Source organism: Arthrobacter pasteuri (assembly GCF_054510955.1).
In genome coordinates, this window is the sequence record NZ_JBTNDO010000001.1 from 2263606 (window position 1) to 2317634 (window position 54029).

Below are 54029 nucleotides of genomic sequence, written 5' to 3' on the forward strand. Positions count from 1 at the left end.
TCGCCCGCGGCGACGACGGCGGACCACGGTCCGCGTGCCTCGACGTACTCGTCGAGGACGACGGCTCCCGGGACGAGGGCGGCCTGGGTCGCCGGCTGCGAGAGGGTGGTGGTCATCGGGTGCTCCTTGCGGCGAGGTCGTGCTCGGTGTTGTTCAGGGCCTGGAGGTGTTCGGGCGCCAGCGGCCCGATCAGGCGTCCCTCGACCAGTGCGGCGAGGTCCCCGGGCGCCCGCCAGGCGGTGATCCCGACGGCGCTGCCGGTGAAGTCGGTGCGCGGGTCGAGCGGGTGTGCCGTGTTCGCCAGCACGACGACGGTGTCCACCTGCAGCAGCAGATCGACGTGTGCTCCCGGGCCCGCGCTGCCGGTGAAGCGGATGCCGCCGTCGGGGTCCACGTGGATGCCCTTGAAGAAGGTCAGCGACGGGGCGACGTCCCGCTGTCCGAGGCCGCTCTTCAGCGCCCCGAGGGTCAGCAGCTCCCGTGCGGCAGGGGAGGCGCTGTGCGCCGTCCCGGCCCCGTAGCGGGCGGTGTTCCCGGCCAGGGTGGTGGCGCCCGTCAGGGCGTCGTGGCTGCCCGAGGTGTCCTCGACGATCGTGGCCAGGACCCGGCCGGCGTCGGACAGGAGCGGGTGTCCGGCCCCGGGGTAGGCCTGCCAGGGCACCTTGACGGTGTCGGCCGCATTGAAGCGTTCGTGGAGGTCGCCGGCCCGGTACAGGAGGGTGTGCACGCAGGCATCGCCCGTGTCCGTGAGGCGGAGGCGCGTGCCGCGGGCGAGGTGCAGCGTTGTGTAGCGACCGAAGGCCAGCGACTCCGACCAGACCAGGCGGCCGGCGGCGCCGTCGGGCAGTGCGTCCGTGAGCCGGGACGGCGCGGTGGCCACCGGGATGTGGCGCATCGTGTCCGCCGTGCGGCGGTGCTGGTCGCGGGCGTGGGCGCGGGCTCCGGCGGTGGTGGCCGTGCCTGCCGGTGTGTCGGTGGTCTGTGTCATGTCGATCCTTGTCGATCCTTGTGGTCGGTGCGGAGCCGGCGGGCAGCTGCTGGGTGCGAGCGGAGTACTAGGAGGCCTTGGCTGCGATACTCCGGCGGATCCAGAGACCTCCGAGCAGCACGACGGTGACCATCAGCGGGGCGGAGTAGAGGAGGATGCCGTTCTCGCCGGCGGGGTCGTAGACCTCGGGGCGGGGCCAGGACAGGTTGACCACCATGACGGCGCCGTAGAGGACGGCGAGCACGTTCACGGGCAGGCCCCAGCGGCCCAGGGAGAAGAGGCCCGACGGCATGGTCTGGCCTACGCGGTCCCAGTCGCCGCGCAGCCGGCTGGCCAGCTGCGGGACGGTGACCAGGAGGTACGCGATGTACACCATGACGATGCAGACGCTGGTCAGGGTGGTGAAGAGGGCCGCGTTGCCCACGTTGATGGCCAGGACGCCGACGGCGAGGGCGCCGATGGCGATGGAGGGCCACATCGGGGTGCCGCGGCGGGAGTGGACGGTGGAGAGCAGCGTCGAGGCGGGGAGCTTGCCGTCCCGTGCCATCGAGAAGACCAGGCGTGAGCCGGCGGTCTGGATGGCGAGGGTGCAGACGAAGATCGCGATGGCGACGTCGACCAGCAGGACCTTGCCCCAGAAGGTGCCGAGGACCGCGGTCAGGACATACGGGAGGCCTTCGGTGGCAAGGCGGCCGTCGTCGAGGCTCGGAGCCGCCATGAGTGCGGTGATGATCATGAGGGCTCCGCCGACCCCGGAGATCGCCAGGGCGGAGATGATGGTGCGGGGTGCGGTGCGGCGCGGGTCCTTGGTCTCCTCGGAGAGCTCGCCGGCGGAGTTGAAGCCCACCATGACGTAGGCGGCCATGAGGCCGGAGACGAGGAACGCGCCCACGGCTCCGAGGTCCGAGCCCTGCAGCACAGTGGTGTCCAGAACGACGTCGGGCCCGCGCTGCGCCGCGGTGATCAGTGCGAGGACGACGGCGATGACGCCGACGATCTCGCAGGTCACGCCCACCGAGTTGATGTGGGCCATGAGCCGGACACCCATCGCGTTGATGACGGTGGTGGCGACCAGGAGGATGGCGCCCAGGACGACGGCGTTCGCGGCGCCCGTGACGGTGTTGAGGGCGGGGTCGCCGCCCACGAGCTGGAAACCGCTCCATAGCTGCGGCAGCACGACCTGCAGGGCGATGGCTGCGGCGGCGGCCGTGACCACCTGTGCCACTGCCATGAACCAGCCGGCGAACCAGCCCACCGTCTCTCCGCCCACGCGCCGTGCCCACTGGTACACCGCACCCGACAGCGGATAGCGGGCGGCCAGTTCGGCGAAGTTCAGGGCCACGAGCAGCTGGCCCACGAGCACGATCGGCCAGGTCCAGAAGAACGCAGGGCCGGCGAACGAATACCCGAAGGCGAAGAGCTGGAAGATCGTGGTGAGGATGGAGACGAAGGAGAAACCCGCCGCGAAGGACGCGTAGCGGCCCAGCTTGCGGTGCAGCGAGGGCTCGTAGCCGAGGGAGGTGAGGTCGGCGTCGTCCGGGTGGGTCGAGGTGGGAATCGTCATCGGAAGTCTCCGTGGTTCGAACGGGATGGGTGCCGGTGGAAGAGATGGGGGTGCTGCGCAATACCGGTCACTTGATAGTTTTCCAATCCGAGGTCCCGCTCGGGTTTCACGGACGTAAAAGGCTCATGAGCAGGTTGTTTCCGCCATGTTTCGCCGTTTCCAGCAGGCGGCGCAGCACCGGGAGGGGTTCCTCCGGGTGCAAGAATGAGGCCGTGACCCTCACCGGACCGGGACGTCCCCGCACGCGCCAGTCCACCCGCCCCGGAGCCACGGCCCGTGAGGAGATCCTCGACGCGGCGGCGGAGCTCTTCACCACGCAGGGCTACGCCACGACCTCCACCCGCGCCATCGCGGACGCGGTCGGGATACGGCAGTCCTCGCTCTACCACCACTTCGCCACCAAGGACGACATCCTCGAGGAGCTCCTGACCGGAACGGTGGCAGAGGGGCTGGCCTTCGCCCGTGCAGCGTCCGCCATCGGGGACGGCACTGTCTCTCCCGCCGCCCGGCTCCATGCCGTGGCGTTGTTCGACGGGACGCAGTTGTGCAGCGGACGCTGGAACATCGGGGTCCTCTACCACCTGCCGGAAGCCCGGGACGAGCGCTTCCGCTCATTCCTCGCAGACCGCGGGGAGTTGCGCGGCCTGTACCGTCGGCTGGGCTCGGCCGCTGTCCCCGCACCGCTCTGGCCCGGCGATGCCCGGCATCACGGCGAACTCGCCTTCCGCCTGGTCGAATCCCTCGTGAGCCTCAGAGCCGACGGCCAGGCCACGCCCGACTCGCCACTCCAGGTGGCCGACGCGGCCATGGTGCTGTGCGGCGCCGGGAGCTCGCTCGGGACCATCCGGGCGGAGAGCTCCGCGCTCATCGGGCGGCTGGGGCGCGAGCTGCCGGACCCGGGGGCCGGCGCGCGCTAGCCGGGGAGTTCAGCGCCGATAGGCCCCATCCGTGGACACCGCGGCGGCCGGCATCATGCCATCCGTCCATGGCGTCAGCGGTGCTGTTCCACAGGTCGAGCCCGGCCGCCGGATCCTGGAGGCGGGGGTCGTCCTGGTCCAGACCCAGGTGTTCGGCCCAGAGCTGGAGCCGGAACTCGCGGGCCAGCGGACGGTAGGAGTCCTGTACGGTGTCTGTGCTGGTCGTTTCCGACGTGCCGTTCGTGGTGTCGAGTACGGCGCAGGTGAGTTCGCTGTCCGAGGTCCACGACCGACGGTTGAAGTTGTCCGAGCCGCAGGCGAACCAGACGTCGTCGATGATGCAGATCTTGGCGTGGACGTAGATCGGTGTTCCGGCGCTGTTCTCCAGATCGAACACGCCGACCCTGCCGGGCGCGGCCCGGTGCAGTATTCCCATGGCGCGCACTTGCCCGATCCGCCTGGGCGGCCCTCCGAGGAAGCCGTCGGAGTCCGGGTACCGGGGCACGACCGCGATCACCTTCAAAGCGGGGTTCCGTTCCAGGGCCGAAGCGATGCCGGCCGCGACCTCTGTCGACCACAGGTACTGGTCCTCGATGTAGATCAGCGAGCGGGCACGGGAGAAGGCTTTCGCGTAGCCACGGGCAATGCTCCGGTCCCCATCAGGTGCGAAGGGGAACGGGGGATGCTTCACACCGTAGGTGCGCAGCAACTGCACGGCGTGGGGGCCCGCCGGTGGTGGTGGCGGAGCAGTGGCCGGAAGCGGTTTGGGGTGCCGTGGCATGCGGGCGAGGCGATGCAGCAGCATGCGGTAAGGGGTGCGGTGGTCCAGGGGATGCGGGTCGTTCCACCGTTCGGCGAACAATGCGAGCACATCTTCCACCACAGTCGCCGTCACCGCGCCAGTCGGTGAACCACACGCGGTCTCCCTCGCGCAGGGCCGTCAGCTCTTGATGCAGTCGGGCGAAGTAGGTAGCTCCATGGACGAGGGGTCGCACGAGGTTGCCCTCGGACCAGGACGGCGACGCGGCACCGCCTGCGTGCACCTCGGTCGCCCGATTCCCCCGCTCATCACAGCTCAGGAACCAGTGCTCCGCTCCACCGTCCACTCGATGCTCCTTTCGGGGCCCGAGGCAAGGCCGCCATTATCCCTTCTTCAAAGTAGCCTACGAAGATGCCGGTTCAGGGCAGCGATCGATCGGCGTCGTGCGCCGTCGAGGTCAGGTTTGCTGGATGGCGGTGTTGTCCCGGATGGATGTGGCGATCGCGGCGGCCGTCGATATGGTGGCATGGGCATAGCGGAGGTCAGGAACCGGTGAGGTGTCCCTGCGTGTCGGTGCCCCGGTTCGGTGACGAGCGGCGGATCAGTGAGCTGAATTCACGGAGTCGAGGTACTGCTGCACGGCTGTTTCCGGCACCCGGTAGGAGCGGCCGAACCGGATACCGTGCATTGCACCGGACTGCACCAGGCGGTACACCGTCATCTTTGATACCCGCATCTGGGCGGCTATCTCCGCAACCGTCAGTAGGTTCTCCGTCATGGGGTTGTTCTGCGCCATTGCTACCTGCTCCTTGAGACCCGTTCGCCACTCCTGCGTCTCTGCTAACAGTGACCGGCCCTGAGGGACGGCGCACGAGTAGTCACTACGTGTTTCTCATCGCCCGAGCAGCAAGTAGTGGGGCGGCGGTCGCCGATGGGTTGTCCCAATCTGGGGGTTGTTTCTGGTGCTTCGACGCTCGACACTGGAAAAGCCTGGGGAGGACGAAGATCAATCAACCCGGGGGGCAACGATGCTGGATTATCCATCTTTTTCCATGGACAGGCGTGACAGAGGCCGCAGGGCTTCGTGGCTCGGCGCACTGCTCACAGCGGTGGTGCTTGTGCTGGGTGCCCTGGTGGCGCCGGTCGCAGCGTCGGCTGACGTCGGGGATGTCGGCGTTCAGGGTCCGTCGCACTCCGGAACGGGCACGCCGACGGGTACGAAGCGGGCGACGAATGCGTTGTGGTTCAACGACGGTATCTGGTGGGGGACCCTGTGGGACACCGCCAGCGCGGACTTCCACATCTTTCGGTTCAACGCCGGGACGAACGCGTGGGTCGATACGGGTGTGGTGACGGAGACGCGGTCGAACACCCATCATGACGTCCTGTGGGACGGGTCGACGCTGAACGTTGCGAGTTACGTGTTCGTCAATGACGGCGTGCCGGCTGCGGCGGGCGGCCCGACGACGATGCGCCGCTACAGCTACAACGCGAGCACGGACAGGTACACGCTGCTGGATTCGACCAAGATCAACGACCAAAAAGTCGAGGTCCTGACCATCGACAAGGACTCGACCGGCCGGGTGTGGGCCACGTGGCAGCAGGGCAACAAGATCTACATGAACGCCACCGGCACGGACGGCAAGACATGGGGGACGCCGTTCCTGCACCCCGCAGCGGCGAGCACTGGGGGGTCGGGCAACGTCTCTTTGGACGACACGTCGGCGCTGATCGCGTTCGGGGGCAACAAGATGGGTGTGATGTGGAGCCGGCAGGTCGGCGACGCCACCGACGGCTTCTACTGGAGCGTCCACGTCGATGGAGCGTCGAACACCTCCTGGACCACTCAGGCGGCGGTGTCGGGCCTGAAGAGCGGGGATGACCACATGAACCTGAAGTGGCTGGATTCCTCCGGCGGACGGGTCTTCGCCGCGGTCAAGACGTCGTTCACCTCCGCGTCCCAGCCGCTGATCCAATTGTTGGCCTTGAGTGGTTCGACGTGGTCGAAGCACACAATCGCCACCCAGGGCGAGTGCCCGAACCGGGTGATCGTGCTGATCGACGAGGCTGCGCAGAGGTTGCGGACCTTCGCAACGTATCCCAAGCCCAGCGGCACCACGAACGCCGGCGTCTGCTCCACCTCGGGGGGCGCGATCTACGAGAAATCCACACCGCTGAGCAACATCAGCTTCACCACCTCGAAGACGCCGCGCATCGTCGACGCCGACCAGTACGTCCACAACGTCACCTCGACGAAGCAGAACCTGAACAGTGTGGCGGGGCGCACGGCCAACAGCGGTTTGCTGATCCTCGCCGATGTGAACGCCACGAGTCGGTACTGGCACCACTACGAGCCCAGCAGCGGAGGGAGTACTGGTGACACGACGGCTCCGACGGTGACGGCCACATCTCCGACACCCGGTGCCACGTCCGTGGGGGTAGCGTCCAATGTGACCGGAACGTTCTCGGAAGCGATGACCGCATCAAGCATCACGTCTGCCACGTTCACGGTGACGGCGGCGGGAATGACGACGCCGGTGTCGGCATCTGTGACCTACGACGGCACAAGCAGGGTTGCGACGCTGAACCCGGGTGCGGATCTCGTTGCGGGCACGACGTACACGGCAACGATGAAGGGCGGCTCCAGTGGGGTGAAGGATACTGCCGGTAACGCGTTGGCCTCGGACAGGACCTGGACCTTCACCACGGCTCCGGCGGGCGGCACCACGTCAGAAACCGTCACGCTTACGGCCACCGCCGACACCTACGCATCGAGTGGGGCGACGACGACGAACTACGGCACAAGCACCCTGCTGGGTGTGGACAACAGCCCGGTGGAGGTCACGTACCTGAAGTTCGACCTGTCGGGGTATCCGGGCAAGACGATCGAAAGTGCGACGTTGCAGCTGGCCAGCGCCGGGAGCGGGTCAACGGGCACGCAGAACGTCAAGCTGGTTGCCGACGACAGCTGGACGGAGGCTGGAATCACCTACAGCCTCCGGCCCGCGCTCGGCACCAGCATCGGTACGCTCGGCCCGACAACGGCCAACACCAGCTACAGCGTTCCGCTCACGGTCACCGGCCTGGGCGGTGAGCTCGGCCAGCAACTCTCCCTTGGCCTTGACTCCACCAGCAGCGACGGGCTTGACCTCAATTCCAGGGAGGCCAGCACCACGGCCGCACCCAAGCTGGTGCTCACGTTCAGGTAAGTAGTCGCCACTTGACGCAGATGCCGGGCCTCCATCCGTCAGGATGACGTCCCGGCACTGCCTTATGTGCCTGCAGGCGGCGCGTCCGGCACTCGTTTTCCTCCGCACGTCCTGGATCTGCTGGATAGCAGCCGGCAGTGACGGCGCAGACGACGACGGGGCGCCCGCTGCTGCGGACGCCCCGTCGATCGATCGACCAGAAGTAACTACTGCGGAAGGTCCACGCGGTACGTGCTCGTCGCTGTACCGTCCTCGCTCGTCACCGTGAAAACGGCGGTCCGGTCGGCGCCCGAGGGCTGTGTCACGGACACCGTCGCATACGGGTCGGCCGGAACGGCGGACACGGCCGGGGGCTTGCCCCGCGACGGCACCGAGTAGGAGGTCACGGCGGGATCGAAGCCGGCCACGGGCGTGCCGTCGACGCTGATCGACGCGAGCGCCGCATCCGACGATTCCGCGGGAACGGCACCGAGGACCTCGATCTCGCTGACTACCATGTGCGTCTGCGAGCGGGCCGTCATCACCACGCGGACGCTGGACGCCGTGATGCCGTCGAGCGGCAGGGTCACCGCCGGGGCGGGAGAGCCACCCGGGACGCTGACCGGACCGCCGGCGTTGGTCCACGCGCCGTCGGCGCCCGGGACCTGCAGTTGCAGGGTCTGCGCGTAGCTGTCCGACGATCCGTCGCGAAAGAAGTGCACGACGACGCCACCGAGGGTCTGCGCCTCGGGCAGCGTCACCGTCAGGGTGTCGGCGGCGTTCTTGGTGCCCGAGCGCCAGTTGGACCATGCCTTGTCGCGGGTGTCACCGTTTAACAGGCCGGCTGTGCCGTAGCCCGGCTCGGTGTAGGTGGCGCTCGCGGTGGTGCCGCCGTCGTCGGCCACGTTGTCCAGCGTGCCCTCGGTGACCTGGATGCGGACGGTCGCAGGGAGCATGCCGCCGTTGCCGTCGTCGGCCGTGCCCGTCAGTTCGTAGACGCCGGGAGCGGGGTAGCGGACCGGGGTGCTCCAGGTGACCGGACGCTCGGCCGTGCCGCCCTGGCTGCCGACGGCGGTCACGGTGGCGGGAAGCTCGGGCAGTCCGTTGACCACGGCCTTGGCGCGGGCGGGCTGCGTCGAGACGAGGGTGTCCACGGTGACCGCGAGTTCGACGGGGAACTGCGTGCCGGTGACGTCGGTCGCGGTGCCCTTGACCTTGACGGTGCCGTGCTTCTTCCAGCGGTTCTCGTTCGGGATCTTCCACTCGACGGGGATCGTTCCGCGTGCGCCGTCGCGGTACACCGGCGTCACGGTCGTCGGCAGTACGGGCGCGGCGCCGGGGACGGTGAAAGCGGAGGCGTCCTGCACGCCGAGCACGGTCTCGTCGATCAGCGTCCAGCGCTGGTTGGCGCCGGAGTTGGCGACATAGAGGGTCACGGGAGCTCCCTCGGTGGTCTTCCCGCCGCCCACCTCGAGCAGCAGGCCGGTCGCGGCGTTCACGAACGTGTAGGTGCCGTCACCGGTGGTCGAGGCGATCCACTCGGCGCGCGGGTTCGCGCCGGCGGGTGCGAGGACGGCGGCGCCGCCCTCGTCCGCGAGCTGCGAGGCGCCGTCGAGCGTGGTGATCGAGTAGCGCTCGCGGTTGGTGTTGTCCTCGCCCAGGCTGGTGAAGCGGAACAGCTGTGCGGCGTCGGCGGGGTCGCTCGCGCTGATGACGGCGGTGCCGCCGGTCGGCTCGATCGACTTGCCGCTCTGCACGCCCTGGAGCCGGTACACATGCCCGTCCTGGAGGGAGGCCGCGTCCGCGGCGACGCCGGAGACGCCCTCGACGACGAAGGTCGTGACGGACTGCGCGGGCGTGGTGAGGACGGCCGAGCCGTCCTCGATGGCGACCGGTGCACCCTCGACGAGCGCACCGTCGGCGTCACTGACCACGGGGGTCACGGTGGCACCCGGTGCGACGAAACCGAACTTCGAGAAGTCGAGGACCACGGGCCTGGCGTCGGTGGACTCGTTGATGTGCACGACGGCAGCACCGGTGTCGGTGATCGCGGCGGTGGTGTCGTCGTCGTTCACCTGCACCAGGCGGTCGCCGGGCTGGATGTAGTGCGTGTAGTTCCGGACGGTGTCGAACTTGGTGTTCGTGTAGATGGGGCAGCTCTCGAGCGTGTCCGCATCAGTGCAGTCGAACGGCATCTGGATGCTGCCCCAGTTGGCGCCGGCCGCGCTCTCGCCGCCGGGCTTCATGTTGTCGTAGTCCTCGACGGGCTGCCAGAACACCCAGGCGCTGGGCTCGAGCTCGCGGAGGTCGTCGGTGATGCGCTTGGCCATGCCGAGGCCGGGCTCCATGCTGGTGAAGCTCTGGCCGTTGCCCCAGGAGCCCTCGACCTCGCTCATCCACAGGGGCTTGTCCTCGCCCTTGGCGATGTCCCGCACCGTGGTGCGCTGGCCGGTGCCGTAGGTGTGCACGTTGAGCTGGTCCACGAGGTCGCGGACCTCCACGGGGTAGCTGTTCCAGTTGGTGGCGAAGATGCCGGGGTTGGTCTCGTCCATGGCGGAGATCGTCGCGTCGGTGCTGGCGGCATCGAGCTTCGGGGCGAGGTTCCTCAGGACCTGCTGCTGGAGCTGCGGGCCCATGTGCGCGCCCTCCTGGCGTCCGCCGACGGGCTGGCCGGTGGCGTCCAGGCGCGTGCTCCAGTAGTTGGTGTTCGGTTCGTTGAAAGGATCGAGCGTGTCGACCGTGATGCCGTGGGCGTCCTCGAGCTCCTCGACCACGTGGACCAGGTACGCGTTGAAGTCGTCGATGCTCTCGGTCTTCAGCTGGTCCCTGTTCCCGTCGAAGCCGCCGGAGACGTAGCCGCTGACCGTCTGGAACCAGGGCGGCGAGTTGCTGAACGCCTCCCAGTGGGTGATGTCCTGCTTGATGCGGTCGATCCACCAGCGCTGCGTGGCGTCCGCCTCGAGGTTCCAGTCCGCGGGGTCCTCGGGGTCGAACCAGTCGATGTCCTCGCGCGTGGTGCCCTCGGGTGCCTTCCACCAGCCCTCGACGGCGCCGCCCGGGCGCAGGTAGTCCTTCACGTCGGGCGCGTTGCCGCCACCGATGTTGTACCGGGCGATGTTGAGGTTCAGGCCCTCGGGCCCGAACACCAGTTCCGCGAGGCGGTTCCGGATCTCGTCGGGGTAGTCGCCGGTCGCGTTCGCGAACCAGACGAGGCTCGTGCCCCAGCCCTCGAACTCCTCGCCCTGGTACGAGGGGTCGGGGGTGAGGGTGAGGGCGCCTTCGGGGACGGCCGGAGGTGCGGGCGGGGCCGGGGGCGCGGCCTGCGCCGCCCCCCCGATCAGGGAGGCGGCTGCCAGGACGGCGGCCACCCCCGTGGCTGCGGCCTGGGTGGCGCGCCGGGATCGATTCGTCATTGAACGTGTTCCTTCCAGCAAGGGTGGGTACTGCGTGATGGTCCTAGGTGGTGCGGCCCTTCCTCGAGAGCACGGCGACGGAGCGGGGAGCCAGCTTGGACTCCTCGCCCGTGAGAACGTCGCCGTCCACGCCGGTGATGTCCACCGGCTCGTCGGTGCGGTTGATGAGGAAGACGTAGTCGGCGTCGTCGCCGGTGCGCAGCACCTGCTCGACGGCGCCGCGGAGCTCGGCGGGCAGCTCGCCGGTGATCCCGGCGCGGGCGGCGAGGTCCGCGAGGACGGGCTCGAGGCCCGCGGCGCCGAGGCGTGCGCCCACGTACGCGGCGCTGCCGGTCCCGACCTGCCGTCGGGTGACGGCCGCATCCCCGGCGTGCTCACCGGTGGTGTAGCGGGCGAGGACCTCGACGCCGTCGGTGCGGGGGAGCACGCGGTCGGCCCAGAGCGTCGCCGTCGTGCCGTTGTCCAGCTGGACGTCCTCGCCGTCGAGCAGCGGGCTGAACTCGTCGATGCGTACACCGAGCAGGTCCGCGAGGGCTCCCGGGTAGCCGCCGAGCCAGATGTGGTCGTTCTCGTCGGCGATGCCGCTGAAGTAGCCGGCCACCAGGTGCCCGCCGCCGGTCACGTACTCCTCGAGGCGCGCCTTCAGGGCGGCCGGGACGGTGTGGAGGGTGGGTGCGACGACCAGGCCGTAGCCGGTGAGGTCGGTCGCGGCGGGGACGACGTCGGCGCGGATGCCGAGGGCGAGGAACGCCGAGTACCAGTCGAGGGCCTCCTGCTTGTAGCGCAGGCGGTCGGACGGGTGGGAGTCCTGCTCGGAGGCCCACCAGGAATCCCAGTCGAAGAGGATCGCGGCGGGTGCCTGCGCACGGCGGGAGCCGACGACGTCGGACAGCGAGGCGAGTTCACGGCCAAGGTCGACGACGCTCCGGAAGATCGGGCTGTCCTCGCCGGCATGGGGGACCATCGCGGAGTGGAACTTCTCGGCACCGGCCCTGGACTGCCGCCACTGGAAGTAGCAGACCGCGTCCGCGCCGTGGGCCACGTGCGTGAGGGCGTCGCGGCGCAGCGCCCCGGACTTCTTCGGGGTGTTGACGGGCTGCCAGTTCACCGCGCTGGTGGAGTGCTCCATGAGGAACCAGGGCTTGCCGCCGGCGATGTTGCCGGTGAGGTTCGCGGAGAAGGAGAGCTCGTCGACGGCCTGCGGGCCGGGGACGAAGTAGTGGTCGTTGGCGACGAAGTCCACCTCGGCCGCCCAGTCGGCGTAGTCCATGCCCTTGGTCTCGCCCATCACCATGAAGTTGGTGGTGATGGGGATGTCCGGGGTGATGCTGCGCAGGATGTCGCGCTCCTCGCGCAGGTACTGCTTGAGGGCGTCCGAGGAGAAGCGCTTGAAGTCGAGCTGCTGCGTGGGGTTCGGATGCGAGGCGGCCTGGCGCGGGGGCAGGATCTGCTCGAACCGGGTGTAGCGCTGGGACCAGAAGTCCGTGCCCCACGCGTCGTTGAGGGCGTCGATGCTGCCGTAGCGCTGAGTGAGCCAGGTGCGGAAGGCACGCGCGGCGTCGTCGGAGTAGTCGTAGATGTTGTGGCAACCCAGCTCGTTGGAGATGTGCCAGGCGCAGACGGCAGGGTGGTCCTTGTAGCGCTCGGCCATCCGGGTGACGAGCTTCAGGGCGTGCTCGCGGAAGACGGGGCTGGTGGGGCGCCAGTGCTGGCGCGCGCCGGGCCAGAGGGTGCCGCCGTCCTGCGTTACGGGAAGGATTTCGGGGTGCTCGGTGGCGAGCCACGGCGGCGGGGAGGCGGTGGCGGTGGCGAGGTCGACGGCGATGCCGTTGGCATGCAGGAGGTCGATGACCTCGTCGAGCCAGGCGAAGTTCCAGGTGTCGCGCTCGGGCTGCAGGCGGGCCCAGGAGAAGATCGCGAGCGACACCACGTTGACACCGGCCTCACGCATGAGGCGCACATCCTCGTCCCACGTCTCGCGCGGCCACTGCTCGGGGTTGTAGTCGGCGCCGAAGGCCATGCGCCTGCGGTTCGGCTCGGACGGCCAGCGCAGCCAGCGGTGGGGAGTGGGGATAGACACGGGGACAGCTCCTTGAAGGCGGTTCTTGAGGCACGGGTGGTGCTACGGCGCCGTCCGGGGCCTGCTGGTGGGCAGGGTGGACGACGGCGGGTACAGCTGGGATCGGTCAGGGTGGAACGGACCGGGCGGGTGCGCGCGAGCTCCCGCCCGGTCCGGGCCCGGTGGTACTACTCCGAGACGGTGAAGCCCTGCTCGGTGCCGTACTTGATGCTCGCGTCCTGCCAGCTCTTCAGCCCGTCCTTGAGCGGGGTGTCCGAGACGTAGGCCTGGCCCACGGTGTCGTTGAAGATGCTGTTCGCGTAGACCTGGAAGGGCAGGTAGGACCAGCCCTCGGGGACGTTCTGCGCGGACTCGGCGAAGATCTCGTTGGCCTTCTGGCCGCCGAAGTACTCGAACTCGGAGTTCAGGAACTCGTCGGACTCGAGGGCCGCGGACGTCGCGGGGAACGCTCCGCCGTCGATGCGGGTCTGGACGCCGTCGCCCACGTTGGCGTAGGCGAGGAAGGCGTACGCGAGGGCGCCCTGCTCGCTGGCGGCCGGGATGGTCAGCGAGCTGCCGCCGTTCTCGGCGCTCGCGGTGTCGCCTTCCTCCCACTGGGGAAGCGGTGCCGCGCGCCACTTGCCGGCGGCCGCGGGGACGCCGGAGGTGAAGTTGCCGGGCATCCAGGCGCCGGTGGCGAGGGTGGCGATGGTGCCGTTGCCGAGGCCCTGGTACCACTCGTCGCTCCACGAGCTGATGGGGGCCAGGAGGTCCTCGTCGAGGAGCTGCTGCCAGGTCTCGGCGAACTTCGTGGAGCCCTCGTCGGAGAAGTCGATGGTGACGTCCGTGCCGTCGACCTTGTAGGGCTGGCCGCCGGCCTGCCAGATGAGGCTGGTGGCGAAGCCGGCGTCACCCGTGTCATTGGCGATGTACACGGTGGGGTCCGCCTCATGCAGTGCGCGGGCCGCCTCGACGTACTCGTCCCAGGTGGTGGGGACCTCGACCCCGTGCTTCTCGAAGACCTCGGTGTTGTAGAACAGGGCCATGGGGCCGGAGTCCATGGGGAGCCCGTAGATTCCCTCGCCCGCCTGGACGGAGCTCCACGGGCCGGGGCTGAAGGTGTCCTGCAGGTCGCCCGCGCCGTAGCCGCTGAGGTCCTGGACGGACTCGGCGAGTGCGAACTGGGGAAGGGCGTAGTACTCGATCTGCGCGACGTCGGGGACGCCCGAGCCGGCGGCGATCGCGTTCTGCAGCGCCGTGTACTGGTCGTTGCCGGTGCCGGCGTTGACGAGGTCGATGTCCACGTTCGGGTGCTCGGCCTCGAAGTCCTCGACGACCTTCTCCAGCGTGGGCTCCCAGGCCCAGACGGTGAGGTCGCCGCCGGCCTCGAGGGCCGCCTGGACGTCGTCGGCGCTGACCTCTGCAGGTGCTGCGCCGCCGGCGTCGTTCCCGCCGCCGCCACCGCAGGCGGTGAGGGCGAGGGCTGCCGCGAGGGCCAGTGCCGAACCGCGCAGCACCGCCGGGGAGATTTTGCTCTTCATGGGGTTCCTTTTCACTTCATTGTTTACAAGGGGCATTTACTCTTTGACGGCGCCGGCACTGAGGCCGGACTGCCAGTAGCGCTGCAGCAGCAGGAACGCTGCGATCAGCGGGAGGATGGTGAGGAGGGAGCCGGTGATGACGAGGTTGAAGATCGCCTCGCCGCCGGCCGTGGAGGCCTGCGCGTTCCAGGCATTCAGCCCGAGGGTCAGCGGGTACCAGGCCGGGTCCTTGAGCATGATCAGCGGCAGGAAGTAGTTGTTCCACGTGGCGACCATGGTGAACAGCAGCACCGTGACGATGCCCGGGCCCAGCAGGGGCAGGCAGATCTGGAAGAACGTGCGGAACTCGCCGGCGCCGTCCATGCGGGCCGATTCCAGCAGTTCGGTGGGGATGGCCTCGGAGGCGAACGTCCACATCAGGTACAAACCGAACGGCGAGATGAGGGACGGGATGATCACCGACCACGGGGTGTTGGTGAGGCCCATCTCGCTGAACATCAGGAAGGTCGGGACCGCCAGGGCGGTGCCCGGAACGGCGACCGCACCGATGACGACGGCGAACACGGCCTTCTTGCCCGGGAAGGCGAACTTCGCGAGGGCGTACCCGCCGAGGACGGCGAGGAAGGTCGCTCCGCCGGCGCCCAGCACCACGTACAGCACCGTGTTGAGGAACCAGCGGCCGAAGATGCCGCCGTCGTAGGCCAGGGTGTCGCCGATGTTGGTGAACAGGGCGAAGTCGCCGCTGAACCAGAGGCCGAACGAGGCGAAGAGATCCGCCTGGGTCTTGGACGAGTTGATGAACAGCCAGACCAGCGGGATGAGGCTGTAGACGAGGACGATGCCCGTGAGGACGGTCAGCAGGACGCTGCGGCGCGGGTTGTCGATGCCGCGGCGCGTGCTCTTCAGGCGTACGTAGCCGGGCTTCTGCCTGGTGCTGGTCCTGTCCCTGCGGGTGGGTTCTACGGCGACGCTCATGGTCAGCTTTCCTTCCGCATGCCGCGCAGCTGCACGGCGTAGGCGATGACCATGGTGATGACGCCCATGATGATGGCCACGGTGGCGGAGTAGTTGTACTGCTGGCCGGAGAAGCTCAGCGAGTAGGCGTACAGGTTCGGGGTGAAGTACGTGGAGATGGAGTTCGGCGCGAGGCTCTGGATGATGGCGGGCTCGTTGAAGAGCTGGAAGCTGCCGATCACCGAGAAGATGCCGGCCACCACGAGGGCTCCGCGGATAGCGGGGAGCTTGATGGCGGTGACGAGGCGGAACTGGCTGGCACCGTCGATCTCCGCGGCCTCGTAGAGGGACTTCGGGATCACGCGGAGGGCGGAGTAGAAGATCAGCATGTTGTAGCCGATGAACTCCCACGTGACGATGTTGCCGATCGAGGCGAGGATCAGCTCCGGGGAGAGCGGGTTCGGCAGATTGATGCCGAGGGCGCTGTTGATGTTGCCCACGAGGCCGAACCGCGTCCCGTACATGAAGCCCCACATGAGGCTGGCGACGACGGCGGGCACCGCGTAGGGCAGGAAGATCGAGATGCGGAAGAAGGACTTCCCGTAGAGCCGGCCGCTGTCCAGGGCCAGGGCCACCAGCAGGGCGATGAGGAGCATCACGGGCACCTGCACCGCGAGGAACAGCGTCACGCGGAGGAGCGAGGACCAGAACTGGGGGTCCTGCAGCGCCTGGCTGTAGTTGGCCAGACCGACGAAGCCGTTGCCGCCCACGAGCTGGTTGCGGAAGAAGCTGAGCCAGATCGAGTAGGCGATCGGCGCCAGGAAGACGAGCGCGAAGACCGCCATGAAGGGGCCGATGAAGAGCCAGCCGGACCAGGAACGTTTCTGGGGGCGCTTCTGCGCTCGCTTGGCGGGCTTCGGCTGTATACCGAGCACGGCCGGTGAGGGTGACGCCGTCGTCATGGGTGGATCCTTCTGACTCTGTCGTTGATGTTTGCGTAAACATAGCAGGGCGGACGCTTTGATGTTTACGTAAACATTGTTGTTACGATGGTCACATGTCCTCTCCATCGCGTCAACACCTCCTCCGGGAGGACCGGCGTGTCTCCATGTCCGACGTCGCCCGGCTGGCCGGCGTCTCGGCGCAGACGGTGTCGAGGGTATCCAACGGCAGCCCCGGTGTGATCGAGGCGACGCGGCAGCAGGTCATCAAGGCGATGGACGAATTGGGCTACCGCCCCAACAGTGCCGCGCGGGCACTGAAGCGGGGGAGTTTTCGGACGCTCGGCGTCATCCTCTTCACGCTGTCCACCACCGGGAACGTCCGCACGCTCGAAGCCATCGCCGCCCGTGCCGCGGAGGAGGATTACGCCATCACGCTGATCCCCGTCTCCGCGCCGACGCAGGCCGGTGTGCGGGGTGCGTTCTCGCGGCTGAACGAGCTGGCGGTGGACGCGATCATCGTGATCATGGAGGTCCACCTGCTCGACGCGGCCACGGTGTCCCTGCCGCCGGGCGTGCATGCCGTGGTGGTGGACTCCGATGCGAGCGACGGCTACAGCGTGATCGACACGGACCAGGCCGATGGCGCACAGAAGGCCGTGGAGCACCTGCTGGACCTGGGCCATGGGACGGTGTGGCACGTGGCCGGACCCTCGGCGTCCTTCGCGTCCGAGCGGCGCGTCAACGCGTGGCGCACCACCCTGGCCTCGCGAGGCTGTTCCGAGCCGCCGCTGCTGCGGGGGGACTGGTCGGCAGACTCGGGCTACGTCGCCGGGCTGACCCTTGCTTCCTCCGATTGCACGGCGGTGTTCGTGGCGAACGACCAGATGGCGTTGGGGGTATTGCGGGCGTTCCACGAGAAGGGCATCCGGGTGCCGCAGGACGTCTCGATCGTGGGCTTCGACGACATCCCGGACAGCACCTCCTTCAGCCCGCCCCTGACCACGGTGCACCAGGACTTCGCGGAGGTGGGCCGGCGCTGCGTGGACAAGGTGCTCAAGCAGATGCGGGAGAACTCGACGGAGCCGGGGCGGGAACTCGTGCCGACGCGGCTGGTGGTCCGGGAGAGCACCGCGGCGCTGAAGCGCTAGGTGCGTCTACCGGACATTCGGTTCCGAGCGCATCCACTCCCGCTCAGGCGGTCCAGCCCAGGAACGTGCCGCCGACCCACATCGCGCCGAACCACGTGACCATCGCCGTGGCGGGTACAAGAAGCACCCGGTAGGACCGGCGTAACGCAAGCTTCACGCCGACATAGGTGAGGATCAGCCACCATACGAGGAACAATCCCACGGCCCACAGTGGGGCGGCAAGACCGCTGACCAGATAGAAGTATCCCGCGACCAGCTGCGCGGCGCCGGCAAGCACGGTGACCACGACGTAGAGCACGAGCTTGGCGCCGTGCTTGGCGAGGCGCGGGGGATGGCGCATGTGTTCAGGGTATTCGCGGTCCTGAAGCGGTGTCACCAACCACATCCGCCCCGTGCGCTGGATTTTGACCAGTGGTTCGGCCAAGCCGATCTCTACCGCCGCATCGGTCACCAATTGTGCATCGGCGCCGTCCCGCACTGTGGCGGCCATGCCGCCTTCAACGCGCACTTGGCCGGCTGGACCAGTGTCGCGTGCTGAGGTTCCAGGGGCCTCTGTGCGCTCCGGTTAGCGTCTCTTCCCATGAGGTGCGGTGAGGTCCTGTGAGGTTTGATGACCTGATCCTGCCGGTGGGGGAGTACCCGGTGGGTGCGTGTGAGAACAGGCAGGAATGGTTGCTCCTGTACTCCCGCGGCGTGCCGGCCGCGGTGATCGCCGTCTGGTGCAGGGTCGATGTGCGCCGCGTCCACCGCGCCGTCGACAGGCAGGTCACCCGGCAGCCGGGGTGGTTCGATCGGTGCTGGAGGATCCACGACCAGCCCGCACCCGCCAGGAATACGCGGCGGTATGTGAGGAGCCGGGAGCAGGCGTTGTGGGAGCACTACGGCGACGTCGCCGCGTACATGCGCGAACGCGGTGGTGCCCTTCCGGCGCAGAATGACAGCCCGGAGGCGAGGGTGCTGTACCGGTGGATTGAGGCCCAGCGCCGGCAGTACGACGCTGGCACGCTCGCCCAGGACAGGGTGGATGCCCTGGACAGGTTGGGGGAGTGGATCGGCACCCGGAAGGGCGATCCGGAGGTGTTGTGGGCGCAGCGGCTGGAGGAGGTGCGGCAGTTCCGGGCCAGTACCGGCCGGTTTCCGTACTACGACCCGGACCGCCACCCGGGCGAGAAGGTCCTGGGTGTGTGGCTGGGCCGGCAGCGCACGTGGTGGCGGAAGGGCCGGCTACGGGCTGACCGGCAGGAGCGCCTCGACCGTGTTCTGCCTGGGTGGAATGCCTCCACTGCGTCTAGGACGACGGGCAACGGTAGATCAGACACCGGTATGTCAGACACACTGCGGCAATAACGGGCAGCGGTTCTCCCGTGTTGGGAGCCGACGCGACAGCGAGGTCGAACCAACCATGCCGGTGAGCCTAAACTGCTACCGTCCGGCGCATTCGAGGACGAATAGAGGAAAGCCCCGGGGAACGTGGCCCCGATGCAGGGAATCCCGTTCGTGTTCGAGCAGCTTCGCGAGGGGACACTGGTGCGCCGCTCGAGATCGCCCGTTGGAGACTTGTCCCCGTGTGGTCCAAGGACCAGAAGGTAGGGGCGAGGATTCTCTGCACTAGCGTCCATGACTGAGTGCGCTGCCTGATCTCTTCGAGCTTCCTCGTGTCTGCTTGAGGGAAGAGTGGCGGGCTGGTGTGTATTGGAGCGGCAGCCGAAGAGCGCTCAGGTGCGGTCGCCCCAGCAACTTCACGGAAGAACAGGATCACCATGACGGAATACCAGGACGCCGAGGGCGAGAAGCGGCGTGAGCAGCGACGACAGAGGATCGCGGCGAGGCGGCGTCGACGGCTGATCGTCAGTCGCGTGGCGATACCGCTCATGTTCCTCGCCACCATGGTGTTCTGTGCGGCATTCATCGCCGGGGAGCTGGATGAGCCGAGGCGGGACGCCGAACTCGTGGAGTTCATGGAGTCTCAGGGTGGTGAGGTGACGAAAATCAACCATCCGAACGGAACCGGCCTTCGCGGAAACGGATCGGGAGGACCGGGCTACGTCGACGTCGTGTTTGACGGTGAGCAGAGCCGCTGCACTTACCGTCTTCTCAATCAGGAGCCGCGCTCCCTCGAATGCGATCCCGCCGTCAACCCACAGGCAGAAAGTAGGCGGTCGTGAGGGACACTCAGCAGACATTAACGCAGGCGCGTCCGAAGGGCGACGAGAAGGCGTTCATCGACAAGGTGATGTACGCGCTGTGCGTGGCGACGCTCTGCGCCTTCGGTGCAACCCTCGCTTTCCTGGCATGGGAGGCTCACGAGACTCGACAGCAGAACACCGACGCCTATGTTCAGGCGGTCGAGGACACGTACGGCGTGGAGGTGGACAAGCGGATTGCCGAGGGCCAGGTGAGGTTGACCGGCGAGACAACCGAGGGCGGGCTCGATCACTGCTTTGGTCCCGAGGAGTACCGCGTCGCGGCGGAAAGCGTTGATGAGCCGGACTCCCTGCTCTGCTTCGACCGTGACCGCTACCGGGACATCCTCAGGTTCGTGGAGTCCGAGGGCGGCGAGATAATCGGAGGCCACATGGGGGAGGACACTTTGGCGGTCGTTTTCAAGGATGATGGTCCGTTCGGTATCAGTTGCACCGTGCCGGAACCGGACGACACGGAGCTGCACTGCGCTTGGTAGTTCCCGACGAAGAATCAGTGTCGCTGGCGCAGTTAACAGCGTCGCTAGAGAACAGCTGACCATCCGCCTGTGTCCTGCGCATCAGGAATTGCGTTGATGCCCAACCACAACACCAGCGCTTAGAGCCATCCGCGCGCCGAGCACGGACGACGGCGGAACACCCTGCCCGCGCACGGTGCGGTCAGCGGGGTCTATGCATTCAGCGGGGTCAGCAGGATCAGCGGGGTCTGCGGAGTGTGACGGGGCCCTTGGCGGTCGAGGGATCTACGACGGTGCCGCGCTGCACCATCTCCGCGAGTCCGCGGGCGACGAGCCTGCGGGCAGCGTTGCGTGCAGGCTCGTGCAGCGGGCTGTCACTGCCGCCGAGGGCCGCTGCGGCGTCGGCCGGGTCGATCCCCGAACCGCGGGCTCCGGCGTCGAGCCGCGCGAGCAGCCACTCCTCGAGCGCGGTGTCGATGGCACGGATTTTGCGGGACCGGCAGGCGTCGCTGCAGTAGGAGACGTCCTCCCAGTTCCGCTCCCACTTCTTCCGCCATTCGATGCGGCGTCCGCAGGAGCGGCAGGACTTGGGCTGGTGCGCCGGACCTGCCGACCTCATCACCGTGCCACCCCAGCCGTCACATGCGTCCGGAGATGGAGCGGGTCACGGCGAAGGCGCCGTCGCTCAATGGGCGAGAGCGGTCGCATACTTTCGTACCCCTTACACAACGCGAGTCGGGCGGCTTTGCTCGTCGGAACGGGTGGTGCTACTGGAATACCATCAGTGGCCAGTGTGCGCAGAAGCCGCATTGCAAACTGCCTCTCCAATGGTGGCAGAGGATGCCACATGTCGGCGAGGGCGACCTGCTCCGGATGATCTGACGCCGATAACAGCGCATATGACGCAAACCTGCATAAGTGCGAGTGTGTCAGGGTGACCCGCCGCGAGGCTGTTATAGGCCGGTCGCATCCACCCAATGTTTGCCCGGGGCTGCGCCAAGTGTCGTACCGGCACGTTCGGTGTTGGTGGGGCGACGTTCAGAGATTTGATTCAGGAATTGTGGTTGTGCCGTGGCGTGGTGGGCGCTGGTGCCAGAGGTTGGCAATGCGCAGGAATCTCACTGGAACAACTTAGCAACGAGGTTGCCAATGAAGGGGAAGCTGGTTGGTGCTTAGTCAGGAAGTGTCGTTCACCGCATCGGAATTGGTTGTTGGTAGCAATAACGACCTCTGGAGCGACGCAGCTTTGCCACAGTGCTGTGTGACTTTTCGTTAACATGGCGGGATTTTTGAAGGGTGGATGGCGGGGTCGGTCGTTCCAGCACCGTTCCGTGGGGGACTCTCTCGTGACCCCGGGCTCGCACGTAGGGTGAGCAAATGGATGCGGGGGCGGATGTGCTGTTGGCAGGGCCTCGTGGGCGACGTCTGTGCCTGCAACTAGTGACAGAGCTGGACCTGGCCATCAGATCCGCAGTGTTCTGGCTCGCCTATGATGTGGATCCGGGCAGTGAAACCTCTCGAGTACTGCTAACTGCCACCTCTGGCGACGACGCTGAGTTGCCGCCGCGGCCTACCCTTACAGATCTCCTGAAGGGTCTGGCCGCGTTCGAGGTCGCCCGGGCTGGGCCCGAGGTCATCGATCGCGCGTTGGCTGAGGCGGTCGACACGTCGCGGCCCTGGCAGGAACCTGACGGGGAGGACGTCCTCGCGGCGCTTCCCGAGGTGACCGCCGCCCTCGCCCCGCTTGCCCGGCATGTCATGACATCACCGTCTACACAGTGGTGGTCGCAGGGCCGGCAGCTTGAGCAGTGGGCCATCGACTGGCGATCACCCGATGATCCTGCACCTCTACCCCGGGAACCATCACAAGCCCTGGCTGCGTGGGCTCGAGGTGAACGCGCCGAGGAAGTCCGCGCAGGCAAGGAACGACCCCGGGATCCTCACGCCCCCTGGTCGGGGACGTGGTGGTCCTTCCCGCAAGGGACCCTGCAGACGGCCGGGCGGATACCACTGGACCTAAATCTCATCGAGGACTCCTTCGGCTGGGAGCAGGCAACCGTGATCCCCGTGCGCGGTACCGGTCGCACCTACGAAATACGCAGTAGTGGGGACTGGGTGTCACTGTGCCGCGAACACCCACTGGAGGTCACCGCGTCCCGACGCCATGACTGGTTCCGATGCACCGGACACGATGGCAGGTGGGTTATTCCGGACTGGGAAAACGTCGCTGAACAATGGGACGCGGTGCACCTGACAACCCTGGCGTACCTCACCAGCGCCAACCGTGCGCTGCACGTCGACGCCAGCACGTCTACTGTCATCGCCGGGTGGAACCCCGACACGACCATCTGGCTGACCAATGCTGCACGCGAATGGGAGGGCCCACGCCAGCACTGGCAACGCACCACCAATCAACAGACCTGGACAAGACACCCCAGCTAGTCCGGCCAGACGCTTTTAAGCCTGTCCCGCAAGAGGATGGCGCTGCCGGCCACTACTGCGGCGTTTATGAGAATCAAGGCTGTCTGAACTCCGGCGCGGTCGACGAGGATGCCTCCGCTGAACGCGCCGAGATCGATCGCCAACTGGGAGCATGCTGGAACGGGCTGGTGTTTGCGCTCTAATGCGCAGACACCAGCCCGATTGTCTTGGGGCGCGTCTTACTAGCCTTGGGCGGCGCTGAGGGCGTCGAGGGCGGTCATTTCGTCGGCGGTGAGGTTCAGGTCGCCGGCTGTCATGTTCTGTTCGAGGTGACTGATGCTGGAGGTGCCGGGGATGAGCAGAATGTTGTCGGCGTGGTGCAGGAGCCAGGCGAGGGCGACCTGACGGATCCCGGTTGAGAGCGCTGCGGCGACGTCGGAGAGTGCGTCGTGCTCGCCCATGGTGCCTCCGCCGATGGGGAACCAGGGGATGAACGCGATGCCGTTGGCCGTGCAGTACTCCAGGACTGGCTCTGCTTCGCGGTTACCGATGCTGTAGTGGTGCGGCGGCCTCCGCCGCCGGCTCCCCCGGCCGCCGCCATACACGCTGGCGCGACCACCACACCCAACCACAAGCTGCACCTACCGCGCAGGACCATCAGGCGAAGACGACGCGCTGCTTGTAGAGGGCCTCTAGAAGTCCCCACCCGGGTAGATGCCCTCGGGCAAGGTGAAACACGCAGATCCCGACGCGATGCGGATCTCGTTCGGGGACAATCCTTCGGAGACGAGATGACTCTCCCCTGGAGCAGGCGGGTCGATCTGGATCCGATAGATTTCATCTCCGTTCCTATCGACTTCGTCCCTATCGACGGATATTTCGGTTCCGTTCGCCCGGTAGTGGGCTTCGATGGTTTTCACGATGGGCTCTATCTCGGATCCTTCGGCGACCGTGACCGTCGTTGAAGCAGCCCAGTGGTGCTGAGTCTCGTTGCAGGACAGAAGCGTGCCCGTCTGCTGTTGATCGATCGAAAGAACAGCATCTTCCGGGATCAGTGCGGCGATCTCCCGTTCCATGGCCTGGGTGCGGGCTTTGGCTTCCTGCCAGGTGAGTTCAGCCTCCATCTGTTCCTTGGACGGTTGAGCAGCAACTGGCGCAGGTGATTCGGGTGAACTCGCGTTCGGGTTTCCGGCACAGCCGGCAAGCCCTGTCAGACCCACAAGCAACAACGTCGTGGCACCGCTTCGCGCCCTCATCGAGTCTCAATTCCAAGCATGTCCTCGAGCGCTCTCGTGTCGTCCTCACTGTCGGAGGCGATGAGGCTGTGGTTGTTCATGAGGGTGTTCCCTCGGAGAAGCCATCGGTGGGGTAGACGGCGGTTGGGCCCGCGGCCGTTGCCCCGATGATGCCGCCGGCAGGGACAGCACGGCGGGCGGCTTCCGCATAGTACGAACGCATTCCGTGCTTCACCCCGAACCGAATGATCACGTACAGGAGCAGAACCGGGACCACATACATCAACGGAAGGATCAAAACGCCGAGCACGCCAATATCCATTACTTCCCCCATACCTAGCACGAGCATCCGATGCAGTGAGCGTACCGGGGGAGTGGGAGGGCCGGCCCGTACAGTGACAACCAAGCCACCAACCAGAAAGAGGCACTTATGGGACCTGCGGATTACATCGCGCAACCAGCCTCGAGCATCACCATGACGAAGCCGTTCAGCGAGAGCATGAGCCTCCACGCACCTCAGCTCGCAACACCCACCGCCGAGGACCTGCTCGAGGACCGCCTGAAGGTTGAGCCCGTCACGTTCTCCCACCCCGTGCGCGTGGACTTCACCTGGATGCCGGCAGCAGACAAGGATCTCTTCGAGTAGATACGCTCCGAGGAACACCAAGCCCCATTTCGGGCGGTACAACCACCGGGTTGTGCTGCCCTTCTTCATGCCGGCGGTCGGGTAGCCGGCGCCTGTAGGTGGCCAGCGGTTGTAGTGCTTCTCAGGGTTATCGCTGGCCCTTGGGCCGCACAGTCCCTCCGAGGACGTGGCGCGCTACCGGATCGGCCTCGCCGGCTCCCCGGACTGGCTCGCCTGAGCCTCGGTCACGACGACGTCCAGCCAGTCTGGGTGTCTGGCGCGTCAGGTGCGCGCGCTCGGCGCGGGCCTGGTCTGGACGGTGGTGCCGCGTAGGGCGTAGCCCACGCCGGCGGACACGCAGAGGATGACAGCTCCCAGACAGAGGATCTGAACCCATACGGGGTAATGGATGGCGTTGTCCCAGACGAGGGTCAGCGCACCGTAGCTGGCACTCACGCAGGCGGCAGCTGATAGGCCGGTTGCCCAGGCGACGATCGCGGTGGTCTTGGACTCCGTCAGCCATTCCATGATGAGACCCGGAATGACCCCGAGCAGGCACGAGAGCAACAGGCCTCCGAAGACCACCATCAGGTACTCGTGCGCGCCGCCACCGCCCGTGACCTCCTCGGTCATCCTGACCGTGACGGTGGGCACGAAGATACCCAGGTAGATGAAGTACTTGGCGCGGTCCCTGAGCGCGGGAGTCCTAAACATCTGCTGTCCCCTGATCCCCGGTCATCTTCTGAGCGTACCGAGCGTTTTCAACCTCTGAGCGGTCCTTCGCTTCGCTTCGGCCCGTTTCGGCCAGGCTTCTCCTTCGTCGGTGCTCCCTGGGAATGTGTAATGAGGTTTAGTTTCAGCTTCGGTGGTTGAACACCGCGAATGAGGAAACTCCGATAACGAACAGGGTCCCCATGAGGAGGGTCATGACCATTGGTGCTTCCGCGCTGAATCCGATGGCAAGAGTGGCGGTGCCGGTCAATGGAAGGGACACCAGTCCGACGACGGCTAGGGCACGGGTGAGAAGTGTGTCTTCACGCTCGTCCTCTGTCTGGGTCCATGCCCGCTCGAAAGTGGACGCCTGGTCCGGGCGGCTGTGAATTCGGAGCGGATGGTGGGGTCCTCCAGGACGGTCCAGTCCACGGGGGCGCCGACTTCCGGTTCCATCTTGTTCCACTCGAACCAGTTGAACATTTTCAGTTGCGGGAACCGCTTTTGCACGGTCGGGTCAAAGACCTGCTGCCACCAGGCGCGCTTGATGTTCAGGCTGCGGAGTTCGCTGATGTCGTCCTGTACGAGGAAGGCCGTCTCCGGGATGGCGACCGGTTTGCCGTCGGCGAGGATCATCGCTACCAGGACCAGGACCAGGACCAGGCGGATGTAGCTGGGACCGAGGAACCCGTCCGGGTCACGCAGCGGCAACCCAAACACCACCGCTGTCAGTGCAGTCACAACCGTGAAGGACGCAACCACCGTGAAGGGCACCCGGAACAGCCCGGAGGAGGACCTCGTCAGTGGCGGGTTTTGTAGCGTCATCAGATATTTTTAACGCATCATGGGGGTCTGGATGGACCGTGATCGCCGTTGCAACGGCCAAGCCGCCGTAGTTGTAACAGCTGCACTGCTTTGATCGGCGCTGCTCTCATCGCAACCGGTTGTTGATGATCCATGCCGCCGCGAGTTACACCGAGTGTCGTCAGCCCGCGCCCACAGTTGTCGCTGTGGCGAGGAACTGGATCAACGACGAACGAACACCCGGATGACAGGACCACGTTTGGGTTCGTAGTAGCGAGGACTTCCATTCCGCCATGACCGGATGGTGTGGGCTCCTTGCGCCAGCAAGCGATCAGCGATCAGCGATCAGTGAGGCGGGCGTGGAGGAGGGCCAGGAGGTCAGCTCGTAACCCATCGAAGTGACGGGCCTCCGAGGCTTCGAAGGCTGCTTCGATGTGTTTGGCGTGCCTCAGGAGGTCTGTTCCCTGCGGCGTGATGGTCACGAGGATCTGCCGGTCATCGCCATTGATGCCGTTCACCCAGCTGACCAGGCCACGTTCCTCAAGGGTGCGCAGCATCCTGCCCAGCGTCTGGCCGGTAATCTGCAACCGGGGGATCAGGTCGAGTTGTCGTATCGGTCCTGCGGCTGCAAGTTCCTCCAGGGTGACCACGGCAGCGTGGGTAACACCCAGATGGGAGAGGCGCCGGTTCAAGGCGTGGGTTACGAGGTTCGCCGCGATGCTCAACAACTGACTGGTCGACAACTGAGCCGTGTCCGCTCGGGGTGTGTGGACGCGTCTCATGACCGCCTCCTCTCATCACCGCCTTCTGCTTGCCCTGACGCTGGCAGCCACCCACTCCGGGCGGGAGGTAGGTGGCTGCCAGGGTGCTTGAATCCCTGAGGACTGGTTTACTAGCTGTGCGCGTGTGCCAGCCCGCGCGGGAGCGCGTCGATTGGTGCCTAGAGTGCCCCGCCCGTGGTGCGGTTCTTGTTCAGCAGCGGATCCTCCAGGGCGTCGGTGCCGACCCCGGTCTGCCCAACCGGTGCACCGGGAAGGGTGGCATCCTCATCCTCGAGGGGCAGGAGGGTGTCCTTGGTGCTGGGAGAGAGCACGCTGTCCTCTTCGGTCACGTCGATTTCCGGTGCCACGTCGGCAACAGGCATAGGGGTGACGTCGGCGTCCGCCGCCGTCTCTTCGGAGCTCTTCTTGCTCGCAGCGACACCGGCGACTGCTGCTGCGGCTGCCAGGCCGACGCCCGCCGCGACCTTGCCGGATACTCCGGCCTTACCGCTGTCCCCACGGGACGCCGCAGCAGCTTCCACGCCGGGCTGACCGACGGTGGAGCCGGCCCCGACCGTCCCACGCCAGGCACCCGTTGCATAGCCCTCGTCCTCGATGAACGCCTTGAAGCTTTGCAGGTCGGCCTCGGCCTGGTTCTCCACGACGTTGAGCTTGTCGCCGATCTTCTCGACCAGGCCCTCCGGCTCGTACTCGAGCACGAGGTTGATCTGCGTCTGCCCACCGCCGAGGTCCTCGAAGGACACCGAGCCAGCATTCGTGGCACCCTCGGTCGCGGCCCATGACACCTTCCTGTCCGGCACCTGCTCCAGGATTCGGGCCTCCCACTGGCGACGGATGCCGCCGATCTCGGCCACCCAGGTCTGGCGCTCGTCATCGAGCTGCGTGATCGATTTGACCCCGCCCATGAAGTGGGGGAACTCCTCGAACTGGGTCCACTGGTTGTACGCGATGCTGACCGGGACATTGACGAGAATGCTCTTTTCGATCTTCGTGCTCATGGCGTCTCCTTTGGGTTGGAACAAGGTAGGGCTGGTGGTGCGAACAGCCACTGAAACTATTCATCAGCATGCTTAGTATAACCCGGGTCGTTTTCTGTCACCCGGAATGGAGGCCGGCGATTCAATGTGATGTTCGGCGCCGGGAGGCGGATTTTCGATTCGTTGAATCCCGGTGGGGAACGGGTCAGTTCCTCGGAACTGTGCCGCTGCTGGTAAGCGCCCTTCACTGCTCGCCACCTCGAGATCGTCGTGCGTATTGCTGCGCTGCTAATCGCACCCGGGCCCACCGTCCGACAGACGCAGAAACGTAGGTGTCCCCTGGTGAGTTGTTCGATAGGTTGTGCACGGCACGCTGATCTGGTCCCGGCAAGGGGCCGGTGATGGAGGGCGGAACAAGTACAAGGGAAGTGGACGTATGACTGCTTGGTACCCGAATGAAGTTCTCCTGGCCGGCAGGGAGAACCTGGATGTGGAGCATGTTGCCCGGTACGACGGCAAGATGGACTCCCGGGCAGAGGACGAGGTGTCGCTGCTACGGCAGTACGGGCTGACGGTCGGGTCGCGGATCATCGAGTTCGGGGCAGGGACCGGACAGTTCACGGCAGCGGTTTCACGGGCGGGCGCGCATGTCATTGCGGTGGATGTTTCAGAACCGATGCTCGATCACCTGCGGCGAAAAATCGATCTCGAGCATCTGGAGAACGTCGAGCTGGTCCACGCTGGGTTCCTCAGCTTCGCTCCTGAGGGTGGCCCCGCCGATGTTGTGTACTCGCGGTACGCGTTGCATCACCTTCCCGATTTCTGGAAAGCAATCGCCCTCATACGCATGCGCGGGCTTTTAAGGCCGGGAGGCATTCTTCGTCTCTGGGACGTCGTCTACGACTTCGACCCAGTCGACGCGGACCAGCGCATCGAGGCGTGGTGCGCCCAAGGCGGAACCGACACCGACGGTAAGTGGAGCCGAGCCGAATTCGAGGAACACGTCCGCGATGAGCACTCAACCTTCCGCTGGATCTTGGAGCCCATGATCCAGAAAGCAGGATTCACGATCCTGGACTACACCTACTCGCCGGAAACCTTCGACGCGCAGTACGTCCTCCAACGCACAGCTCCCTGAAACGAGCAGTATGCCCGTCCTATTGAGCGTCTGATCGAGCGATCCGGTCGCGCAAGGCGAACTTCACGGTGGGCCACTCGTCGTCGAGGATCGAGTACACGACGGTGTCGCGAATCGTGCCGTTCTCGAACACCGTGTGCTTGCGGAGTACCCCGTCCTGCTTGGCGCCGAGGCGTTCAATGGCCGCCCGTGATTGCTGATTGTGCCAGTGAGCACGGAACTCGACCGCGATGCAGTCGAGCTCCTCGAACGCACGCTCGAGCAGGAGCAGTTTCGTTCCCGTGTTGATCCCGGTCCGCTGCGACTCTTTCCCTAGCCAGGTCGATCCAATCTCCAGTCGGCGATTGGCCGGGTCGAGGTTGCAGTACGTTGTCATGCCGATGGCTCGCCCGGATTGGGCATCGATGATGGCCCACGGCGCCATCTGTCCTTCGTGGTGCAGGGCAAGTCGACGGTCGATTTCGTCGCTCATCGTTTCCGGGGACGGGATGTGGGTGTACCAGGTGCGCCACAAATCCTGAACCGCTACAGCTTCAGCGAGATCGTCCCGGTGAGCGGAGTGCAGAGGCTCCAAGCCCACGCCATTGCTCCTCAGTGCCGGAGTCGCTGCAAAGTCCATCCAGCAACACTATGTCCGGACCGACACTCAGCCCGGCAGGTAACGGAAAGTAGCTCCACACGAACAGGCCAGCTTGCGGACGAACAATGCTGTCTCGGGAGGCGATGGTTGCGCATGCCCGGCGCCAGGCGCTCCCTCGTTGGGCACAGCCTGCAAGGGTTCCAGGTTCTGCTACCCGGCTTCGCACAAACCTGTGGGCTTGGGCATCACCGGCCTTCCCGGCCACTCGGGCAATCCTTGCCTGTAAACCGCTCTACGGGCTCGTGGTGATACCGCCGCTGTGGACGGGGCGGACTTCGACGCCGCCGGTGCTGGTGCGGACGGCCGGGTTCAGGCGGGCGATGGCGATCGCGGCGTCGAGATCGGGTGCTTCGATGACGTAGAAGCCCGCGACGAACTGATCCGCCTCACTAAACGGTCCCGCAGTTGTGCTGTCGCGTCGGATGGAGACGGCGCTGGCTCTGGGTGTGAGGGCGTAGGCGAGGGACATCGAGCCTGAGTCTTGGAGGTCGCGTGCGTGCTGGTCGTTCTCCTCGAGGTCGGCGTCAGCGGCTTCCAGAGCGTGGAGGGACTCATCGGCGTAGATGAGGACGGCGAAGGACGGCATCGGGTGGCCTTTCGGTGGGGTTCTTGAGCAACTGCAAGTGCAAGTGTGGGTGTGTGCGTCGGCTAGTTCACGACAAGGTTCTGGTGTCCGTCGATGAGTTCACGCACGATGTCGAGGTGGCCGGCGTGGACGGAGGTTTCCGCGAGGACACGAAACACGACCTCGCGCCCGTCTGCCATGGGCGGGTGCCCGAACTGGGCAGCGGCCGGCCACCAGCGGGGAGGTGCATCCAGGTCCAGGCCGGCGAGAACGTCATCGCTACTGGTGATCTGTTCCTGGTAGATACGGACGGCGTCCGCGCCGGTCATGAATGTGGAGTGCCACCCATCATGGAGGGCTTCAATGGCGGCAGGGTTCGCGCCGAGGACGGCTGAGATCCAGAACATCTCGTCGTCGAACGCGAGGTGGTTCAGCAAGCCCGTCATGGTCCACCCCGACGGAACGAGCGGTACGCTCATCTGCTGTTCTGTGAGCCCTTCGACGGCGTCCAGTACATGTTCTCGTGCGGCCGTCAGGTGGGCGAGCAGCTGGGCGTCGCTCACGCCTTGGACTCGTAGCCGATCAGCCACCGGAGTCCGTGCCGATCGGTGACCTGGCCGTCCGCGCCGTCCCACGGTCGTTGGATCAGGGGATCTATCGCCGTTCCGCCGACACTGAGCTTGTCGAACCACTCATGCAGCACTGCCGGCTCAGCTGTGCCCAGCAGGGAGAGCAACAGGCCCTCGCACCGCACCGAGGGCTCTCCCTCCGGCGTGTCAGAACCCGCGAGGGAGACAACACCACTGAGGACCCCATGGGCGACAGCCTCTGGTGGGCCGTCGGTCCGGCCGTGATCCTCGTAGGAGTCCAGGGACAGCTCGCCTCCGAAAACATCGGCATAGAACCCGAGTGCCTGCCTCGCGGTTCCAGGAAAGCTGACGTAAACGAGGGGTGCAGCCATGATTACTCCTGACATTGATTCTGCGAAGCAGGCCGAACGGCCTTCCACTACCTTTTAGACGGTCCTGCGACAGCAAACTCATCGAACCTCGATATCGCCCGCGCATGTGAGTCGCAATACGGGTCGGTGCGGCGCGGATCGGAAAGATTCCCGTCGAGCCGATGGGGGATCCGGGCACAGTACCGCGTCTAGTCACAGGCGACTTCGTGCAAGCTCGGGTAAACAGGATTATGACCGTCTCCATACACCAGTAGTGCTCCACCTCCCAGACCCCAGGACAACTCGTACTGTTCGTTGTCGATTGGGCGGATTCCGTCGTCGGCCGTCCACGACCCTGAACGCCAGCCCACACCCATTGGGTGCACCGAGTAGACCTGGCCTCCACCTGACATGAGAAATGAACTCTCCCGGGCGACGGCCCGGCATCCATCCGATGCGGAAGGTTCTAAAACCGTATATGTAGCACCGAAGGCGGCGTCTCCGAGGAACGCGACGACGCACCCGCCAACAGCCAGGGGCGTAACACTCCTCCACACCGGCGCTACTCGACGACCACCCGGAGATGTTCTCCGGTCGTCCTCACCAACGACCAGACGCCGATGGACAAGACCGAGGATGACGGAGACGACAGACAGGACAACACCCACGACCCACGGCGGAGGGACAAACGCACCGAGGACAACGATCAGTCCGCACCACCCCAGCACCAGGATCACCAATGCAGCCACCCCGCACAGCACCGAAACCCGATGAAGCCGCTGCACTAGCGAGTGGCTGACAAGGTCCCGCGATGACGTCATCGCGAAAGCCTACAGGTGGCTCTCGAGCGACCGGCCCAACAGTTGCCCTGGTAGGCGCAACCCAGCGAGGGTGAAATTACCGTGTGCGTTATCAGGGCAGAGAAGTCTGAATGATCGCCGCGGCTTGCTGGTGTCGGTAGAGGGTAGCGCGGCTCCAGCCCACGAGACGGGCAGCTGCCTAGGCCCTCCAACCCTTCGCCCGGGCATCGGAGGCAACCGCGAGCTTGTCGGCGCTGTCCTTCAAATTCACTGCTGGCCGGCCGAAGCGGGTGCCGTTCTGCTTAGAGGCAGCGATGCCGGCATTGATACGCTCCACGACAAGCTCCCGCTCCTACTCGGCCAGGGTCGCGAGCATGTTCAGCATCAACCGCCCGGTCGACGGCACCGGATCGATCCCGTCGGAGAGGGACCGGACGAGGATCCCGCGGTCGCCGAGCATGTTCACCGTGTTGAGGACATCGATGAGAGAGCGGCCGAGCCGGTCGACGCGCCACACCACGACGGTGTCTCCTTCGTCGGCGTACTCGAGCAGTTTTTTCATCCCAGGCCGCTCGATCGCAGCCCTCGTCCCCGAAGTCACATCAGCGAACACCTACCGTTTGTGTACGTCGACGGCGATCAATGCGTCGAGCTGCAACTGCGCGTCCTGGCTCGAGGTGCTGACTCTGGTCTATCCGAAATGCCTTATCTCGCCAATTTGGCTCAAGAACCCTGAATGCGAGCACCTTTGAGACGAAACTCGGCGAGACAAGTTTCCAAGACAGAAAAAGGCCCGTGATTCCGGGGGACTGGTTGCGCGGTGCTCGACCCGATCGGATGTCTTGTAATGCTTCAGGTTTCCAAGACACGCCAAGGAGGACTCCTGGTCCGTTCGGGTGTTCCTTGGATGCTGGAGCGTGCAGAGGGATTGTTAAGCGGATCTCGGTGAAGCGGTAGTTACCGTTGAGCTATGTCGTTCGGAGGGGTTGCGAACATCCCGAGACTGTAGGCGAGCAAGATAAGGGACATGACCAGCCCTGACCCAACGGCTGCTCCGAGAGCACTGGTCTGAGAGCCGATGAGCAGGCCCACACTACCCAGGACGGCAAGAACCCCTCCAAGGGTGTAGAACATGCGTTCCTTGAATGCCCATGCGAAGGGTATGAAGTGGAGGCCGACGACCAGGGCGATCAGCGCGGGCTGAAGCTCCAGTTTCCCCAATGATGTCAGCCGTCCGGTGCCGAAAGCTATCAGCGCGAACTCCATGACCACGCACAGCAGGTAGATTCCGATCTGCCGACCACGAGGAGCAGTGAATGGGCCAAGGTAGCGCGGCGAGGCGAAGAGGAACCAGAGGGTGCAGGCAACAGCACCGACGATTAGGGTACGCGCGACCACAGAGAGCAGGTCTATGAATCCTGGAGTGTAGGAAAACACAAAGACGCACGCGCCGAATAATCCGATGAGAGTTCCCATTCGTCGCGGATCCGCGAAGCGCGGAGGTGCACCAGCTGAGTTCCGTGCAGTGCTGCTGCTACCAGTCACAGAAAGACCCCTGAAGAGAAGTAGTTACCGCTGGCAGTCAGCTACAACCCGAGAACCCGCAGATGAAGTGCTCACAACAGTACCCCGCACGGCGAGTTCCACGCGTGGACTCCGATTCGCCCGTGATTCTTTCGAGACCACCAGTCCACTCATAGGAGATTTAATGTGGTGCGCCGAGTACACCCAAACACAACTGCGCAGATCGAATCAGATCGCATGGTTTTAGGGTTCTTCTGCGGCTTTCGCAACGGAGAAGTGCGAGGGTCTAGATATCGTGCAACATGAGTCAGCGAGCAGCCCGTAAGGGGATCCACCTGGGCGCACTAGCAGGGATTTTGCCGCGCGGGTTGGAGGGGAGTAGGAAACAGTCTTATGATCCTTCCTGCTGTTCGCGATCCTCGTCTCGTGACCATCCGGCGCGGTGGACTCTTGGACGAGGCTGATCATCGGCTCCTGGCATTGTGGGCAGCTACCTGCGCGGAGCACGTTCTAGGGCTGTTCGAGGAATTGAACCGGGTGGATGGCCGGCCTCGTGCGGCAATCGAAGCAGCACGCGCCTGGTCGCGTGGCGAAGCGAGGATGATGGTCACCCGTGCGATCGGAGGACACGCGATGGGCGCAGCGCGTCCGTTGCGTGGTGCTCCACGATTCGCGGCATATGCAGCCGGCCAAGCAGCTTGTGTCGCCCACGTTCCCGAACATGATTTGGGTGCGGCCGCCTATGCCATCAAAGCCGCTGCAGCTGCAGCCCCCCGCGCCCAAGAACGCGACGTCGCACGTGCTGAGCGCGACTGGCAGCGTCAACAGATTCCAGCACACCTCCGCGCTCTTGTCCTCGAGGACCAAAACCGCAGGAACAGCATCTGCTGGTCCGTCTTCAATGACTGACGTCATTGGTTCTCGCACTCACCTGCCCTAGCCGTCTGTGGTTCTGGTGCTGACCGGCAGACAACTGGCGCGTGGAGTTGTCTGCCGGTCAGCGCAGATAAGTTGGCCTCAGCTGTTGTGGTGCCAATGAGTGGGACGGTTGACCGCGGGAGGCAGGAGCGTGCGTGCGTCGCCTCGGGCGGCGTTGAGTTGGGCCTGTGTCAGATAAAGGGCTTTCGAAAGATCGGCCCCGTCGAGACGGGCGTCTCTGAGGTCAGCGCCGAGGAGGTCAGCGGCGGACAGGTTACACTCCCGCAGGTCCGTAGCGATGAGATAGGCACCTCGAAGATCCGCCCCACCCAGCGACCGAGACCTCAGCTTCCTGCCGATGAGGTCCGCCCCCGGAGCAAGTGCAGCATCTAGGTGATCATCACCCGTGGCGAGGTACGAGGATCGCACTTCTTCGCTGACGCCCATCAGCACGGACCGAACCTGGGCGTGCAGGTCGCCGAGGTCCAGGGCCAGGACTCGCTGTGCATCTTCCATCGCACTCCCGATCGCCATTCTGAGGTCGTTGACTTGGTGTTTGGTGTCCAGGTCAAAGGTCCGGGTGGTGGCTTCCGTCAGGTACCAAAGCATCTCGTGGAGTTGCCGAACGACCTTGGATGTCGCGAACATGCTTCTCGCTGTTCCTGGGTCCGCTTTCCAGCTGGTTCCTTGGAAGAGGTTTTGGGAGACGTTCTGACCGGCTCCGAAGCAGTCGAAGACGGTGCATCCCCGGAAGCCTCGCGGTCGGAGGCGGTCGTGGATAGTGCAGGAGAAATTGGAGGCCAGGTTCTGGCAGGGAGTTCCTGCTGGTTTGTCGACGGCGAAGTCCGTGGTGCGGGAAAAACCCAGGGCGGTGCAGCAGAGCGCGAAGCAGTTACCGCAATCAGGGCGCAGTGATTGCCGGTTTAGGACTGGTGAGGAGGGCGCGGTGGAGTCGTTCGAGGTGAAGGGCATGGGAATCTTCTCTGGAGGAGTTCGGTGAAGGACCGGGTGCCAGGGGAACTCGTGAAGGAGTTCCCTTGGAGGGCACGCGGAATCACCGCTTCCGAAGGAAGCGAACGGGAACCGCTGCGTGGACTCTGGTCACAGAGAAAGTAGGAATGTCACTGCCGTCGAAAATACCATCGCGTCCGACCTGTCCGTTAGCCAGGCGCGGAACTCTATAAGAGCATCATGTCTCAGAAATGTGTCTCACATCGTGTATTCTCATCAAAGTAGAAATAGGCCTTTGATGGGCGTGAGGAGCATGGCAGTGGGAAGTGTCGGATACGCCAGGGTCAGTACCTGGGAGCAAAACGCAGATTTGCAGCATGCAGCGCTGACGGCAGCTGGCTGTGATCGGATCTTCACCGATCACGGAGTGAGTGGCACGACAGCCAGTCGGCCGGAGCTCGACAAGCTCGTCGATCACCTCCGCAAGGGGGACGAGGTCGTCGTGTGGAAGTTGGACCGGCTCGGACGTAACGCCCGCAACCTGCTAGCTCTCATCGATGACCTGGAACGCAGGGGAGTGCACTTCCGCAGTGTCACCGAAGGTATCGGCACTACCGGGCCGATGGGCAAAGCCATGCTCACTGTCATGTCCGCTTTCGCCCAGCTCGAGCGCGACCAGCTCGCCGAACGGACCAGGGCAGGCATGGCCGCGGCCGCAGAACACGGAAGGAAGGCTGGCCGGCGGGAAGTCACCACCGATCACGCGAAGGTCCGACGAGCCCGAGACCTCAGAGCCCAGGGGCTTGCTCCTGCTGATATCGGGAAGATCATTGGCGCCAGTCGGGCGACGGTGTACCGCTACCTGAGTCTGGGAGCGAACGAGGCGCCCTGACCTAAGCCAGGGTTACTCAACAAGCCCGGCATAGAACACACCAGAACAACGCCACCTATCACCACGACGCGCACACGTGATCCCTGGCCTCAACCGTACGGTCCTTCCGTGGTAGACAAAGAACACCCGATCTGCAGAGGATCCCCTGTGACTCATAAAAAGCAGCACGTACTGACCGATCCGACATCACCAGCTTTTGGCATCATATCGACGGCGATCATGGGAGCCCTTCCCCTCATCGATGCCTCCAAGCTGGACGGCCGGCAGCTCCGCGCCGTTCACGTCGCAACCGCTGTCTTCACCGGCCTGTACATCGGCATCACGGTCGGTAGTATGCGGCTACCGCTGCGAGCACTGGTCGGCCTCTCCGCGGCCGTGGCCACCCTTCGCTTCGCCGATGTCGGAGATGTCATCGATGCCCGCTTCGAGGACAAACTTCGACGCATCGGCATGCGGCATCCACCCCGCGGGATGGCAGCAGGTACCGCAGCCCTCACCTTCCTGGGATACCTCAGCGATCGTGCTGCAGCCAGAAGGAAGCAGTCCATGGCGACGCCAGGTGATCAACCTGAGCAGGACTCCTCGCCTCATTAGTCTTTGGCGGGCCGTACCCGATGCAACGTTCCCGGGGAGCGCCGGCCTAACGATGGTGAGTGCCACCCGTTCGCGTGGGGTGGAGTAGTTGAGGCGCTGAAAGGGTGGCATCGTGCGGAAGGTAGGACGATACTCGGCTGCATGGTAACTACCGGCACTCCCTCACTCACCAAATCCATTCCGCGCGGCATGGCGGCAGGTATCGCCGGAACAGCAGTGATGTCAGCATTTCAGCAGTTCGTCGAGATGCCGATCACGGGGCGCGAAGCCAGCTACGCGCCCGCCGATCTCGCCGAACGCATCCTGCCCATTCATCCCCAGACCCAGCAGGGACGCGAGCGTTTGAACTGGGGAACTCACATGGCTCTAGGCACTTTGTGGGGATCAGCGTATGGGATCACCACCCATGCTGGCCTTCGGGGAGTCAAAGCTTTCGCGGTCGTGTTTCCTGCCGTGTACACCGGTGATGTGCTCCTCAACACCGTCCTCGGGTTGTACAAGCCCGGCACCTGGACCGCCCAGGAATGGGCAGTCGACCTCACAAACAAAGCAGTGCAGGCAGCAGCAACCGGCATCTTCAACGACCACCTCTTCAACAAAGACCAGGAATCTCTGCCCGCCGAATAAGGGGCTGGATACTTTGGTCGACATTGCCGATGATCGAATGGAAGGGCCTGGACCCTCGTGAACCGTTGATCCGGCGTTCATGCCACAGGACCTCGCTACCTCAAGCGCTTCCATCGTTGGAGGCGTCAATCTCCATGATCGAGAAAGACCAGAAATGGCTAATCTGAGTGCTCTCGCCCTTACTTGTTCTCTTACGCCCTCACCGGCACCGTCGAGCAGCGAGCTGCTCGCCCGTCACGTGCTCGATGAACTGGAAAGCTATGGCGTAAGCGCTGCCTCCTTGCGGGTCGTCGATTACAACGTGATGCCGGGAGTGCAGACAGACATGGGTGCTGGGGACGATTGGCCAAGGCTCCGTGAGCACATTCTCGCAGCTGACTTTTTGGTCCTCGCCACCCCTATCTGGATGGGTCACCCCTGTAGCGTCGCCCAGCGCGTCATCGAACGGCTCGATGCTGAGCTTTCCGAGACAGATGATGAGGGCCGGCCCCTCATGTACGGAAAGGTCGCGGTCATCGCCGTGGTGGGCAACGAAGACGGCGCCCACAAAGTCATTGCCGACACACAGCAGGCTCTGAACGACGTCGGGTTCACCGTTCCCGCCCAAGGTGGAACCTACTGGGTAGGGGAAGCGATGCACAAAGTTGATTACCAGGACCTGGACAGCGTCCCCGAGAAAACCGCAGCCACAACCGCCAGCGCGGCCCGCAACGCCGTCCATCTTGCCGGGTTCCTATCTGCCACCCCGTACCCTGCCGGGTGAGCGAGGCGACCGCTATCGCGAAGCAACTCAATTGGTGAGAAAACGTTCTCAGCGGGCGATAGCCGCCGTCATCGTGGACACCGAAAAAACCTAACTAGCGCTGGAGGACGACATCAGTCAAGCAGCGGTTCGTTCGCGAACTTGGCTTTAGGCTGCTGTGGAAAGTCATCGATGATCTCATTCAGTGCCGCTGCAATCGTGTTCCGTTCACCCTGTGCGAGCGGGTACATGCCGTGGAGGTAAGCGTCGAGCTCGAATTCGCTTCCTACTGGATTGTGACTGCGGTGCCCGAGATGATGATTCCGCCGGCGACTGGGATGTCGATGGTGAGAAGACTCGGTCGGCCGACGTGCCGGCCCTGGTGGATGAGGATCCGTGTTGGTGGTTCGACCTGGTTTAGCGCCCGTAAGTAGCCGCCGAAGGCTGCCGCTGCTGAGCCGGTTGCGGGGTCCTCGGTGATCGTGCCGACGGGGAAGAGGTTGCGTGCCTCGAACTGCGGCCCCGAGTTCTCGGCCATGTCCATGTCCACGAGGACGGACACTGTTCCGGGCCAACCATGTTCCTGCATGAAGGACCGCATAAGGTCGGGGTCGAAGGTGAACCGGTCAAAGTCATCTGAGTGTGCGAGGACGAGGACAGGGTGCCAGTTGCCGGCGAAGGCTTCCTTGGCCGGGTAGCGGAAGTGCAGGTCGCTGAAGGTCAATCCCAGAAGACGCAGCAGTTCCTCGAGGACTCCGGGTCCGAAGTCGCGAAGCTGGGGTTCGACGCTCGTGAACGCAGCTGTCAGGTCACCTCCCGGCGCGCGGGTGGTGTTGATGACGATGTCTCCAATGCTTGTGGCGAAGCGGAAGGTCTGGGCGCCTAGGATTTCGGCGAGAGCGATTGCTGTGGCGATGGTTGCATGTCCGCAGAACGGGACCTCGGCCAAGGGCGAAAAGTAGCGAACCTCTCGCGCTCCGCCGGTCGGGGTGTGGTCGGCCACGACGAAGGCCGTCTCGGCGTAACCGATCGACGTGGCGATCGCCTGCATCTCGTGCGCGTTCAGGGCGGATGCGTCGAGTACGACTCCTGCCGGGTTGCCGCCTGCAGGGTCGGTCGTGAACGCCGCATAGCGCAAAGCGCCACCGAGGGAGGAAACATCTGTCGTCATCCCACCAGCGTAGTAACCAGCGGACAGATATCGGACCCACGACGGCGGTCAGTGTGCGAGCATCCCTTGGAGTGGTTTATCCCATCACAACCAAGACTGGCTTCGAGTGAACCGGCGTTCAATCTTCGCAGGCACATCATTAATAAACCTGACTACCCAATGCTGGAGAACAAGCAATGGGTTACCCGTCAGCACGGCCTGGCCCAGAATCAGGTATCCGTGAGCATCACCGAGCAAGGCCGGTCCCTCCTTGGTGCCGCGCAGGAATGCCTCCGAACCCTCCAATTACCAGCCGACGTCGAAGCCTTGCGCTCTATCCTCGCCACAATCATCAACCGCGTCATGCAACAGCCGGGGTAATGCCCTGCATCGTACGTCCGCACCACCACTGCTGATCGTGTTCACCCCTGCTACCTGCAGCAGTAGAAGCAGGAACAGGGAAGGGGAGTGCATCCGATATAGGTGCACTCCCCTTCACGTCTGGATCTCTTAGCCACAGGGTTAATTGGGGTGCCGGGCGGGGTGAGTGTCAGTCTTTTCTGAAAGCGTCCTTGAGCTTTTCGCCGGCCTGCTTGAGGTCGCCCTTGGCCTGGTCGCCCTGACCTTCGGCTTTCAGGTTTTTATCCCCGGTGGCGTGACCGGCCGCTTCCTTGCCCTGACCAATGAGTTTCTGCGCGGCGTTGCTGATCTTGTCATCCAGTCCCATAACGTTTCTCCCTACGGTTGACTTGAGTGATCCCGCGATCGGTCCTAGGACCGACAGCCTCAGTCTAGGCACCCCTACCACCAGCGCTCCTCCCCGTAAGAGCCGCCTTGCATGGCGGTACGGAGTATCTGCACAGCGGCTTCGCTATAGCTTGTCGGAAGTGCCTCCCGTGCGTACGGGGGATCGTTCAACCTGGCCGACCTGTCAAGGCTTCAGTGGCTGTCCCAGCTCATCATTTACCGGGCCCACCTGAGGGCAGTAGTTTTACAGCATCCGAGTCAATCCGCTCAGTGTGTGAACGTTGAAGGGGTGTCCTCATTCCTGTTCCAACCGGTCAAAAACTCCTCCCTCGGGTGGGGGTGCACAAGGAGGAAGACAGTGTTATGGCACAGAACCTGAATCAGCCCGTCACCGATGACAGCATCAAGGTACGCCAGTTCAGCCACTACCAGTTCAGCTGGGTGGCCGGAGAGCCGGGTCAGCCTGGGTCATGGACCCTGCAGCTGGTCCTTGACCAGGGTGCCTGGGAGGAAGTTCTGACACTTGACGCCAGTGATGCAGACAACCTTCAGGATCTGCTGTCCTCAGCTGAGACGGTGTACTACGACGTGCAGCGCCGGACCCTGATGTTCGGCACCACAGAAGCCGGTCACCACTAGCACCCGGCACCGCAGCAGCGCCCGCGAAACCGAGGACCAACAACTCGAATCAACGGTTCCAGCTGGCAAAACTCTCCCCGCTCAGGCGTGCGTCAGGGCACGGAAGCCGCGGCGCGAACGGCGACCTTACGTAAGGGCCGCCCACATGCTGCAGAGGTATCCAAACCAAGCACCCATGAAGAAAGATGAACCATGAACAATCCTGTAGGACACCCACCTCATGACAAATCAGCGGACGAGGAACTTTCCGCCTCACTGGCCGGTCACAGTCACCTATCGGATGACGACGACGGTTCGTCTGCTGCACCGATCGCGGATCCGTCACCGGAAGCCACTGACAAGGACGAAGCATCGCCTGTCCTGGAAGAAATCGAAGACAGTCCCGTACGGACAGAAAACAGCTGAACCAGCACGGCCCTATCTCACGACTGCTCACACCTGAGAACAAGAAAGCGCCCGGACGAGGAGCCCCACGGGGATCAGCAGGCGGAGCCAGAAATCACAGTTGCCCTCGGATCTTCACAGGCGTGCAGGTTGGGCATCGAGCCGACGATGCGGGGTGCACGGCTCGAGCAGTCGCCAAGGAGTTTGGTTGTGCAGATCCCCAAGGTCTCCCTAGACTCCTGCACGGGTTATGCAACAGCCCAAATGAGTGACAACCAACGAAGGGGTCCATCATGGTTTTTGCCTCCCTCTTCGCCCTTTTCAGCCCTCCAGCCGTCCACGAACCCACGCAGAGTGCGCCCGAGGACGGTCCTGCTGTGAACATCCCCGAGGTGAACATCCCCGAGGTGAACGTCCCCGAGGTGAACGTCCCCGAGGTGAACGTCTCTGTGGTGAACATCCCTGTGAGGGGTGGTCGTCGTGGTCCTCCACCCCGCAACCCGATCAAAGGTTCGGTTGAGAACTTGGGCACCCGGAGTGCCGTGTCGTCTGGTGCTGCAGGGAATCTGGGGTCACGATCCGTGCGTCAGCTACGTGTTCTTGCCGATCACTTGTACCGGGAGTTGGATACGGACTTCCCGCCTTTCGGTGCGCAGGACGCCTACACGATGGTGGTCGACGAATTGGGCCTACGGGAGGCCTCACAGGACCAGGGTGAGGGCTGATCTTCGAGGAAAAATGCCTTCAGGGACAATCCGCTGCGTGAACGCTTCGAGCTGTTCAACGATGGTGATCTCGTGTGCTCCCTGACGTACATTCTGCGCGCCGGCCAGCTTGTGCTGCGCGGAACGATCGTGGCCACGGAGCACCGCGACGAAGGGCTGGAAGCAGAGCTCATTCGCGATTCTCTCCTCAGCGCGCACAGACGCAGGTTGTCCGTCACGCCATACTGCCCTCATGTCCAGGCATTCTTGGCCGTGAACCCACACTTCCAAGCCCTGGTCTCCAGCACCTGAAACGCACAGGCAAGGCCATTGTTTTCAGGCCTGTTCTCTGTCTGTTCTGGTGATACCGCTTTGTCCCAGGCCGGGTCCTCTTGCAGGTCTTGTGACGGGTCCTATGACGGGTTTTACCGAAGGAGATACTCTCCCTATGCTCGGCCACCTTGCCCTATGACGGGCCCTGCATCGTTTAGCGACAGCCACGACAGTTACGAGATCGAGAGACTTGGTCGGTGCGCGGTGTTCGTGGTGATGCGTCGGCCTGTTCGCATCACGGAAGCCGATGCCCTGCAGATCCTGCAACGAAGCTTCGACGCGACGGGCCATCGGCAGTACGTGGTGCTGGTGGACATGAACATGGTCCTTGACGTGTCACCGGAAGCTCGACGGATTTTGACCTCCGCGCGTAACGTCCTGGCGGCAGCGCTGCTGGGCCACACGCCCATCGACCGCGTCCTGTCAGCCCCGTACGAGGACGCCGTGTACCCGAGTAAATTCTTCATTGATCATCAGAGCGCGTTGGATTAGCTGTGCCTCATGCACCACCTCCTCTGCACGGACCCGGTGGACCATACGATGAGCCTCACCGTCGACCTCAACCCCTTCCGGCGTCGCAGCTAAGGTGCCGGTCGAATTGAAGCAGAATGCCCCGGTACCAGCAGAAGTCTGGATGGGTATTGCCTAGGGTGAGTCTGCTGATAGTCTCAGCGCGGTTCAGAAGAGAGCCCGGTCATTTTCTCGTGCTTTCTTCCTGCTGATAGGCGCCCCCCGTGAACTCTCGTCTCACTCCTGCTGAACCCTTCCCTGAGGACCTCACCCACCTTGACCTCCCGGAGGTCGAGGTGCTCAACAGCAAGATCCAGCGCGAGCTCGCCCACGAATATGTTCATAATGGTGAGCCCGACCCGGAGACGGAGTTCCGCCATGAAGAAGTGGTCGAGGAACTCGACCGCCGCGACGCAGCAGACGAAGATACAGCAGCACCTCCGCTGCACATCGTGACCCTGCCGGCTGAGACCGCCCTCCCGGGCTAACACCGGCAGGCATTGTGGAAGGGCATCAGCGGAAGGGTAACCACGTTGCCCTTCCACGAGTCGCGGTGATCGGCTTGAGGGGGACGCGCGCAGTGGCAATGCCCCGGCAGTGCTCGTTGCATCTCCTACCCCTGGTGTCGTTGCTGGTCCTGCTTGTGGATGCCCCGTTTTCCATCGAATTGTGTTGGCTCTTTTGAGGGCCTGTGAGGAGTATTCGTTGTGCCTGATGAGAAGGAATTAGTTGAGGAAGCGGACGAGAACCGTATGGCCGCCTTGTTGCAGGACATGGTGCTCGACAGTGATGGTGTCCAGGAGTTTTTGGACGGTCTGGTCGAGGTTGCTTCGACCGCGTTCACCGGCTCCTATGGTGACGTGTTCTGCGGGGTCACCCTGCTGCGTCCCCGGTCGATGACCACGGTTGCCAGCAGCAGCGACCAGGCCAAAGTCATGGATGAGGTCCAGTACGGCTTCAACGATGGGCCGTGCCTGCGGGCTGCCCGCGAGGGCTACACCGTGCACATCCCTGACTTCCTGACAGAGACACGGTTCCCCAAGTACCGCGAAGCGATCGCCAGCTATGGTGTCCGCTCCGCCCTGGGCATCCCGATCCGCCTGGACGCCGGCGCCAGTGCGGGCCTGGATTTCTACTCGACAATGCCCAACGCGTTCACGGATACCAGCATCGCGGTCGCAGAGGGATTCGCACGGGATGCTTCAAAGTCCTTGCGGCTCGCGGTCCGGATCGCGTCCCTGAATGACATCACCGAACACATGAGGACAGCGATGGAGTCCCGCACCACGATCGACCTCGCGGTCGGGGCCATCATGGGACAGAACCGGTGTAACCAGGACGAGGCCATCAAAATCCTGCGCAGCGCATCCCAGGGGCGCAACGTGAAACTGAGGGACCTTGCTTCGAACCTTTTGACGTCCCTGGGGCAGACGACCCCGGTACGGACCCACTTCGACGGTTAACTCCACGCCCGTCGGTCTGGCCGGTCGGCGTGACGGATCGGTAGGGCTGATCGGAATGGGCTCAAGCCTGCTACTGATCAGGTCCCTGCACCAGGTTCATTGTTGTCGCCGGGTTCGTTGTCGTCTGGTTCGTCGGGCAGAAGCCGTGGGCCGTTGATTTCGTCTTCAACCTGACGTGCGAGGGTGCGCAGCTTCCTGCCGTCCCGCATCGAGTATTCGCGTGGGGCCTGATCGATCACGCACAGCGTTCCGATCGTCCACCCGCCCGGACCGCGCAGCGGGTACCCGGCGTAGAAGCGGATGTACGGCTCCCCGAGGACCAGCGGGTTGTTCCTGAACCGGTCATCCTCCAGGGCATCCCGGACGATCAGGGGTCCGGCGTTACGGATCGTGGCATTGCAGAACGAGATTTCCCGCGGCATGTCCTGCTGGACCGGACCGATGACGGATTTCAGAAACTGCCGGCGGTCATCAATCAGTGCCACGATCGATGAGCTGACACCGAAGTAGTCCTTGGCTTCCTGGGTGATCCGGTCGAACCGTGCCTCTCGCGCTGTGTCCAGCAGCTGGGACCGGGTGACCGCGTCGAGGCGTTCGGCTTCCTGCTCTTCGGCGGTGAACAGGAACGCACCCGCAGCTCCAAGGGCTCGGCGGGAATTCCTCGACGCCTGAAAGGGCTCCTCAGCGACGCAGCGCGGGACCCGCACACTGGTGTCAGCGTGTGAGAGAAGGTCATTCGTGGCCTCGGCGAGCAGGTCACATTCATTGGCCGGCAGGATCAGCAACCCAGCAAGGTACGCCTCGATCTCGAACCGCGACACGGACCCACCCATGCCGTAGTAGCTGACCCAAACATCCTCGACGCTCAGATGAGCGATCGATAGTGCTTCCCGCATCCGCTGAACGTGCGTTGGAGTGCTCATTCTCAAATCCTCCGGGCTATCGGCCCACCGCAGCCGTCCGACCATCGCTGCGTTGCCTGTCCGGCAACCCCCTCTTTCAACAGCATGCTTACTAATCTGTACGGTAGCAACTGAAAGGGCTGAAGGCGCGAAGGGGTGTGTCCTTGCACAACGACAGATCCTCATGATCGGTGCAGCAAGTAGGGGAGCAGCCCAGTAGTAAGGACCTCACAGGAAGGACATACTGCACCTCCTAAAAGTCAGTCGTGACACTCGCATCGCGGCAAAACCCTCACACTGAGGCTGTGCACGTCCCCCGTCCGCTCCAAGCGAGCAGCCGATGCCGGTGACGTGAGGTAAATGTGTGCAGGCGGCCCCCTTCGGTTTCTGCTGTCCAGGCGTGTGCGGGACAAGCAGCGGAGCGTAGGTCGCTTGTGCCGTGCCCAAGTGGTCAGGAGGCGCACCAACCCCTCCATCACAGTCGGTCAGCTCCGACCGTTTAAGGGCCAGTTCTTTTGCATCACTCAAACTGTGAGTTTTCGCCAAGATGGCGGGGTTCTGATCGGGTGATTGGCGGGGTTGAAAGTCGACGCAGCGCGTGGCTAATCCGGCTAGGGGATTGCTTACCGGGCATTCCGAAAGTGGCGTACCTCGCTCAGTTCGTCCTGCGCTTCATTGCTACACGAACGATGAGGTGGCATATGAACGCCGCAGGCACCAGGACGACCGCGCCAAAGGCTTCATCCCTCGCGCCTAGCGGCATCCCGTCGCGGCTAAGTTCTCGGCCCGCCGCGATCACGCCGGCCAGCATGACGGGCAGTGCGGTCACGACGCCTGCCGTGTAACGCCGGGCAAGAACAGTCGCGCCGAGGTGCGTCCCGACGTGCGCGCCTAGTCCTGCGACCACTGCTCGGTACAGGCGCGAACTGCCCGCCGTCTGCGCGCCGCGGATGCAAGCGAATCTGACGAGCAGACCCATCAAGCCTTCCGCTGCCCAGGACTGGCGCGAGTCCATCCGCAGCGCGTGAATCCCGGTACGGTGGGCCAGGTAGTTGCAACTGGCCGGGAAAGTTGCGGCTTCCTCGAGGTCGTGCAGCGCCCACGCGAGGAAGAGCCCCGCTGGCCCGCAACGCCATGTGCGATTCCGAAGTTTCTGGGGTGCTGCCACTTGTTCATCATTCCAGTGGAAGTCAATTGTGCAGACTGTTTGTGCACAACCGAGGTGCTCGGTGGGGGCTGAGCCCGGGCGAAGTGGCGATCGGCTCGTGCGGTAATAACGCCTGCTCCTCGGCAACCGCTTTGGACACCGCTCAGGTCCCTGGTCAGGTCGCGTCAAAGGAGTCCGAGCTCGAGCAGCTGGCGAGCCAGGGAGAGTGAGTGAGGTTTGAGTGATGAGCCGGTGATTATGCGAGTCCGTCGATGTTGTTGAGTTCCAATTCGGGCTCGGTTGCCAGTGAGCGCAATACTCGGTGGTCCGTCTGCGTGAAGTGACGGGGTTCCTGATCGATGACGCATAGGGTTCCGATGATGTAACCGCTGGGTCCGCGTAGCGGGGAGCCGGCGTAGAACCGGATGGATGGTGCTCCTAGGACAAGTGGTTGGTGCTGAAGCGGGCATCAGCACGCGCGTCGGGTATGACGAGAAGGCCCTCGCTCTGAATGGTTACGTTGCAGAACGCCTGTTTGCGGTCAATGTCCCGGGCCAGGGGCCCGACAACCGAGCGCAGGACCTGCCGGTCCGCTGTTATCAGGGCGATGCTGGCAGTCGTTACATCGAAGGTCGCCTGGGCGCGTCGGACTATCCGGTCGAACCGCTCGTCGTCCCCGGTGTTCAGGAGCCCGGACCGCGCCAGGGAGCGCAGGCGTAGCTTTTCCGCTTCCGCCCGTGCCCGCGGTCCTGGCACTGCTTGCACGTCGGCCTTCGTCCCGCCCTGTGGTGGAGATGCTGCATTCGAATCGCTTCCTGAGACCCCAACCCTGTGGTCGGACGGACCCTTCAAGTATTGCGTGCGTTCAGGGTTACGGGGTGTCAATGGGTACCTCGCTGGGGGTGAAGCCGTCGTACCGGACTGCTGTGATGAGCACGCTGAAGACGACGAGGTCGTAGATCACCCAGGCGACGTTGACCAGGGTGCCGAGCGGTTCGTTCAAGCCCAGGACCAGGCGGACGATGCCGATCACGGCGGCGATGGTGAGCAGGGACATCGCAATCAGTTGGGGTCGGATCAGGTGCCAGTCCCGGCTGTTGCCCTCTTTCACCTTCGGGGTCACGGCGAAGCCCAGGGGGCGGCCGAACCAGACGTTGCGGGCGGCCGTGGTGCAGGCCTTGATCCAGGTTGGGAATAGGGCCAGGCTGTACTGCTGGCCCCGCCACGTCTTCGCTCCCCGCCCCGCGACGGCGAAGAGGAGCTGGTTGACGATCATGAAGGGTATGAACCGGATGAAGAAGTCGGTGCTGAGGCTGGTGACCGGCAGGATTCCGAGGACGAGGTAGATGATGGGCGCGGCGATGTAGACGACGGCGGCGAAGCCGGCCAGGTAGCTCCACATGGTGGCGAAGTACATGAGGCGCTGTGTCCACTTCATTCCCCGTTGGGAGAGGGGGTTCTCGCGCAGGAACACCTGGATGGTGCCCTGTGCCCAGCGCAGGCGTTGGGTGAGCATGGTCTTGAGGTCCTCGGGGGCCAACCCGATCGCCAGGATCTCGTGGTGGTACACGCTTTTCCAGCCAAGGCCGTGCATCCGCATGGAGGTCGCCATGTCCTCGGTGACGGAGATCGTCGCTAGCGGCATCACCGGTTGCGCTTCGGTGTCACGTTCGACGGAGATGGCCTCCAGCACGGCCTGCACCGATTCGAGGGCGCCCAGCGGAGACCACTGCCGGGTGGAGAGCTGCATGACGGCGGATTCGATTTCTTCCGGGGAGAGCTGGTCATGGTCATGGCCCAGGCCCATGGCGGCGATTTCGGCCAGATCTGCCTGTACTGCCGAGACGTCCGCGGCGACCAGTTCCTGGACGGCGGCATCCACGGTACGCCTCAGCTCGTAGGTGATCTCGCTGTACGATCGCCCGTTCTTCAGGTCCATGCGGGCCCGCTCGGTCGCCTGTTCCACTTCATCGAGCAGGCGGGTGACCAGCGGGTCATTCGCTGCAGTGGAGCGTCGTGCTTTACGAATGGCGGCGCGGGAACCTTTCAGGGCCCGGCGAATATTCTGCTCGACTTCCTTCACGTATCCCATCAGTCCGAGTTGCATCAGGGCTTCCCGGCGCAGGATGGCGTTGGACCCGCAGAAAAACGCGGCGTTCCAGCCATCCTTTCCCTGCTGGAGCGGGCCGTAGAACAAGGGAGCCTGGCTGCCCAGGGGGTCGTTCTCGGGGACGTTGATGAACCATTGCGGGGTCTGCACGAGCGAGACTTTGCGGTTGTTGAAATAGCCCAGTGTCCGGTCCAGAATCTCCGGCTTGGGGATTTGATCCGCATCGAGGATGAGCATGAACTCGCCCTGCGTCATCATCAGGGCATTGTTGAGGTTGCCGGCTTTGGCGTGGCGGGGGCGGTTCGCCCATTCCGCGCTGCGCGTGAGGTAGCCGATGCCGTGCTGCTCGGCCAGGGCCCGTAATTCGTTCCGGGCTCCGTCGTCGAGGATCCAGGTGGAATGCGGATACCGGATGCGTTGGGCGGCCAGGGCGGTGTCCATGACCATGTCCAATGGTTCGTTGTAGGTGGTGATGAAGACATCCACGGTCAATCCCGCGGGCGGGTCCGGGGGAGTGCGTTCGCGCAGCCGCCACATGGTCATCCCGAACAGCATCACGTCGATCAGGCTGTACGTCTCCGCCAGGACCAGAGGCACGGCGATCCACCACGCGGACCAGTTCAGTGACTCAAGCCAGCGCCAGCCCACGTAGTTCACGCCCAGGATTACCGTCAGCACCACCAGCAAACGAATGAGGAATCGGTTCATATCAGCTCCCTGTCCTGTGCTGTGGGGGACGGTGTCGTGAGTGCTGGCCGCCAGGAGCACAGCACGACGTGGTGGTCGGTAGGCGACCGTAGTCCGGCTCGGAGAGCCTGGAGGAAGCGATGGATTTGCTCCGTCGTGGAGCGGATGATCGGCGTGGAGTGATTCATCAGCGGGGGATGACGCGGAACAGGAAGCGGGTCCTGACCATGATCCAGAGCAGGGCCAGGATCACGATGTAGGCGGCGGTGTTGAGCCAGATGTCGCCTTGTCGGAGGGCCGGGATGTTGGCTGCAGCGAGGATCAGGAAGACATGGAGGATGAAGACGTAGAGGGTGGCCTGGCCCAGGGGGATGAGGAACCAGCCCAGGGTCCGCTCGAGGGGTTTCCAGTAGGCGCTGAGCAGGGCGTATCCGGTGATGATCACCAGCAGTACGTTGAACAGGCGGCCGGGACCCAGGTAGGTGCGCTCGAAGAAGCCGTCGTAGACGGTGCGGAAGGTCTGCTCAGGTAGGAGCGCGAGCCTGACGTCGTAGGCGTTGGTGAAGTAGGGGCTGGTCCAGGAGAACACCGCGAGGGCCACTGCCAGAAGCGCGCACGCCCACAGCAGCACCCTTTGGCGGGGGTGGGAGAACCAGGCCACGATCTGGCGGCGGTAGTAGCCGGCGGTCATGCCCAGGACGAACAGCACCTGCCAGACCAGCAAGGGGAAGGAGTCCTCGAACTGTGAGGGCAGCAGCCGGGCTTTGGTGATGGTTCCGACGGCGTAGAGTCCGAGGCTGACGGTGAGGACCAGCCAGCCCTTGCCGCGGCTGAGCATGACCAGGACGAGTGGACTGAGGGCCAGCAGGATGACATACAGGCCCATGACGTTGAACTGCCAGGGCCCGATCTGGAGCAGGAACAAGTCCGGGATGAGGTGCGCGGGCACGGGGAACTGGAACAGGCCGCCCATGCCGGCGTAGAGGTCGTAGACCGTGCCGGCGCCCCCGGTCCCGGTCGATCCTGTTCCCTGGTCCGTGAAGGTGGTCACGGCGGTCGCGTCGAGGAAGGGCAGGCGGCTCAGGGCCAGGACGAGAAGAACCACCACCAGGGCGGTCACGTAGAGCTTCCAGGCACGTTTGCTCGTGCGGTCCACGACGTCGCCGAGCTGGTCCTTGATCCGGGGCCCGTAGACCAGGCCCAGGACGGCTCCGGAGAGCAGCACGAACAGTTCCGCCCCGGAGACGACCCCGATGGTCTCCTGGGTCAGCAGCTGGAACAGTGAGGTGAGCCCGACGTGGTTGACGACGACGAAGATGATGGCGATACCGCGCAGCATGTCGATGCGCGCGTCGCGGGACGAGGTACCCTGATACGCCCACCGTTGGACGGGTCGTGTGCGCGGCACCAGGCACAGGGCCAGGCCTGCGACGAGAGCGGCGCCCGCCACGGTCCACCCGACTGTCCCGGTCAGCGCCGTTCCGGTAGCAGGAGTCGCGACACCATCGAGGGAGGACTCCTCCACCACGGGGCCGGTCACGGTATCCCCGTCCTCGATCCGCTCGGCGAACCTGGCCGCCAGGTCGGGGTCCGCAGTGACCCGCCAGTCCACGCGGACCGAGCCGTTCTCGCGGTCCTCGGCGGTCTCGTTCCACACGATGGCCCCGATCAGGTCGTACCCGGTGTCCGGCGCACCGAGGACCTGATCCCACCAGGTGCTCTTGACCTCGATCTCCGAAGCGCCGTCCTCGACGTCGGGGCTGTAGAAGGCCGCTGTCTCGACCATCAGTGGCCGGTCACGTCCGGCTGCGTAGGTGGCGTAGAAGTCCCCGGCGGCAGGAGGCCCGTTCGAGGACGCAGGACCAAGCAGGGCCTCGAACTCGCCGGGCTCGGGACGAGCGTTCCGCGCCGACGTCTCATCGGTTTCGTCATGGTACGCGGTAAGGCCCACCCAATCGACCACATCATCGCCAGGATAGTAGGGGGCGTACGCGTCGTCGTCGAAATCCCACACCCCGTCACCATCGGTATCCAGCGCGCCGAGGGCTCCCCCGGACGGCGCTGTCTCCGATGGCTCGCGGAACGGGTAGTCCTCCGCAGCGGTCGGAGACCATACCATCACAGGATCCTCGAGCTCGTCGTCCATCGCGGCCGCGAGCACGCGGAACGCTTCCCGGTAGGCCTCGGGTTGCTGCCCCCACGGCACCCAGGGAGCGTTCATCTGCGGGGCGAAACGCACGAACACGACGCCCTCGTAGCCTTCGGCGACGTCTGCTACCTGTGCGCCCAGGGCTGAGGCCCTGGGATCGTCCACGTCCTCCAGTGGAACGTCGGGGCGGATGGTGAGCAGGGCGTAAGCGCCCTCGTCCGCGACCTGACCGAAGTAGCCGCGTAGGTATCCCTGCTCCTGCTCACTCATCGGCAGCGGTACCGTCCGCCCGTACAGGGCCGCCGGCGCTCCGAGGCGCTGTTCATACCCTGCGGTCGAGTCCGTCGCCCAGTCCAGCAATGCTCCCAGAAATGGCCCTTCCTCCGACGGCAGAGGAAGTTGTTCGGGCTGCTCGGCAGCCCGGGCCGGGGCCGCGACCATCAGGAGTAATGCCAGCAGCAGCGGCGCGAACACGGAGAGCATCAGCTGGGGTGTGAAGTGCCGGCTGCTGGTCACATCTGTCCCTCTGCGCCGCTCGGAACAGGTCGCATCGTGTCCTGTCGGGGCTCCCCATCTACGAAGTGACACGTCCGCCGCCCTCCTTCGCCAGCCCTGGCGCCCACCGCGAACCTCGACTGCCCCAACCTCGACGTCCCCGATACCCTGGACGCACCGGTGGCCACCATTGCGGCCACCTTCTTCACCCTCGTCGGGGTGTACGACCTCGTCGCTGTCCACGCGCCCTTCATTGCCAGGCGCTCCCGGGAGGGGCAGCCTCAAAAGGCAGCGGGACCGACGAATCAACCCTTGGTCCGCGCGCCGGCGATTGATGCAGGCTCCGGCGAATTACCAGGAGCGTGAGGTCGTCCGAGGGGCGCGGTGGGGTATTGACGAGCGCCCTTATCAACGCTGCTGTGTCGGAGCCGGGAGCCGTCGTGGCTCGCAGGTCCGCCTGGAGCTGGTGCAGGTCATCGCCGGCCAGTTCCAGCAGGCCATCGCTGGGAACGATGAGACTGTCGCCCGGCTCAAGGACAAGCGTCTCCGTGGGCCATTCGTAATCGGGGATGACACCCAGGGGAGGGCCGCCGGACGGCAGCTTGAGAACGTCTCCGCCAGCGGTGATGTGGTGCGCGAGACTGTGTCCCGCATCGGAATAACGGACCACTCCAGTGTGAACATCGAGACTGCCATGAAAAGCGGTGACGAACACATTGTCGAGAGTCAGTTCGTTGTCGAGCTCGCTGGAAACCCTGGTGAAGGCAGGGCCTGGCTCAGCCTGCCCGGCTGCCCGCAATCGGGACTGGACGGTGGCAGCCAGGATGGCAGGGCCGGCTCCCTTGCCCATCACGTCCGAAACCGTGAACCGCAGGAACCTGCCGTCGACCTGCCAGTCGTAGAAGTCCCCGGACAGGTCTCCGGCAGGGCGCGTCAGTGCATGTACCTCGTACCCGGGCAGGGCCGGGAGAGGAGCGGGCAAGTGCGCCCGTTGGATCTTGGCGGCATTCTTCATCTCCGCGCCGACGAGGATCTCGCGTTGCACGATCGCGCCGAGATCACGCAGGATCTGTTCCTGCTCGGGATCGAAGGTTTGTGGGTGCTGATCAATCAGGCACAACGTCCCGATGTTCCACCCGCCGGGACCCTGCAGCGGTTGCCCCGCGTAGAAGCGGATATTGGGCTGACCGGTCACGAGGGGATTGGTGCGGAAACGGTCGTCCTGGCGGGCATCTTCGACCACCATCGTGTTCGGGGTCATGATCGTGTGAGCGCAAAAAGCATCAGCTCGGGGAATGACACTGTCCAGGCTTCCAGCCAAGGACTTCAGGAATTGGCGGTCATCAGCGACCAGGGCCACCGTCGCGGTGCTGACTCCGAAAAGCCTCTGGGCAAGCCGCGTGACCCGGTCGAACCTCTCCTCGGAAGCGCTGTCGAGCAGTTCAGTGGAGGCCAGCGACGCCAGGCGCTTCTGCTCATCCTCCAGCGCTGTCCCGGGCACCACGTCGGTCATAGGTCACGTACCTCCCTGCGCCGCCTTGCGCGGCGCCCTCATCTCTCCCCCCATCCCATTCCTGCCTCAACCCCTTTGATGAACCGGCGGCAGATTATCCGGAACATCCACCTCACCCCTGGCGCAGGGCACCAGATCCTACCTACCAGCTACTGACGCCCATCGATATAGACGCCAGTCAGGACACTCGCAGTAACAGGCGTTGGATCGCGGGACGGTCTGTGTGGCCTCGCCCGTCGTGCCACGTCACCCGGGCCCTTACGCCGGGCGGAAATCCTGATTCGTGGTTTTGGTTCATAGGTTTCACCCTAGAAGCTCGAGAACACCGACCGCCCAGTAACCGGTACTTCATTTCAGGAGTTGACCACCTGTTCCACCTGACATTTCTCGAACGACTGAATCACATGGGACGACGACTCCTGGAGGCACAACGGTGAGGTGATGGTTCTCAAGTGGTCCGCGCGCCACTTACTCGGCAGTGACGGCCAGCATTCCCGGTACGCAGCGCGCGCTCGGGGTGCTGGCACAGCATCGTGTACCGGCCACCTCCGGTTCGAGGGTGCTATCGCCTCCCTCGCCCTTTGACTACCTCCGGGCCTCGGGGTCCTCCAATCGAAACACCGCGTGGCCTGTCTCCTCGCGCAGTTCCACCGCGGCCCCAGAATTCTTCGTGAGGACCGACAGATTATGCACACCCGCTGCTACGTCACCTCGATTGAGGGAGCAGCCGCACTGTCCGCATCGTTCCCCACGGACTCCAGCGGAGCTATATTGCGCGGGAGATTGCTTATCGGGATCCGTGACTGCGACACTGCTGCGTTTTGAGGAGCTTCTAGTGAGTCGCGGTGATAGTCGCGGGGATAATTGGTGGGTTGGGTGATCTCGGTACCGGTAACAGCTGGCTGACCAGCACCGGAAGCCTTCCAGGCGTGCGCGGCGCTGGAAGGCTTCCGGGCTCGTCATCACCTGGTGATGGTGATGACCTCGCTGACCAGGCTGGTGCATTCGTCCTCGGGGCCCCCAGGGCCCGCAGCCCCACCAGGGCCCTCAGGCCCACCAGGGCCATCGGAGATAC

55 protein-coding genes and 1 pseudogene (1 of these 56 running past the window's edge) are annotated in these 54029 nt (G+C 64.6%); 22 read left to right on the forward strand and 34 right to left on the reverse strand.

The annotated features are described in order from the left end of the window. The 3 genes from ACX80H_RS10815 to ACX80H_RS10825 all read right to left on the reverse strand — a co-directional run. Window positions 1–116: the start of an urea amidolyase associated protein UAAP2 gene (locus ACX80H_RS10815; RefSeq protein ID WP_459313225.1), read on the reverse strand. The gene continues 550 nt to the left of window position 1, outside the view; 116 of the gene's 666 nt are visible here — the first part of the coding sequence; the start codon lies at window positions 114–116; its stop codon lies off the left edge, out of view. Further along, a complete protein-coding gene (locus ACX80H_RS10820) occupies window positions 113–988 on the reverse strand; it encodes an urea amidolyase associated protein UAAP1 (protein WP_459313227.1) in 876 nt (291 codons plus the stop codon). The genes ACX80H_RS10815 and ACX80H_RS10820 overlap by 4 nt, the downstream gene beginning before the upstream one ends. A gap of 67 nt (window positions 989–1055) precedes the next feature. Next, a complete protein-coding gene (locus tag ACX80H_RS10825; RefSeq protein ID WP_459313229.1) occupies window positions 1056–2552 on the reverse strand; it encodes an amino acid permease in 1497 nt (498 codons plus the stop codon). Between the two features lie 212 nt (window positions 2553–2764). On the opposite strand from ACX80H_RS10825, the gene ACX80H_RS10830 reads away from it, so the two are divergent. Continuing rightward, window positions 2765–3469, forward strand: a complete 705-nt coding sequence (locus ACX80H_RS10830; protein ID WP_459313231.1) for a TetR/AcrR family transcriptional regulator — start codon at window positions 2765–2767, stop codon at window positions 3467–3469. On the opposite strand, the gene ACX80H_RS10835 is transcribed toward ACX80H_RS10830, so the two are convergent. Together ACX80H_RS10835 and ACX80H_RS10840 are read right to left on the reverse strand one after the other, a co-directional pair. Next, window positions 3417–4340: a phospholipase D-like domain-containing protein gene (locus ACX80H_RS10835; protein ID WP_459313233.1), complete on the reverse strand. Its 924-nt coding sequence runs from the start codon at window positions 4338–4340 to the stop codon at window positions 3417–3419. The genes ACX80H_RS10830 and ACX80H_RS10835 overlap by 53 nt on opposite strands. A 490-nt stretch (window positions 4341–4830) precedes the next feature. Next, the gene (locus ACX80H_RS10840; RefSeq protein ID WP_459313235.1) at window positions 4831–5025 is read right to left on the reverse strand and encodes a helix-turn-helix domain-containing protein; all 195 of its coding nucleotides are present in this window, start codon (window positions 5023–5025) and stop codon (window positions 4831–4833) included. 337 nt (window positions 5026–5362) lie between these two features. Between ACX80H_RS10840 and ACX80H_RS10845 the strand changes: the two genes are divergently transcribed. Next, window positions 5363–7438, forward strand: coding sequence for a CBM96 family carbohydrate-binding protein (locus ACX80H_RS10845; protein WP_459313237.1), 2076 nt, complete (start codon window positions 5363–5365; stop codon window positions 7436–7438). A 206-nt stretch (window positions 7439–7644) separates the two neighbouring features. On the opposite strand, the gene ACX80H_RS10850 is transcribed toward ACX80H_RS10845, so the two are convergent. The 5 genes from ACX80H_RS10850 to ACX80H_RS10870 form a co-directional block, all read right to left on the reverse strand. Further along, window positions 7645–10830, reverse strand: coding sequence for an Ig-like domain-containing protein (locus ACX80H_RS10850; protein ID WP_459313239.1), 3186 nt, complete (start codon window positions 10828–10830; stop codon window positions 7645–7647). Window positions 10831–10873: 43 nt separating this feature from the next. After that, a complete protein-coding gene (locus tag ACX80H_RS10855; protein ID WP_459313241.1) occupies window positions 10874–12910 on the reverse strand; it encodes a beta-galactosidase in 2037 nt (678 codons plus the stop codon). Window positions 12911–13077: 167 nt separating this feature from the next. Further along, on the reverse strand, window positions 13078–14430 hold the full coding sequence (locus tag ACX80H_RS10860; RefSeq protein WP_459313243.1) for an ABC transporter substrate-binding protein: 1353 nt from the start codon (window positions 14428–14430) through the stop codon (window positions 13078–13080). Window positions 14431–14466: 36 nt separating this feature from the next. Continuing rightward, complete coding sequence (locus ACX80H_RS10865) at window positions 14467–15405, reverse strand: carbohydrate ABC transporter permease (RefSeq protein ID WP_459313245.1); 939 nt, start codon at window positions 15403–15405, stop codon at window positions 14467–14469. A gap of 2 nt (window positions 15406–15407) precedes the next feature. Beyond that, window positions 15408–16346, reverse strand: a complete 939-nt coding sequence (locus tag ACX80H_RS10870) for a carbohydrate ABC transporter permease (protein ID WP_459313247.1) — start codon at window positions 16344–16346, stop codon at window positions 15408–15410. Between the two features lie 95 nt (window positions 16347–16441). On the opposite strand from ACX80H_RS10870, the gene ACX80H_RS10875 reads away from it, so the two are divergent. After that, window positions 16442–17476 (forward strand): LacI family DNA-binding transcriptional regulator, encoded by a 1035-nt coding sequence (locus ACX80H_RS10875; RefSeq protein ID WP_459313248.1) that lies wholly within the window; start codon window positions 16442–16444, stop codon window positions 17474–17476. 43 nt (window positions 17477–17519) lie between these two features. Here ACX80H_RS10875 and ACX80H_RS10880 read toward each other — a convergent pair whose 3' ends face one another. Next, window positions 17520–17966 (reverse strand): hypothetical protein, encoded by a 447-nt coding sequence (locus ACX80H_RS10880; RefSeq protein ID WP_459313250.1) that lies wholly within the window; start codon window positions 17964–17966, stop codon window positions 17520–17522. A 110-nt stretch (window positions 17967–18076) separates the two neighbouring features. On the opposite strand from ACX80H_RS10880, the gene ACX80H_RS10885 reads away from it, so the two are divergent. The 3 genes from ACX80H_RS10885 to ACX80H_RS10895 all read left to right on the forward strand — a co-directional run bounded on the left by ACX80H_RS10885 (window position 18077) and on the right by ACX80H_RS10895 (window position 20156). Then, a complete protein-coding gene (locus ACX80H_RS10885; RefSeq protein ID WP_459313252.1) occupies window positions 18077–18823 on the forward strand; it encodes a helicase associated domain-containing protein in 747 nt (248 codons plus the stop codon). Between the two features lie 413 nt (window positions 18824–19236). Then, entirely contained in the window at window positions 19237–19641 is a 405-nt protein-coding gene (locus tag ACX80H_RS10890; RefSeq protein WP_459313254.1) for a hypothetical protein, read from the forward strand. Continuing rightward, window positions 19638–20156, forward strand: coding sequence for a hypothetical protein (locus ACX80H_RS10895; protein ID WP_459313256.1), 519 nt, complete (start codon window positions 19638–19640; stop codon window positions 20154–20156). Before ACX80H_RS10890 ends, ACX80H_RS10895 begins: the two co-directional genes overlap by 4 nt. 217 nt (window positions 20157–20373) lie before the next feature. Here the strand turns inward: ACX80H_RS10895 and ACX80H_RS10900 are convergent, their stop codons facing one another. After that, window positions 20374–20754: a DUF2256 domain-containing protein gene (locus ACX80H_RS10900; protein WP_459313258.1), complete on the reverse strand. Its 381-nt coding sequence runs from the start codon at window positions 20752–20754 to the stop codon at window positions 20374–20376. Window positions 20755–21512: 758 nt separating this feature from the next. On the opposite strand from ACX80H_RS10900, the gene ACX80H_RS10905 reads away from it, so the two are divergent. Next, window positions 21513–22577 (forward strand): hypothetical protein, encoded by a 1065-nt coding sequence (locus ACX80H_RS10905; protein WP_459313260.1) that lies wholly within the window; start codon window positions 21513–21515, stop codon window positions 22575–22577. Window positions 22578–22798: 221 nt separating this feature from the next. On the opposite strand, the gene ACX80H_RS10910 is transcribed toward ACX80H_RS10905, so the two are convergent. The 3 genes from ACX80H_RS10910 to ACX80H_RS10920 form a co-directional block, all read right to left on the reverse strand. Beyond that, on the reverse strand, window positions 22799–23161 hold the full coding sequence (locus ACX80H_RS10910) for an aldo/keto reductase (protein WP_459313262.1): 363 nt from the start codon (window positions 23159–23161) through the stop codon (window positions 22799–22801). An 87-nt stretch (window positions 23162–23248) separates the two neighbouring features. Further along, entirely contained in the window at window positions 23249–23680 is a 432-nt protein-coding gene (locus ACX80H_RS10915) for a hypothetical protein (protein ID WP_459313264.1), read from the reverse strand. A 208-nt stretch (window positions 23681–23888) separates the two neighbouring features. Then, a complete protein-coding gene (locus tag ACX80H_RS10920) occupies window positions 23889–24113 on the reverse strand; it encodes a hypothetical protein (RefSeq protein ID WP_459313266.1) in 225 nt (74 codons plus the stop codon). A gap of 108 nt (window positions 24114–24221) precedes the next feature. Here ACX80H_RS10920 and ACX80H_RS10925 point away from each other — a divergent pair, with 108 nt between their 5' ends. After that, window positions 24222–24437, forward strand: coding sequence for a hypothetical protein (locus tag ACX80H_RS10925; protein ID WP_459313268.1), 216 nt, complete (start codon window positions 24222–24224; stop codon window positions 24435–24437). Window positions 24438–24698: 261 nt separating this feature from the next. Here ACX80H_RS10925 and ACX80H_RS10930 read toward each other — a convergent pair whose 3' ends face one another. The 4 genes from ACX80H_RS10930 to ACX80H_RS10945 form a co-directional block, all read right to left on the reverse strand. Then, complete coding sequence (locus ACX80H_RS10930) at window positions 24699–25130, reverse strand: hypothetical protein (RefSeq protein ID WP_459313270.1); 432 nt, start codon at window positions 25128–25130, stop codon at window positions 24699–24701. A gap of 294 nt (window positions 25131–25424) precedes the next feature. After that, a complete protein-coding gene (locus ACX80H_RS10935; RefSeq protein ID WP_459313272.1) occupies window positions 25425–25952 on the reverse strand; it encodes a hypothetical protein in 528 nt (175 codons plus the stop codon). 317 nt (window positions 25953–26269) lie between these two features. After that, on the reverse strand, window positions 26270–26713 hold the full coding sequence (locus tag ACX80H_RS10940; RefSeq protein WP_459313273.1) for a MarR family winged helix-turn-helix transcriptional regulator: 444 nt from the start codon (window positions 26711–26713) through the stop codon (window positions 26270–26272). Window positions 26714–26871: 158 nt separating this feature from the next. Beyond that, window positions 26872–27711: an SRPBCC family protein gene (locus ACX80H_RS10945; protein ID WP_459313275.1), complete on the reverse strand. Its 840-nt coding sequence runs from the start codon at window positions 27709–27711 to the stop codon at window positions 26872–26874. 340 nt (window positions 27712–28051) lie between these two features. Here ACX80H_RS10945 and ACX80H_RS10950 point away from each other — a divergent pair, with 340 nt between their 5' ends. Next, window positions 28052–28828: a class I SAM-dependent methyltransferase gene (locus ACX80H_RS10950; protein ID WP_459313277.1), complete on the forward strand. Its 777-nt coding sequence runs from the start codon at window positions 28052–28054 to the stop codon at window positions 28826–28828. Window positions 28829–28847: 19 nt separating this feature from the next. On the opposite strand, the gene ACX80H_RS10955 is transcribed toward ACX80H_RS10950, so the two are convergent. The 6 genes and pseudogenes from ACX80H_RS10955 to ACX80H_RS10980 all read right to left on the reverse strand — a co-directional run bounded on the left by ACX80H_RS10955 (window position 28848) and on the right by ACX80H_RS10980 (window position 33249). Continuing rightward, on the reverse strand, window positions 28848–29447 hold the full coding sequence (locus ACX80H_RS10955; protein WP_459313279.1) for a GNAT family N-acetyltransferase: 600 nt from the start codon (window positions 29445–29447) through the stop codon (window positions 28848–28850). 253 nt (window positions 29448–29700) lie between these two features. Then, window positions 29701–30054: a YciI family protein gene (locus ACX80H_RS10960; protein WP_459313280.1), complete on the reverse strand. Its 354-nt coding sequence runs from the start codon at window positions 30052–30054 to the stop codon at window positions 29701–29703. 62 nt (window positions 30055–30116) lie between these two features. Further along, window positions 30117–30596, reverse strand: coding sequence for a mycothiol transferase (locus tag ACX80H_RS10965; RefSeq protein WP_459313282.1), 480 nt, complete (start codon window positions 30594–30596; stop codon window positions 30117–30119). After that, a complete protein-coding gene (locus ACX80H_RS10970) occupies window positions 30593–30994 on the reverse strand; it encodes a VOC family protein (RefSeq protein WP_459313284.1) in 402 nt (133 codons plus the stop codon). The genes ACX80H_RS10965 and ACX80H_RS10970 overlap by 4 nt, the downstream gene beginning before the upstream one ends. An 891-nt stretch (window positions 30995–31885) precedes the next feature. Continuing rightward, window positions 31886–32431 (reverse strand): annotated as a pseudogene (locus tag ACX80H_RS10975) (recombinase family protein). 299 nt (window positions 32432–32730) lie between these two features. Next, a complete protein-coding gene (locus tag ACX80H_RS10980; RefSeq protein WP_459313286.1) occupies window positions 32731–33249 on the reverse strand; it encodes a DUF7010 family protein in 519 nt (172 codons plus the stop codon). Window positions 33250–33690: 441 nt separating this feature from the next. Between ACX80H_RS10980 and ACX80H_RS10985 the strand changes: the two genes are divergently transcribed. After that, window positions 33691–34206: a putative immunity protein gene (locus ACX80H_RS10985; protein WP_459313288.1), complete on the forward strand. Its 516-nt coding sequence runs from the start codon at window positions 33691–33693 to the stop codon at window positions 34204–34206. A 108-nt stretch (window positions 34207–34314) separates the two neighbouring features. Here ACX80H_RS10985 and ACX80H_RS10990 read toward each other — a convergent pair whose 3' ends face one another. Further along, a complete protein-coding gene (locus ACX80H_RS10990) occupies window positions 34315–35187 on the reverse strand; it encodes a pentapeptide repeat-containing protein (RefSeq protein WP_459313289.1) in 873 nt (290 codons plus the stop codon). 292 nt (window positions 35188–35479) lie between these two features. Between ACX80H_RS10990 and ACX80H_RS10995 the strand changes: the two genes are divergently transcribed. From ACX80H_RS10995 to ACX80H_RS11010, 4 genes are all read left to right on the forward strand, one after another. After that, entirely contained in the window at window positions 35480–36058 is a 579-nt protein-coding gene (locus ACX80H_RS10995; protein ID WP_459313418.1) for a recombinase family protein, read from the forward strand. A 147-nt stretch (window positions 36059–36205) separates the two neighbouring features. Next, window positions 36206–36652 carry a hypothetical protein gene (locus tag ACX80H_RS11000; RefSeq protein WP_459313291.1) on the forward strand — a complete coding sequence of 149 codons (447 nt, stop codon included), beginning with the start codon at window positions 36206–36208 and terminating at the stop codon, window positions 36650–36652. A gap of 141 nt (window positions 36653–36793) precedes the next feature. Further along, window positions 36794–37279 carry a hypothetical protein gene (locus ACX80H_RS11005; RefSeq protein ID WP_459313292.1) on the forward strand — a complete coding sequence of 162 codons (486 nt, stop codon included), beginning with the start codon at window positions 36794–36796 and terminating at the stop codon, window positions 37277–37279. A 154-nt stretch (window positions 37280–37433) separates the two neighbouring features. Then, the gene (locus tag ACX80H_RS11010) at window positions 37434–38042 is read left to right on the forward strand and encodes a flavodoxin family protein (protein WP_459313293.1); all 609 of its coding nucleotides are present in this window, start codon (window positions 37434–37436) and stop codon (window positions 38040–38042) included. Window positions 38043–38307: 265 nt separating this feature from the next. On the opposite strand, the gene ACX80H_RS11015 is transcribed toward ACX80H_RS11010, so the two are convergent. Beyond that, a complete protein-coding gene (locus ACX80H_RS11015) occupies window positions 38308–39192 on the reverse strand; it encodes a PhzF family protein (protein ID WP_459313295.1) in 885 nt (294 codons plus the stop codon). Window positions 39193–39721: 529 nt separating this feature from the next. After that, the gene (locus tag ACX80H_RS11020) at window positions 39722–39898 is read right to left on the reverse strand and encodes a CsbD family protein (RefSeq protein ID WP_459313297.1); all 177 of its coding nucleotides are present in this window, start codon (window positions 39896–39898) and stop codon (window positions 39722–39724) included. A 383-nt stretch (window positions 39899–40281) separates the two neighbouring features. Here ACX80H_RS11020 and ACX80H_RS11025 point away from each other — a divergent pair, with 383 nt between their 5' ends. From ACX80H_RS11025 to ACX80H_RS11055, 7 genes are all read left to right on the forward strand, one after another. Beyond that, window positions 40282–40557 (forward strand): hypothetical protein, encoded by a 276-nt coding sequence (locus ACX80H_RS11025; RefSeq protein WP_459313299.1) that lies wholly within the window; start codon window positions 40282–40284, stop codon window positions 40555–40557. 192 nt (window positions 40558–40749) lie between these two features. Next, entirely contained in the window at window positions 40750–40962 is a 213-nt protein-coding gene (locus ACX80H_RS11030; RefSeq protein WP_459313301.1) for a hypothetical protein, read from the forward strand. Window positions 40963–41234: 272 nt separating this feature from the next. Beyond that, entirely contained in the window at window positions 41235–41666 is a 432-nt protein-coding gene (locus ACX80H_RS11035) for a hypothetical protein (protein WP_459313303.1), read from the forward strand. A 72-nt stretch (window positions 41667–41738) separates the two neighbouring features. After that, a complete protein-coding gene (locus ACX80H_RS11040) occupies window positions 41739–41957 on the forward strand; it encodes a GNAT family N-acetyltransferase (protein ID WP_459313305.1) in 219 nt (72 codons plus the stop codon). Between the two features lie 225 nt (window positions 41958–42182). After that, the gene (locus tag ACX80H_RS11045; protein ID WP_459313306.1) at window positions 42183–42470 is read left to right on the forward strand and encodes a DUF7793 family protein; all 288 of its coding nucleotides are present in this window, start codon (window positions 42183–42185) and stop codon (window positions 42468–42470) included. 242 nt (window positions 42471–42712) lie between these two features. Next, the gene (locus ACX80H_RS11050; protein WP_459313308.1) at window positions 42713–42976 is read left to right on the forward strand and encodes a hypothetical protein; all 264 of its coding nucleotides are present in this window, start codon (window positions 42713–42715) and stop codon (window positions 42974–42976) included. Window positions 42977–43195: 219 nt separating this feature from the next. After that, window positions 43196–43951: a GAF and ANTAR domain-containing protein gene (locus tag ACX80H_RS11055; protein WP_459313310.1), complete on the forward strand. Its 756-nt coding sequence runs from the start codon at window positions 43196–43198 to the stop codon at window positions 43949–43951. Window positions 43952–44028: 77 nt separating this feature from the next. On the opposite strand, the gene ACX80H_RS11060 is transcribed toward ACX80H_RS11055, so the two are convergent. The 3 genes from ACX80H_RS11060 to ACX80H_RS11070 all read right to left on the reverse strand — a co-directional run bounded on the left by ACX80H_RS11060 (window position 44029) and on the right by ACX80H_RS11070 (window position 46427). Then, entirely contained in the window at window positions 44029–44874 is an 846-nt protein-coding gene (locus tag ACX80H_RS11060) for a GAF domain-containing protein (RefSeq protein ID WP_459313312.1), read from the reverse strand. A gap of 634 nt (window positions 44875–45508) precedes the next feature. Next, on the reverse strand, window positions 45509–46021 hold the full coding sequence (locus ACX80H_RS11065) for an HXXEE domain-containing protein (protein WP_459313313.1): 513 nt from the start codon (window positions 46019–46021) through the stop codon (window positions 45509–45511). 235 nt (window positions 46022–46256) lie between these two features. Further along, window positions 46257–46427, reverse strand: coding sequence for a GAF domain-containing protein (locus ACX80H_RS11070; protein ID WP_459313419.1), 171 nt, complete (start codon window positions 46425–46427; stop codon window positions 46257–46259). Between the two features lie 20 nt (window positions 46428–46447). Between ACX80H_RS11070 and ACX80H_RS11075 the strand changes: the two genes are divergently transcribed. Beyond that, window positions 46448–46720, forward strand: a complete 273-nt coding sequence (locus ACX80H_RS11075) for a hypothetical protein (protein WP_459313315.1) — start codon at window positions 46448–46450, stop codon at window positions 46718–46720. 151 nt (window positions 46721–46871) lie between these two features. Here the strand turns inward: ACX80H_RS11075 and ACX80H_RS11080 are convergent, their stop codons facing one another. From ACX80H_RS11080 to ACX80H_RS11090, 3 genes are all read right to left on the reverse strand, one after another. After that, window positions 46872–48818 (reverse strand): glycosyltransferase, encoded by a 1947-nt coding sequence (locus tag ACX80H_RS11080; RefSeq protein WP_459313317.1) that lies wholly within the window; start codon window positions 48816–48818, stop codon window positions 46872–46874. 166 nt (window positions 48819–48984) lie between these two features. Further along, window positions 48985–51462 carry an OpgC domain-containing protein gene (gene opgC, locus ACX80H_RS11085; RefSeq protein ID WP_459313319.1) on the reverse strand — a complete coding sequence of 826 codons (2478 nt, stop codon included), beginning with the start codon at window positions 51460–51462 and terminating at the stop codon, window positions 48985–48987. 229 nt (window positions 51463–51691) lie between these two features. After that, window positions 51692–52954, reverse strand: coding sequence for a PP2C family protein-serine/threonine phosphatase (locus ACX80H_RS11090; RefSeq protein ID WP_459313320.1), 1263 nt, complete (start codon window positions 52952–52954; stop codon window positions 51692–51694). Window positions 52955–54029: the final 1075 nt, after the last annotated feature.

Coding starts and splice junctions, on each gene's coding strand:
- ACX80H_RS10990 (WP_459313289.1), bottom strand. CDS start 35,187: ATGCCCTTCACCTCGAACGACTCCACCGCGCCCTCCTCACCAGTCCTA.
- ACX80H_RS11005 (WP_459313292.1), top strand. CDS start 36,794: ATGGTAACTACCGGCACTCCCTCACTCACCAAATCCATTCCGCGCGGC.
- ACX80H_RS10940 (WP_459313273.1), bottom strand. CDS start 26,713: ATGAGACGCGTCCACACACCCCGAGCGGACACGGCTCAGTTGTCGACC.
- ACX80H_RS10870 (WP_459313247.1), bottom strand. CDS start 16,346: ATGACGACGGCGTCACCCTCACCGGCCGTGCTCGGTATACAGCCGAAG.
- ACX80H_RS10820 (WP_459313227.1), bottom strand. CDS start 988: ATGACACAGACCACCGACACACCGGCAGGCACGGCCACCACCGCCGGA.
- ACX80H_RS10880 (WP_459313250.1), bottom strand. CDS start 17,966: ATGGCCGCCACAGTGCGGGACGGCGCCGATGCACAATTGGTGACCGAT.
- ACX80H_RS10860 (WP_459313243.1), bottom strand. CDS start 14,430: ATGAAGAGCAAAATCTCCCCGGCGGTGCTGCGCGGTTCGGCACTGGCC.
- ACX80H_RS10875 (WP_459313248.1), top strand. CDS start 16,442: ATGTCCTCTCCATCGCGTCAACACCTCCTCCGGGAGGACCGGCGTGTC.
- ACX80H_RS10915 (WP_459313264.1), bottom strand. CDS start 23,680: ATGGAGGCTGAACTCACCTGGCAGGAAGCCAAAGCCCGCACCCAGGCC.
- ACX80H_RS10930 (WP_459313270.1), bottom strand. CDS start 25,130: ATGTTTAGGACTCCCGCGCTCAGGGACCGCGCCAAGTACTTCATCTAC.
- ACX80H_RS11090 (WP_459313320.1), bottom strand. CDS start 52,954: ATGACCGACGTGGTGCCCGGGACAGCGCTGGAGGATGAGCAGAAGCGC.
- ACX80H_RS10960 (WP_459313280.1), bottom strand. CDS start 30,054: ATGCCGTCCTTCGCCGTCCTCATCTACGCCGATGAGTCCCTCCACGCT.
- ACX80H_RS10865 (WP_459313245.1), bottom strand. CDS start 15,405: ATGAGCGTCGCCGTAGAACCCACCCGCAGGGACAGGACCAGCACCAGG.
- ACX80H_RS11035 (WP_459313303.1), top strand. CDS start 41,235: ATGGTTTTTGCCTCCCTCTTCGCCCTTTTCAGCCCTCCAGCCGTCCAC.
- ACX80H_RS10900 (WP_459313258.1), bottom strand. CDS start 20,754: ATGAGGTCGGCAGGTCCGGCGCACCAGCCCAAGTCCTGCCGCTCCTGC.
- ACX80H_RS10980 (WP_459313286.1), bottom strand. CDS start 33,249: ATGGGAACTCTCATCGGATTATTCGGCGCGTGCGTCTTTGTGTTTTCC.
- ACX80H_RS10945 (WP_459313275.1), bottom strand. CDS start 27,711: ATGAGCACGAAGATCGAAAAGAGCATTCTCGTCAATGTCCCGGTCAGC.
- ACX80H_RS10840 (WP_459313235.1), bottom strand. CDS start 5,025: ATGGCGCAGAACAACCCCATGACGGAGAACCTACTGACGGTTGCGGAG.
- ACX80H_RS10905 (WP_459313260.1), top strand. CDS start 21,513: ATGGATGCGGGGGCGGATGTGCTGTTGGCAGGGCCTCGTGGGCGACGT.
- ACX80H_RS10935 (WP_459313272.1), bottom strand. CDS start 25,952: ATGACGCTACAAAACCCGCCACTGACGAGGTCCTCCTCCGGGCTGTTC.
- ACX80H_RS10955 (WP_459313279.1), bottom strand. CDS start 29,447: ATGGACTTTGCAGCGACTCCGGCACTGAGGAGCAATGGCGTGGGCTTG.
- ACX80H_RS11025 (WP_459313299.1), top strand. CDS start 40,282: ATGGCACAGAACCTGAATCAGCCCGTCACCGATGACAGCATCAAGGTA.
- ACX80H_RS10850 (WP_459313239.1), bottom strand. CDS start 10,830: ATGACGAATCGATCCCGGCGCGCCACCCAGGCCGCAGCCACGGGGGTG.
- ACX80H_RS11030 (WP_459313301.1), top strand. CDS start 40,750: ATGAACAATCCTGTAGGACACCCACCTCATGACAAATCAGCGGACGAG.
- ACX80H_RS10970 (WP_459313284.1), bottom strand. CDS start 30,994: ATGGCTGCACCCCTCGTTTACGTCAGCTTTCCTGGAACCGCGAGGCAG.
- ACX80H_RS10890 (WP_459313254.1), top strand. CDS start 19,237: ATGACGGAATACCAGGACGCCGAGGGCGAGAAGCGGCGTGAGCAGCGA.
- ACX80H_RS10995 (WP_459313418.1), top strand. CDS start 35,480: ATGGCAGTGGGAAGTGTCGGATACGCCAGGGTCAGTACCTGGGAGCAA.
- ACX80H_RS11015 (WP_459313295.1), bottom strand. CDS start 39,192: ATGACGACAGATGTTTCCTCCCTCGGTGGCGCTTTGCGCTATGCGGCG.
- ACX80H_RS11010 (WP_459313293.1), top strand. CDS start 37,434: ATGGCTAATCTGAGTGCTCTCGCCCTTACTTGTTCTCTTACGCCCTCA.
- ACX80H_RS11020 (WP_459313297.1), bottom strand. CDS start 39,898: ATGGGACTGGATGACAAGATCAGCAACGCCGCGCAGAAACTCATTGGT.
- ACX80H_RS11060 (WP_459313312.1), bottom strand. CDS start 44,874: ATGAGCACTCCAACGCACGTTCAGCGGATGCGGGAAGCACTATCGATC.
- ACX80H_RS11080 (WP_459313317.1), bottom strand. CDS start 48,818: ATGAACCGATTCCTCATTCGTTTGCTGGTGGTGCTGACGGTAATCCTG.
- ACX80H_RS10920 (WP_459313266.1), bottom strand. CDS start 24,113: ATGGATATTGGCGTGCTCGGCGTTTTGATCCTTCCGTTGATGTATGTG.
- ACX80H_RS10825 (WP_459313229.1), bottom strand. CDS start 2,552: ATGACGATTCCCACCTCGACCCACCCGGACGACGCCGACCTCACCTCC.
- ACX80H_RS10925 (WP_459313268.1), top strand. CDS start 24,222: ATGGGACCTGCGGATTACATCGCGCAACCAGCCTCGAGCATCACCATG.
- ACX80H_RS10985 (WP_459313288.1), top strand. CDS start 33,691: ATGATCCTTCCTGCTGTTCGCGATCCTCGTCTCGTGACCATCCGGCGC.